At 65.1% G+C, this 53,866-nt stretch carries 62 protein-coding genes and 1 pseudogene (2 of these 63 running past the window's edge); 30 read left to right on the top strand and 33 right to left on the bottom strand.

Features of this window, described 5'->3' with window-relative positions; translation table 11 throughout:
• The 3 genes and pseudogenes from BBTA_RS20130 to BBTA_RS20120 all read right to left on the bottom strand — a co-directional run.
• Positions 1–15, bottom strand: a pseudogene (locus tag BBTA_RS20130) (ATP-binding protein); it reaches 2,081 nt to the left of the window's first position.
• 205 nt (positions 16–220) lie between these two features.
• Positions 221–466 (bottom strand): hypothetical protein, encoded by a 246-nt coding sequence (locus BBTA_RS20125; protein WP_012044352.1) that lies wholly within the window; start codon positions 464–466, stop codon positions 221–223.
• Between the two features lie 162 nt (positions 467–628).
• A complete protein-coding gene (locus BBTA_RS20120; RefSeq protein WP_012044351.1) occupies positions 629–1,063 on the bottom strand; it encodes a DUF1810 domain-containing protein in 435 nt (144 codons plus the stop codon).
• 223 nt (positions 1,064–1,286) lie between these two features.
• On the opposite strand from BBTA_RS20120, the gene BBTA_RS20115 reads away from it, so the two are divergent.
• A complete protein-coding gene (locus BBTA_RS20115) occupies positions 1,287–2,330 on the top strand; it encodes a DUF2778 domain-containing protein (RefSeq protein WP_012044350.1) in 1,044 nt (347 codons plus the stop codon).
• Positions 2,331–2,396: 66 nt separating this feature from the next.
• Positions 2,397–2,654: a hypothetical protein gene (locus BBTA_RS20110; protein WP_012044349.1), complete on the top strand. Its 258-nt coding sequence runs from the start codon at positions 2,397–2,399 to the stop codon at positions 2,652–2,654.
• 774 nt (positions 2,655–3,428) lie between these two features.
• Here BBTA_RS20110 and BBTA_RS40170 read toward each other — a convergent pair.
• Complete coding sequence (locus BBTA_RS40170; protein WP_148221482.1) at positions 3,429–3,893, bottom strand: hypothetical protein; 465 nt, start codon at positions 3,891–3,893, stop codon at positions 3,429–3,431.
• On the opposite strand from BBTA_RS40170, the gene sfnG reads away from it, so the two are divergent.
• The 7 genes from sfnG to BBTA_RS20075 all read left to right on the top strand — a co-directional run bounded on the left by sfnG (position 3,871) and on the right by BBTA_RS20075 (position 11,417).
• On the top strand, positions 3,871–4,971 hold the full coding sequence (sfnG, locus tag BBTA_RS20105; RefSeq protein WP_012044348.1) for a dimethylsulfone monooxygenase SfnG: 1,101 nt from the start codon (positions 3,871–3,873) through the stop codon (positions 4,969–4,971). The two genes, BBTA_RS40170 and sfnG, sit on opposite strands and share 23 nt — an antisense overlap.
• Before the next feature lie 11 nt (positions 4,972–4,982).
• Entirely contained in the window at positions 4,983–5,900 is a 918-nt protein-coding gene (locus tag BBTA_RS20100) for an ABC transporter ATP-binding protein (RefSeq protein ID WP_012044347.1), read from the top strand.
• The gene (locus BBTA_RS20095) at positions 5,900–6,790 is read left to right on the top strand and encodes a branched-chain amino acid ABC transporter permease (RefSeq protein ID WP_012044346.1); all 891 of its coding nucleotides are present in this window, start codon (positions 5,900–5,902) and stop codon (positions 6,788–6,790) included. The genes BBTA_RS20100 and BBTA_RS20095 overlap by 1 nt, the downstream gene beginning before the upstream one ends.
• Positions 6,791–6,793: 3 nt before the next feature.
• Positions 6,794–7,849, top strand: coding sequence for a branched-chain amino acid ABC transporter permease (locus BBTA_RS20090; RefSeq protein ID WP_012044345.1), 1,056 nt, complete (start codon positions 6,794–6,796; stop codon positions 7,847–7,849).
• A 26-nt stretch (positions 7,850–7,875) separates the two neighbouring features.
• On the top strand, positions 7,876–9,219 hold the full coding sequence (locus BBTA_RS20085) for an ABC transporter substrate-binding protein (protein ID WP_012044344.1): 1,344 nt from the start codon (positions 7,876–7,878) through the stop codon (positions 9,217–9,219).
• A gap of 202 nt (positions 9,220–9,421) precedes the next feature.
• Complete coding sequence (locus tag BBTA_RS20080; protein ID WP_012044343.1) at positions 9,422–10,198, top strand: ABC transporter ATP-binding protein; 777 nt, start codon at positions 9,422–9,424, stop codon at positions 10,196–10,198.
• Positions 10,199–10,220: 22 nt separating this feature from the next.
• On the top strand, positions 10,221–11,417 hold the full coding sequence (locus BBTA_RS20075) for an acyl-CoA dehydrogenase family protein (protein WP_012044342.1): 1,197 nt from the start codon (positions 10,221–10,223) through the stop codon (positions 11,415–11,417).
• Positions 11,418–11,675: 258 nt separating this feature from the next.
• On the opposite strand, the gene BBTA_RS20070 is transcribed toward BBTA_RS20075, so the two are convergent.
• On the bottom strand, positions 11,676–12,011 hold the full coding sequence (locus tag BBTA_RS20070) for a hypothetical protein (RefSeq protein WP_012044341.1): 336 nt from the start codon (positions 12,009–12,011) through the stop codon (positions 11,676–11,678).
• Between the two features lie 342 nt (positions 12,012–12,353).
• Here BBTA_RS20070 and BBTA_RS20065 point away from each other — a divergent pair, with 342 nt between their 5' ends.
• A complete protein-coding gene (locus BBTA_RS20065; protein ID WP_012044340.1) occupies positions 12,354–12,590 on the top strand; it encodes a hypothetical protein in 237 nt (78 codons plus the stop codon).
• Positions 12,591–12,728: 138 nt separating this feature from the next.
• On the top strand, positions 12,729–13,319 hold the full coding sequence (locus BBTA_RS20060; RefSeq protein ID WP_012044339.1) for an NADPH-dependent FMN reductase: 591 nt from the start codon (positions 12,729–12,731) through the stop codon (positions 13,317–13,319).
• A gap of 59 nt (positions 13,320–13,378) precedes the next feature.
• Here BBTA_RS20060 and BBTA_RS20055 read toward each other — a convergent pair whose 3' ends face one another.
• On the bottom strand, positions 13,379–13,630 hold the full coding sequence (locus BBTA_RS20055) for a hypothetical protein (RefSeq protein WP_012044338.1): 252 nt from the start codon (positions 13,628–13,630) through the stop codon (positions 13,379–13,381).
• A gap of 386 nt (positions 13,631–14,016) precedes the next feature.
• On the opposite strand from BBTA_RS20055, the gene BBTA_RS20050 reads away from it, so the two are divergent.
• The 4 genes from BBTA_RS20050 to BBTA_RS20035 all read left to right on the top strand — a co-directional run bounded on the left by BBTA_RS20050 (position 14,017) and on the right by BBTA_RS20035 (position 18,653).
• Positions 14,017–14,904 (top strand): LysR substrate-binding domain-containing protein, encoded by an 888-nt coding sequence (locus tag BBTA_RS20050; RefSeq protein ID WP_012044337.1) that lies wholly within the window; start codon positions 14,017–14,019, stop codon positions 14,902–14,904.
• A gap of 201 nt (positions 14,905–15,105) precedes the next feature.
• Positions 15,106–16,383: a 4-aminobutyrate--2-oxoglutarate transaminase gene (gabT, locus tag BBTA_RS20045; protein ID WP_012044336.1), complete on the top strand. Its 1,278-nt coding sequence runs from the start codon at positions 15,106–15,108 to the stop codon at positions 16,381–16,383.
• Positions 16,384–16,420: 37 nt separating this feature from the next.
• Positions 16,421–17,719: an ArgE/DapE family deacylase gene (locus BBTA_RS20040; RefSeq protein ID WP_012044335.1), complete on the top strand. Its 1,299-nt coding sequence runs from the start codon at positions 16,421–16,423 to the stop codon at positions 17,717–17,719.
• 7 nt (positions 17,720–17,726) lie between these two features.
• Positions 17,727–18,653, top strand: a complete 927-nt coding sequence (locus BBTA_RS20035; protein WP_012044334.1) for a glyoxylate/hydroxypyruvate reductase A — start codon at positions 17,727–17,729, stop codon at positions 18,651–18,653.
• A gap of 33 nt (positions 18,654–18,686) precedes the next feature.
• On the opposite strand, the gene BBTA_RS20030 is transcribed toward BBTA_RS20035, so the two are convergent.
• The gene (locus tag BBTA_RS20030) at positions 18,687–19,082 is read right to left on the bottom strand and encodes a hypothetical protein (RefSeq protein WP_012044333.1); all 396 of its coding nucleotides are present in this window, start codon (positions 19,080–19,082) and stop codon (positions 18,687–18,689) included.
• 400 nt (positions 19,083–19,482) lie between these two features.
• On the bottom strand, positions 19,483–19,716 hold the full coding sequence (locus tag BBTA_RS20025; protein ID WP_012044331.1) for a hypothetical protein: 234 nt from the start codon (positions 19,714–19,716) through the stop codon (positions 19,483–19,485).
• Between the two features lie 219 nt (positions 19,717–19,935).
• Between BBTA_RS20025 and BBTA_RS20020 the strand changes: the two genes are divergently transcribed.
• The 4 genes from BBTA_RS20020 (at position 19,936) to BBTA_RS20005 (ending at position 22,574) form a co-directional block, all read left to right on the top strand.
• Positions 19,936–20,118, top strand: coding sequence for a hypothetical protein (locus BBTA_RS20020; protein ID WP_012044330.1), 183 nt, complete (start codon positions 19,936–19,938; stop codon positions 20,116–20,118).
• A gap of 209 nt (positions 20,119–20,327) precedes the next feature.
• Entirely contained in the window at positions 20,328–21,212 is an 885-nt protein-coding gene (locus BBTA_RS20015) for a hypothetical protein (protein WP_012044328.1), read from the top strand.
• Positions 21,202–21,567 (top strand): hypothetical protein, encoded by a 366-nt coding sequence (locus BBTA_RS20010; protein WP_049795391.1) that lies wholly within the window; start codon positions 21,202–21,204, stop codon positions 21,565–21,567. The genes BBTA_RS20015 and BBTA_RS20010 overlap by 11 nt, the downstream gene beginning before the upstream one ends.
• Positions 21,568–21,737: 170 nt before the next feature.
• Entirely contained in the window at positions 21,738–22,574 is an 837-nt protein-coding gene (locus tag BBTA_RS20005) for an HD domain-containing protein (protein WP_012044326.1), read from the top strand.
• A 13-nt stretch (positions 22,575–22,587) separates the two neighbouring features.
• Here BBTA_RS20005 and BBTA_RS20000 read toward each other — a convergent pair whose 3' ends face one another.
• The 6 genes from BBTA_RS20000 to BBTA_RS19975 form a co-directional block, all read right to left on the bottom strand.
• Complete coding sequence (locus BBTA_RS20000) at positions 22,588–23,262, bottom strand: HAD family hydrolase (protein ID WP_012044325.1); 675 nt, start codon at positions 23,260–23,262, stop codon at positions 22,588–22,590.
• A gap of 158 nt (positions 23,263–23,420) precedes the next feature.
• Positions 23,421–23,813 (bottom strand): hypothetical protein, encoded by a 393-nt coding sequence (locus tag BBTA_RS19995; protein WP_012044324.1) that lies wholly within the window; start codon positions 23,811–23,813, stop codon positions 23,421–23,423.
• A 123-nt stretch (positions 23,814–23,936) separates the two neighbouring features.
• Positions 23,937–24,143: a hypothetical protein gene (locus BBTA_RS19990; RefSeq protein WP_012044323.1), complete on the bottom strand. Its 207-nt coding sequence runs from the start codon at positions 24,141–24,143 to the stop codon at positions 23,937–23,939.
• Between the two features lie 158 nt (positions 24,144–24,301).
• Complete coding sequence (locus BBTA_RS19985) at positions 24,302–25,186, bottom strand: hypothetical protein (protein ID WP_012044322.1); 885 nt, start codon at positions 25,184–25,186, stop codon at positions 24,302–24,304.
• 494 nt (positions 25,187–25,680) lie between these two features.
• Positions 25,681–27,759 (bottom strand): PAS domain S-box protein, encoded by a 2,079-nt coding sequence (locus tag BBTA_RS19980; RefSeq protein WP_012044321.1) that lies wholly within the window; start codon positions 27,757–27,759, stop codon positions 25,681–25,683.
• A gap of 72 nt (positions 27,760–27,831) precedes the next feature.
• Entirely contained in the window at positions 27,832–28,509 is a 678-nt protein-coding gene (locus tag BBTA_RS19975) for a Crp/Fnr family transcriptional regulator (protein WP_012044320.1), read from the bottom strand.
• 422 nt (positions 28,510–28,931) lie between these two features.
• On the opposite strand from BBTA_RS19975, the gene BBTA_RS19970 reads away from it, so the two are divergent.
• Positions 28,932–31,007, top strand: a complete 2,076-nt coding sequence (locus BBTA_RS19970) for a methyl-accepting chemotaxis protein (protein ID WP_012044319.1) — start codon at positions 28,932–28,934, stop codon at positions 31,005–31,007.
• A gap of 40 nt (positions 31,008–31,047) precedes the next feature.
• On the opposite strand, the gene BBTA_RS41840 is transcribed toward BBTA_RS19970, so the two are convergent.
• The 9 genes from BBTA_RS41840 to BBTA_RS19925 all read right to left on the bottom strand — a co-directional run bounded on the left by BBTA_RS41840 (position 31,048) and on the right by BBTA_RS19925 (position 37,061).
• Positions 31,048–31,245, bottom strand: a complete 198-nt coding sequence (locus BBTA_RS41840; RefSeq protein ID WP_049795390.1) for a DUF4142 domain-containing protein — start codon at positions 31,243–31,245, stop codon at positions 31,048–31,050.
• Positions 31,246–31,260: 15 nt separating this feature from the next.
• Positions 31,261–32,055, bottom strand: a complete 795-nt coding sequence (locus BBTA_RS19960) for a DUF72 domain-containing protein (RefSeq protein WP_012044318.1) — start codon at positions 32,053–32,055, stop codon at positions 31,261–31,263.
• A 120-nt stretch (positions 32,056–32,175) separates the two neighbouring features.
• A complete protein-coding gene (locus tag BBTA_RS19955; RefSeq protein ID WP_012044317.1) occupies positions 32,176–32,382 on the bottom strand; it encodes a hypothetical protein in 207 nt (68 codons plus the stop codon).
• Between the two features lie 123 nt (positions 32,383–32,505).
• On the bottom strand, positions 32,506–32,703 hold the full coding sequence (locus BBTA_RS19950; protein WP_012044316.1) for a hypothetical protein: 198 nt from the start codon (positions 32,701–32,703) through the stop codon (positions 32,506–32,508).
• A gap of 56 nt (positions 32,704–32,759) precedes the next feature.
• On the bottom strand, positions 32,760–33,002 hold the full coding sequence (locus tag BBTA_RS19945; RefSeq protein ID WP_012044315.1) for a hypothetical protein: 243 nt from the start codon (positions 33,000–33,002) through the stop codon (positions 32,760–32,762).
• A 25-nt stretch (positions 33,003–33,027) separates the two neighbouring features.
• Positions 33,028–33,441, bottom strand: a complete 414-nt coding sequence (locus tag BBTA_RS19940; RefSeq protein WP_012044314.1) for a Rieske (2Fe-2S) protein — start codon at positions 33,439–33,441, stop codon at positions 33,028–33,030.
• Positions 33,438–34,535: an amidohydrolase family protein gene (locus tag BBTA_RS19935; RefSeq protein ID WP_012044313.1), complete on the bottom strand. Its 1,098-nt coding sequence runs from the start codon at positions 34,533–34,535 to the stop codon at positions 33,438–33,440. The genes BBTA_RS19940 and BBTA_RS19935 overlap by 4 nt, the downstream gene beginning before the upstream one ends.
• Entirely contained in the window at positions 34,532–35,632 is a 1,101-nt protein-coding gene (locus BBTA_RS19930; RefSeq protein ID WP_012044312.1) for an amidohydrolase family protein, read from the bottom strand. Before BBTA_RS19930 ends, BBTA_RS19935 begins: the two co-directional genes overlap by 4 nt.
• A 43-nt stretch (positions 35,633–35,675) precedes the next feature.
• Positions 35,676–37,061 carry an MFS transporter gene (locus tag BBTA_RS19925; protein WP_012044311.1) on the bottom strand — a complete coding sequence of 462 codons (1,386 nt, stop codon included), beginning with the start codon at positions 37,059–37,061 and terminating at the stop codon, positions 35,676–35,678.
• A gap of 29 nt (positions 37,062–37,090) precedes the next feature.
• On the opposite strand from BBTA_RS19925, the gene BBTA_RS19920 reads away from it, so the two are divergent.
• The 6 genes from BBTA_RS19920 to BBTA_RS19895 all read left to right on the top strand — a co-directional run bounded on the left by BBTA_RS19920 (position 37,091) and on the right by BBTA_RS19895 (position 42,661).
• On the top strand, positions 37,091–38,176 hold the full coding sequence (locus BBTA_RS19920; protein WP_244424049.1) for a LysR family transcriptional regulator: 1,086 nt from the start codon (positions 37,091–37,093) through the stop codon (positions 38,174–38,176).
• A 117-nt stretch (positions 38,177–38,293) separates the two neighbouring features.
• The gene (locus BBTA_RS19915) at positions 38,294–39,145 is read left to right on the top strand and encodes a 3-hydroxybutyryl-CoA dehydrogenase (protein ID WP_041750783.1); all 852 of its coding nucleotides are present in this window, start codon (positions 38,294–38,296) and stop codon (positions 39,143–39,145) included.
• 903 nt (positions 39,146–40,048) lie between these two features.
• Entirely contained in the window at positions 40,049–40,345 is a 297-nt protein-coding gene (locus BBTA_RS19910; protein WP_012044308.1) for a copper-binding protein, read from the top strand.
• A 26-nt stretch (positions 40,346–40,371) separates the two neighbouring features.
• A complete protein-coding gene (locus BBTA_RS19905) occupies positions 40,372–41,199 on the top strand; it encodes a DUF2066 domain-containing protein (RefSeq protein ID WP_012044307.1) in 828 nt (275 codons plus the stop codon).
• A gap of 212 nt (positions 41,200–41,411) precedes the next feature.
• A complete protein-coding gene (locus BBTA_RS19900; RefSeq protein ID WP_041751535.1) occupies positions 41,412–42,134 on the top strand; it encodes a DUF3750 domain-containing protein in 723 nt (240 codons plus the stop codon).
• A gap of 95 nt (positions 42,135–42,229) precedes the next feature.
• On the top strand, positions 42,230–42,661 hold the full coding sequence (locus BBTA_RS19895) for a Rieske (2Fe-2S) protein (RefSeq protein WP_041750782.1): 432 nt from the start codon (positions 42,230–42,232) through the stop codon (positions 42,659–42,661).
• A gap of 23 nt (positions 42,662–42,684) precedes the next feature.
• Here BBTA_RS19895 and BBTA_RS19890 read toward each other — a convergent pair whose 3' ends face one another.
• From BBTA_RS19890 to BBTA_RS19865, 6 genes are all read right to left on the bottom strand, one after another.
• On the bottom strand, positions 42,685–42,915 hold the full coding sequence (locus tag BBTA_RS19890; RefSeq protein WP_012044304.1) for an FmdB family zinc ribbon protein: 231 nt from the start codon (positions 42,913–42,915) through the stop codon (positions 42,685–42,687).
• Between the two features lie 239 nt (positions 42,916–43,154).
• Positions 43,155–43,370, bottom strand: coding sequence for a hypothetical protein (locus BBTA_RS19885; RefSeq protein WP_012044303.1), 216 nt, complete (start codon positions 43,368–43,370; stop codon positions 43,155–43,157).
• A 387-nt stretch (positions 43,371–43,757) separates the two neighbouring features.
• Positions 43,758–43,949, bottom strand: coding sequence for a hypothetical protein (locus BBTA_RS19880; protein ID WP_012044302.1), 192 nt, complete (start codon positions 43,947–43,949; stop codon positions 43,758–43,760).
• 79 nt (positions 43,950–44,028) lie between these two features.
• Positions 44,029–44,373, bottom strand: coding sequence for a zinc ribbon domain-containing protein YjdM (locus BBTA_RS19875; RefSeq protein WP_012044301.1), 345 nt, complete (start codon positions 44,371–44,373; stop codon positions 44,029–44,031).
• A 153-nt stretch (positions 44,374–44,526) separates the two neighbouring features.
• A complete protein-coding gene (locus BBTA_RS19870; protein WP_012044300.1) occupies positions 44,527–44,808 on the bottom strand; it encodes a DUF2312 domain-containing protein in 282 nt (93 codons plus the stop codon).
• 144 nt (positions 44,809–44,952) lie between these two features.
• Positions 44,953–45,732 carry a transglycosylase SLT domain-containing protein gene (locus BBTA_RS19865; protein ID WP_012044299.1) on the bottom strand — a complete coding sequence of 260 codons (780 nt, stop codon included), beginning with the start codon at positions 45,730–45,732 and terminating at the stop codon, positions 44,953–44,955.
• 179 nt (positions 45,733–45,911) lie between these two features.
• On the opposite strand from BBTA_RS19865, the gene BBTA_RS19860 reads away from it, so the two are divergent.
• Both BBTA_RS19860 and BBTA_RS19855 read left to right on the top strand, forming a co-directional pair.
• The gene (locus tag BBTA_RS19860) at positions 45,912–47,981 is read left to right on the top strand and encodes a methyl-accepting chemotaxis protein (protein WP_012044298.1); all 2,070 of its coding nucleotides are present in this window, start codon (positions 45,912–45,914) and stop codon (positions 47,979–47,981) included.
• A gap of 682 nt (positions 47,982–48,663) precedes the next feature.
• Positions 48,664–48,897 carry a DUF2171 domain-containing protein gene (locus BBTA_RS19855; RefSeq protein ID WP_041751534.1) on the top strand — a complete coding sequence of 78 codons (234 nt, stop codon included), beginning with the start codon at positions 48,664–48,666 and terminating at the stop codon, positions 48,895–48,897.
• A gap of 170 nt (positions 48,898–49,067) precedes the next feature.
• Here BBTA_RS19855 and BBTA_RS19850 read toward each other — a convergent pair whose 3' ends face one another.
• Entirely contained in the window at positions 49,068–49,379 is a 312-nt protein-coding gene (locus BBTA_RS19850) for a helix-turn-helix transcriptional regulator (protein WP_012044296.1), read from the bottom strand.
• A gap of 89 nt (positions 49,380–49,468) precedes the next feature.
• Here BBTA_RS19850 and BBTA_RS19845 point away from each other — a divergent pair, with 89 nt between their 5' ends.
• Positions 49,469–50,221 carry an SDR family NAD(P)-dependent oxidoreductase gene (locus BBTA_RS19845; RefSeq protein WP_012044295.1) on the top strand — a complete coding sequence of 251 codons (753 nt, stop codon included), beginning with the start codon at positions 49,469–49,471 and terminating at the stop codon, positions 50,219–50,221.
• 68 nt (positions 50,222–50,289) lie between these two features.
• Here the strand turns inward: BBTA_RS19845 and BBTA_RS19840 are convergent, their stop codons facing one another.
• On the bottom strand, positions 50,290–50,814 hold the full coding sequence (locus BBTA_RS19840; RefSeq protein ID WP_012044294.1) for a metallophosphoesterase: 525 nt from the start codon (positions 50,812–50,814) through the stop codon (positions 50,290–50,292).
• A gap of 96 nt (positions 50,815–50,910) precedes the next feature.
• On the opposite strand from BBTA_RS19840, the gene BBTA_RS40165 reads away from it, so the two are divergent.
• Positions 50,911–51,411 (top strand): hypothetical protein, encoded by a 501-nt coding sequence (locus BBTA_RS40165; RefSeq protein ID WP_148221481.1) that lies wholly within the window; start codon positions 50,911–50,913, stop codon positions 51,409–51,411.
• 79 nt (positions 51,412–51,490) lie between these two features.
• On the opposite strand, the gene BBTA_RS19835 is transcribed toward BBTA_RS40165, so the two are convergent.
• Positions 51,491–52,294 carry a DUF4145 domain-containing protein gene (locus BBTA_RS19835; RefSeq protein WP_012044292.1) on the bottom strand — a complete coding sequence of 268 codons (804 nt, stop codon included), beginning with the start codon at positions 52,292–52,294 and terminating at the stop codon, positions 51,491–51,493.
• 174 nt (positions 52,295–52,468) lie between these two features.
• Positions 52,469–53,866 carry the 3' end of a vitamin B12-dependent ribonucleotide reductase gene (locus tag BBTA_RS19830; protein ID WP_041751532.1) on the bottom strand. The gene runs 2,367 nt beyond the window's last position, so only the last 1,398 of its 3,765 coding nucleotides appear in the window; its start codon lies off the right edge, out of view; it ends in the stop codon at positions 52,469–52,471.

Here is a 53,866-nt window from a genome sequence, read left to right as displayed (position 1 = left end):
CTCGAAGGACGTCACGTCGCGACCGCCTCGCCTGAATGCGGATGAAGGCAGAGCAGGCGGTTCTCAACGCGGCACGGCATTGGCAACTCGATGTGAGGGGTTCGCGACGTTGTAACATGTCAATCGCGCCTGCCGATACGCCCAGCGCCGATGGAACTTCCCCCTGCGATCATCGGCCCCGCCTGGTGGCGAGGCCGCCGTGTCATCGGCTAAGCCCAGTTCAGGTGCCGGCCTCGCACTTCTTCATGAAGCTGGTCTTGGCCGCGCCGGCGAGCTTCTTGCCATCGGAGCCGACCGCCTTGGCTGCGCAGCTGTCGGCCATGCACTTCTTCATGAACGAGGTCTTGGCGGCTCCGGCGAGCGGCTTGCCATCCTTGCCCATGGCCTTGGTCTCGCAGCTGTCCTGGGCGAAAGCAGAGCCGGCGGCGAAGGTCGTGAGCGCGGCAATCAGAAAAAACTTCCTCATGAGCGTGTCTCCTTGGGACAAACAATGCGGCGGATGGGAGCCGCAAATCTGGGCGCGATCAAGTTTCGTGTTCGGCTATCACCTGAAATCCAGCTCGCCGGACGCTGAACTCATCAGCATGCTACCGATGACGCCGGTGTGAATCGCTGCGCCGCCAAGACGTCAGGCGGTGCCGCGCTGCAAAAAGGCCAGGGTGGCGGGATCACGCGCGCCATCGCAGTGGCGGTCGAGTGCGGCGCCGAAATCCGCTTGCGGACGAATCGCATCGAACAGCGTCATGCAGGAGCGAAACTTGGCGTCGTCAGGCGTGCCGAGAATGTCGCGGAGCGACTTGCCGGGGACGGCGAGCACCAGCCGGGTGCATTCGACGAGACGGCTGCCGAGCAAAGGGTGCGCCAGATAGGCCTCCGCCTCCGCGCGGGACCGAATGGCATAGCGTTGGGCCATGGCCGAGGTCCCCAACCCGTCCACCTGGGGAAATATGAACCACATCCAGTGGCTTTGCTTGCGACCGGCGGCAAGTTCGGCGGTCACGTGGGAATAAATCGGAGTCTGCGCCTCGATAAATCGGTTGAGATCATGGCAATCCGCGTTCATGGATGCCTCCATCTAATTGAAATATATGGATATTTTTCAATAAGGCAGCTTGGGCGAGGCGCTTTTCCCGCTTGGCTCGGCGGCCATGCCGGATCAATGCGGGCTGGTCTTTGTCTAGATTATGCCGCACTCTTGCCATCCTATGTCATGACGGGTCGAATCGTACCCCTTGGGGTCGGCTACTTCCGCTTGTAGTCCGAAGGGGGCGTATATCGGGGACGTGATGGCTTCCAGTGAAGCGAGCGTAGAGGTGCTGTTGTTGCGTGGCCGCTTCGGGCACTCCGAAGCGATCGCGCTGGTGCTTGCCGCGCTGGCGGTTGCCGGCGGTGCGGCCGTTTGGGTCGGCAGCGACAGCAGCGATCCGGCCCCGCTGACGACTGCGGCGCTGTCGGCGCCGGAGCCGCCATCCACCACCTTCGAGACACGTTTCGCGCCGGTCTCTGCGTCGGCGACCGCCTATTCCGAGAAGGACGCCTTGCGCGCGCTCGACCGCTTCGCTTTGCGCGGAATTGATCGCCAGTTGCTGGATGCGCGGGCCGCGCTGGTGAAAGGCATGGAATCGCGGGACCCGAACGGGCGCGACCTCAATGGCGGCGAATGGCGGCCGAAGCTCACGGAAGGCACCACGGTTGCGCTGCCGGCGCCCGGCGTGCCGCTGCCCCGGCCGCGGCCGTCTACCGCCGACATGCCGGTCAATCTTGCATCGGCCGCGCCCGCCGAGACCACGGGACGTGTCGATGATCGCTCGATTCTGCAGCGCCTGTCCGACCTGCTGCCGAGCCCGACCAAATACGCCTCGCTCGGGCCGGACAGCGGTGTCGTTCGCTCCGGCATCGATCTTGGTGCGCTCGGCTACGAAAAGACCGCCGTGTACGACATCAAGGCCAAGATGGTCTATCTGCCCTCCGGCATCGGGCTCGAAGCCCATTCCGGTATGGGCAGCCTGCGCGACGACCCTGAGCACGTCAATCAGCGCATGATCGGCGCGACGCCGCCGGCCACTTACGAGCTCAAGCCACGCGAAAAGCCGTTTCACGGCGTGCGCGCCCTGCGCATGAACGTGGTGGAGGGAACGACCCTCGGCCGGAGCGGATTGCTGACCCACCCTTATATGCTGGGTCCCGAGGGGGATTCCAACGGCTGCGTCTCGATCAAGAATTACGATCGCTTCCTGAAGGCGTATGATGAGGGCGAGTTCAACCGACTCGTCGTCGTCGTCGGGCTCGAGGCTGGCACCCCGACGCGAACCGCGCAAAAGACCGAGTGACGCTTGGTTGCTGGGCCTCGGCGCGATTTCGGCGGTGACGCCCGTCGTATCTTCCGGAAGGTCCCCATGAATGATCCCGCAAGCTCGGAAACGCGTCTGCGCACCACCTTCAACATCAGGGTGAACGGGAAGCCGTTCGTGATTTCGACCGTCGGGCAGGCTCATCAGTTTCTCACCAGTCTCAACGCCGTCGAATGGATGGAGTTCAAGTCGCTGCACGACCAGGCCATGGCCTCGCTGCAGGCGGCCGCCGACAATGCGATCATGACGGTGCAGGCCACCAACGCGGTGCGCACGCTGTTCGTCAATGCGAAGCTGCTGTGAGAGCATTGCGCGGTCTCTTGCATTGGTCGCGCCCGCTTGCTCGGCGTCATCGTCCGGATGGACCGGCCAATCGGCGCATGGCCTCACGCTCTCGCGGCGCTGTCGCGTCCGAGTGACCCATCGGTGATGCCCTCGAAGCAGGTGAGGGCGCGGGGAATGCCGGGCTGCTGGCCGCAACCCATGGCCCGCCTGCAGAAAAAAAGCAGGCGGCAGTCACCACAGGTTCAGCCGGGCAACCGGCATTCCCCGCGCGATGGCCTTAACGGCTGCTTCGCGTGCTCCCCGGTGCGCCGGGCTTTCTGGTCACCGTAGTGCGCATGATGCTTACACATCAGCGCGGCATCAGCGTCGGGATGCCAGGACCACGCGACTTGACCGTACGCGACAACGGCGTTCGTCGGCGCAAGCTGCGCTCCGCTGCCATCGCGTCCACCGCTCCTCCCGCTCGACGTCCGTGACGACCGCGATACGCCCCTCATGCGAGCGGGAGATGGATTGAGGAAACCAGCAAAGCTCACTTTGGAAAAGCGGAAAATTTTTCCCCGTGCGACTGGACAGGCCAAATCAGCCTGATGCGTCGGGGGAAAATCGTTTTCGTGCGCATGGGCAATCTGGTCGTTTCACCCTTTGAATGTGCTCGTATGATGCAACAAAGTCGCCTGATTTGCCCGACGGGCAGTGAAGTCATTCTTCGCGAGCGACTGCTCGCTTGCAGAAACGACAAATACTCGCGACCATCCTGCGCACTTATTAGTTCGTCGAACTCAAGATGTTCTAGCCGGCGGAACTGAGGACGATCGAAAGCACAAATTGTCCGCGGCCCGCAAAATTACGGAAGACGGTTTTACCTCCCCTTTCAAAAAGAGACGGTCTTGGACTCGCTGCGTTATCGCTTCTCTGCGACACTTTGCGGGTCGATCGATGGTGATTGACAGAGGGGACGTGCATGATCGGCAATGATCTCTGCAACTGCCAAGATGCGGCTGCACTCACGGATGGCGGCCAGTTCCGTGCCACCAGCACATGGCTCTGTTGATCGTCTGATGCGGCAGTCGCGGTGCTGATGACCGCGACATCGGCAGGCGCTGCCTGCTGATCATCTCGATATCGCAAATGCAATCCGCAATGTGCTGCCAGCTGGCGGCGCAAAGGCTCGCTGTCGTCCTGTTGGCGGCGGCAGAAGTATTCACGACCACGAGGACTAGCGAGGATAACAATGACGGCCAAGGATTCGTCCATCAAGTTCGCCTATTGGGTGCCCAACGTTTCGGGCGGATTGGTGATCTCCAACATCGAGCAGCGGACGAGCTGGGATATCGGCTACAACAAGCGGCTGGCACAGATCGCCGAGGAGAGCGGGTTCGACTACGCGCTGAGCCAGATCCGTTTCACGGCTGGCTATGGCGCCGAATATCAACATGAATCGGTGTCGTTCAGCCATGCGCTGCTCGAAGCGACGACGAAGCTGAAGGTGATCGCCGCGATCCTGCCCGGACCGTGGCATCCGGCGGTCGTCGCCAAGCAGATCGCCACCATCAATCATCTCACCCAGGGGCGCGTTGCGGTGAACATCGTCAGCGGCTGGTTCCGCGGCGAGTTCGCCGCGATTGGCGAGCCCTGGCTGGATCACGATGAGCGCTATCGCCGCTCGGAGGAGTTCATCCGTGCGCTCCGGGGCATCTGGACCGAGGACAACTTCAATCTCCGCGGCGACTTCTATCGTTTCACGAACTACTCGCTGAAGCCGAAGCCGATCGACCCGCAGCCGGAGATCTTCCAGGGCGGCAGCTCGCGTGCCGCCCGCGACATGGCCTCGCGCGTCTCTGACTGGTACTTCACCAACGGCAACTCGGTGGAGGGCATCAAGGCCCAGGTCGACGATATCAGGGCCAAGGCGAAGGCCAACAATCACCAGGTCAAGATCGGCGTCAACGCGTTCGCGATCGCGCGCGACACCGAGGCCGAGGCGCAGGCCGTGCTCAAGGAAATCATCGACAACGCCAATCCCGAGGCCGTCCACGCCTTCGCGCACGAGGTGGCCAATGCCGGCAAGGCGTCGCCGGAGCGCGAGGGCAATTGGGCGAAGTCGACCTTCGAGGATCTCGTCCAATACAATGACGGCTTCAAGACCAACCTGATCGGCACGCCGCGGCAGATTGCCGAGCGCATCGTCGCACTGAAGGAGGTCGGCGTTGACCTCGTGCTGCTTGGCTTCCTGCACTTCCAGGAGGAGGTCGCCTATTTCGGCAAGCACGTGATCCCGCTGGTGCGCGAGCTCGAGGCCAAGGCCGGCCTTCGCGTGCAGGCTGCCGAGTAGGCCGGACCGCGATGCTGTTGACCGCACTCAGTTCGTCGCTCGACCTGCTGTCGCTGGAGACCTGGGCTCCAGGGACGGCGCGTCAGGTGCTCGCGGCGGAGCCGAATGACCCGTCGGCCTCCGCCATGGCAGGCGCGCCGCGTCCGGTGCTGCGGCTCAACAATGTCTCGCTGACCTTCGGGGGGTTGACAGCGCTTCGCGATATCGATCTCGATGTCGCGGAGGGCGAGATCCGCGCGGTGATCGGTCCGAACGGGGCCGGCAAGAGCTCGCTGCTCAACGTCGTCAGCGGGCTCTATCGCCCGGATCGGGGCGCGGTGTGGTTCGGTGATCGGGCGTTCAACCAAGTGCCGACCGCACAACTGGCAGGCTTTGGCGTCGCCCGCACCTTCCAGAACCTCGCTTTGTTCAAGGGGCTGTCCGTCTTCGACAACGTGCTGATGGGGCTCGCGCATCGCGTCCGCGCCGGCTTCATCCGCCAGCTCGTCGGCTCGCCCTTGGCACGCCGGATCGAAGCCGAGAACCGGGCGGCCGCTGCCGAGGTCATCGGTTTTCTCCATCTCAAGGATATCAGCGACCGCATTGCCGGCACCTTGCCCTACGGCTTGCAGAAGCGGGTCGAGCTGGCGCGCGCGCTGGTGGCGCGGCCGAAGCTGCTGCTGCTCGACGAGCCCTTTGCCGGCGTGACTCTGAGCGAGAAGCGGGAGCTGGCCGAGCATGTGCGCAACGCGCGCGACCGTTATGGCGCCACCATCGTGCTGATCGAGCACGACATCGGCATCGTGATGGAGCTGTCCGACCACATCGCGGTGCTGGACTATGGCCGCAAGATCGCCGACGGGCCGCCGGCCGAGATCCGCAGCAACCAGGCGGTCATCGACGCCTATCTCGGCGTCGCCCATGAGGACGAGACGGAGCTCGCGAGCTGATGTTCGACTATCAATTCCTGATCGAGGTGCTGGTCGGCGGGCTGCTCTCCGGGGTGATGTATTCGCTGGTCGCGATCGGCTTCGTGCTGATCTACAAGACCTCCGGCGTGCTCAATTTCGCGCAAGGCGCGATGCTGCTGTTCGCGGCGCTGACCTTCGTCAGTCTTGTGGAGCGCGGCACGCCGTTCGCGCTGGCGCTGCTGGCGACGCTCGCCATCATGGTGGCGCTCGGCATCACCATCGAGCGCACCGTGCTGCGGCCGCTGATCAACCAGCCGCCGATTACGCTGTTCATGGCCACCCTCGGCCTCTCTTACGTGATCGAAGGCGCAGCGCAGCTGCTGTGGGGCACGCAGGTGCACGGGCTCGACATCGGCGTCAGCGATATCCCGTTCGACATCGGCGGCGTCTTCATCAGCCGCTTCGACCTGTTCGCGGCGGCGGTGGCCGGCAGCCTGGTGGCGCTGTTCACGCTGTTCTTCCGCTACACCCGCACCGGCCTCGCGTTCCGCGCCGTGGCGGATGATCAGTTCGCCGCGCTCGCCGTGGGCCTGAGATTGCCGCGCGTCTGGGCTGCGGTGTGGACGGCGGCCGGCATCGTGGCGCTGGTCGCGGGACTGTTGTGGGGCGCGCGACTCGGCGTGCAGTTCTCGCTGTCGCTGGTGGTGCTGAAGGCGCTGCCGGTGCTGGTGCTCGGCGGCTTCGATTCCATCACCGGCGCGATCGTCGGCGGGCTCCTGATCGGCGCCATCGAGAAACTGGCGGAGGTCTATGTCGGACCGTTCTTCGGCGGCGGCATCGAGGCCTGGGCGGCCTATGTGGTGGCCCTGGCGCTGCTGCTGGTGCGGCCCTCGGGGCTGTTCGGCCAGAAGCTGGTGGAGCGGGTGTAGGTCATGACGACGATCTCCGAAGCCGCTCCTACACCGGCGCGATCCTCGCTGCTCAACGCCAATGTGCTCGGCATCGTGCTGCTGCTGGTGCTCGCTTACGGCCTCGTGCCGCTGATCGGCTCCGACTATCTGATGGACGCGGTGCTGACGCCATTCCTGGCATTGGCGCTGGCCGCAGTCGGGCTCAACGTGCTGACCGGCTATGCCGGTCAGGTGTCGCTGGGCTCGGCGGCGTTCCTCGCGGTCGGCGCTTATGCTGCCTATAATCTCAATCTGAGGTTGCCGCAATTGCCGCTGCTCGCCGACATCGTGTTGGCCGGCGGCATCGCCGCCGCGGTCGGAATCATCTTCGGCCTGCCGAGCCTGCGGCTGCGCGGCTTCTATCTCGCGGTCTCGACGCTCGCGGCGCAGTTCTTCGTGCAGTGGGCGCTGACCAAGTTCGGCTGGTTCTCGAACGACAATGCGTCGGGGGTGATCGACGCGCCCGTCATTCGCGTCGGCAGCCTGACCTTCACGAGCGCGACCGGACGCTACGTGTTCTCGTTGACGATCGTCGCGGTCGCCACCGTGCTGACGGCGCGGCTGCTGTCGTCACAGACGGGGCGTAACTTCATCGCGGTGCGCGACCACGAGATCGCGGCCCGGGTGATCGGAGTGCCATTACTGCGCACCAAGCTGCTCGCCTTCGGGGTCTCGTCGTTCCTGATCGGCGTCGCCGGCGTGCTCTGGGCGTTCGCCTATCTGCGGACGGTCGAGCCGGCCGGGTTCAACCTCGATCGCTCGTTCCAGATCCTGTTCATCATCATCATCGGCGGGCTGGCCTCGCTGCGCGGCGCCTTCATCGGTGCCGCCTTCATCATCGTGTTTCCGCTGCTGCTGTCGCGACTCGGCGCCGCCGTGCTCGGCAGCGTGTTCGATTCCGGCGTGCTGGAGATGAGCCAGCGCATCGTCATCGGCGCGCTGATCATCGCCTTCCTGATCGCCGAGCCGCGCGGCCTGATCGCGCTGGTCGACCGTGCGGCCAACGTGCTGCGCCGCCTCCGTTCATCCCAGACCTGAAACAGCAACATCAGAAGGAGATCATGATGACGACATTCCGACATGCAAAGCTGGCCGTGAGGCTATCTTTGGGGGCGGCGCTCGCGTTCGGGCTCGCAACCAGCCTGCCGGCGAAAGCCGACGAGCAGTTCTTTCCGCTGCAGAGCTATCGGGTCGGTCCCTATGCGGCCGGCGGCACCGGCTTCTTCGGCGGCTTCATCGACTATCTCAATTTGATCAATATTCGTGACGGCGGCGTCAATGGCGTCAAGCTGACCTGGGACGAGGGCGAGACCCAATATGAGGTCGAGCGCGGCGTCGAAGTCTATGAGCGGCTGAAGGGCCGGCCGGGGGTGGCGGCCTGGAATCCGCTCTCCGTCGGCATCGCCTATGCGATGATCGACCGTATCAGCAAGGACAAGGTGCCGCTGATCACCATCAACCACGGCCGCACCGATTCCACCGATGGCCGGGTGTTCCCCTACGTGTTCCCGCTGCTGCTCAATCCCTACAGCGAGACCTCAGGCATCGTGAATTACATCGCGACGCGCGAGGGTGGGTCCGAGAAGCTCAAGGGCAAGAAGATCGTCGTGCTCTATCACGGCTCGCCTTACGGCAAGGAGACGATTCCGATCTACAAGCTGCTCGCGGACAAATATGGCTTCGAGCTCGAGCAGATCGAGGTGCCGCATCCCGGCAATGAGCAGCAATCGCAATGGCTGTCGATCCGCCGCGCCAAGGCCGATTATGTCGTGCTGCGCGGCTGGGGCGTGATGAATCCGGTGGCGCTGAAGACGGCGCAGAAGGTCGGCTTTCCCGTCGACCACATCATCGGCAATGTCTGGTCCAACTCGGAAGAAGACGTGATCCCGGCCGGCGACGCCGCCAAGGGCTATGTCGCAATCACCACCCAGGCCTCCGGCGCCGAATATCCGGTGCTGCAGGAGGTGATCAAGACCGTCTACGGCGCCGGCAAAGGCAATCTCGACGACAAGAAGCGGATCGGCAGCGTCTACCACAATCTCGGTATCGTGAACGGCATCCTCAATGTCGAGGCGGTCAGGATCGCGCAGGAGAAGTTTGGCAAACGCACGCTCACGGGCGACGAGGTGCGCTGGGGCTTCGAGCATCTCGCTCTCGATCCCGCCCGCGTCGAGGCGCTCGGCGCCAAGGGCCTGTTCCACTCGATCAACGTCACCTGGGACAATCACGAGGGCAATGGCCGCGTGACCTTCCAGCAATGGGACGGCGCCAAGTGGAAGGTCGTCTCAGACTGGATCTCGCCAGACTGGGCAGCGCTGCGGCCGATCATCGAGAAGTCGTCGACGGCCTATGCGCAGGAACGCGGCATCAAGATCCGCACCTCGGGGGATGACCCTGTCGGTCAATGAGACTGCATGCGCGGGAGCCCGTCTCCCGCGCACTATTTGGGCCTCATGGGTTCGAGACGCGCCGCGCGCGGCGCTCCTCACCATGAGGGTTTAGATCGCTCCGCAAATTCAGACCTGGTCCTGAGGAGCACGCCGCGTGCGTCTCGAAGGACGGCTGCAGGCAACTCTCGGTGAGCGCCCTGCGCAGTTCAGGAGTTCCATCATGAGCGACGTGCTGCTGTCGGTCGAGCATCTGGCGGCGACCTATGACCAGGCGATCCGCGCGGTCAGCGACGTGTCGTTTTCCGTTCCGGCCGGCGAGATCGTCGCGGTGCTCGGCGCCAACGGCGCCGGCAAGTCGACCACGCTGCAGGCGGTGTCGGCGCTGCTGCCGGCGCGGCGCGGTCAGATCACCGGCGGACATCTCACTTACGACGGCCGGGACGTGTCCTCGTCATCGGCCGCTCAGCTGGTGCGCGCCGGGCTCGTGCCGGTGCTCGAAGGCCGGCATTGTTTTGCATCGCTGAGCGTCGAGGAGAACCTGATCACCGGTGCGATCGGGCGCGATGCAAGGCGTGGCGAGATCAGCGCCGACCTGGAGCGCATCTATGCGCTGTTTCCGCAGCTCACCCGGCATCGCCGCTCGGTCGCCGGGCTGACTTCGGGCGGCGAGCAGCAGATGACCGCGATCGGCCGCGCATTGATGTCGCGTCCGCGGCTGCTGGTGCTCGATGAGCCCTCAATGGGGCTCGCGCCGCTGGTGGTCGAAGGCATCTTCCGCGCGCTCAAGCGGCTGAATGGCGAGGAGGGGCTCTCGATCCTGGTCGCCGAGCAGAATTCGACCGTGGCGCTGCGGTTCGCCGACCGCGCCATCGTCCTGGAGGGCGGCCGCAGCGTTCTCACAGGCGCCGCGCGTGAGCTGCGGCAGCGCCCCGACATCAAGCATCTCTATCTCGGCGGCGCGGCCGCGCCGCCGGATTCCACCCAGGCCGTGGCCTGACTGACACCAAGAGGAGACCCGCATGGCAACCAGCACTGCCGCACGCAAGATCGAGGAAGGCCCTTACAGTCAACTTGACGCCATCGTCGCCGATGTCATCAAGGCCAACGCGGACCGCAACGACCGCGAGGGCCGCTTTCCCCGCGAGAACCTGTTGGCCCTTGCCGAAGCCGGCTGGACCGGCGTGCTCAATGATCCGCGCTTCGGCGGGCTCGGGCTCGGCCATGTCGACTTTGCGGAAGCCGCTTACCGTATCGGTCAGGCCGACGCCTCGACCGGACTCGTCTATGTCATGCATGTCGGCGCGGCCCAGACCATCAATCTGTTCGGTACCGATGATCAGAAGGAGCGCTGGCTCAAGGCGGACAATGGCCGGCTGCTCGGGACGTACTCGACCAGCGAGCGCGCCACCGGCGGACATTGGTGGTACAATCTGTCCGAGGCCTCGCGCGACGGCGAGGATTACCGGCTCAACGCCGACAAATCGTTCACGACCAGCTCGGGCCAGGCCGACTTCTACGTCGCGCAGACCCGTACCCCCGGCGCCAAGGACCAGGCCGACATCATCTTCTTCATCGTCGATGGCAAGGCCGAGGGAATCCAGTCAAGGCCGTGGGAGGCGCTCGGCGTGCGCGCCAATCATTCCGGCGGCATCAGCTACAAGAACGTGCATGTGCCCAAGCGCGATCGGCTCGGCGCGGAAGGGCAGGGCAAGGAGATCATCTATGACGGCGTATCGCCGGTCTATTTGATCGGCCTCGGCGCGGTCTGGGAGGGGCTGGCGCGCGGCGTGCTCAATGCTGCGGTCGCGCACACGACCGGATTCGTGCACAAGGACCGCAACAAGAGCCTGTCGGATTACCAGGCGATCCGGCAGGAGCTCGGCGCCGCCAAGGTGCTGGTCGAGAGCCTGCGCCCCTGGCGCATCGAGCTCGCGCACAAGCTCGACGAGCTCTGGCGCGCCGGCCGGCCGCAGAGCGAGATCCTGATCCCGCTGACCGAGTTCAAGGTGCATGCGGCCGAGGTGGCCAACAAGGTGGCGTCGTCGGCGCTGACCGTGACCGGCGGCTATGGCTACCATCGCGGGCCGATCGAGCGCGCCTTCCGCGATGCACGCGCGGCGATCGCCATGGGGCCGTCCAACATCATCGCGCGGGAATGGATCGGCAAGGCCCAGGTCGGGCTGCCGCTCGAACTGTTCTATGAGGGCGGCGAGTGACGCTCACGGCTGCTGCGGCGCGGCCGCAGCAGCCGGTCATGATGCGGCTCCACGGAACCGCATCATGATCTTATCTCTTTGTTCGCGGCTGATCTTTTCAGAACGCCGCTTCCGACCTTTCCGGATTGTGCCCTAGCTGGCCAACTCGGCTTCGGCCTCGACCGTGCTGTCCTTGTGCTCGGCGGCCTCGACCGGTGCCGCATTGGCGTCATCGGCGGTTTCGAAATCGTCCTCGGCGATCTCGGGGACTTGATCGACCTAGGCCGTCGCGGTCTCGACCTCTTCGGCGGCAAGCTCGGCGGCCACGATCGCTTCGGCCTCGCTATCACCAGCCTGCGGCAGTGCGAACACGTTCGGTGCGGGTACCGTCGTCGGCAGCGGCGGCTGGCACTTCGGCTTGTACCAGGATGCGAACTTCTGCGAGATGCTGGCCTCGAACTCGGCGAGCGGCTGGCTGTTGCCGTCCTCGTCGGTGATGACGACCTTCCAGCCTTCGGCTTCCATGACCTGCGCGTTCGCCAGCACGATCAGCGCGCTTTCGCGCTGCTTGCGGATCTTGTGGTGCTCCCGCTCCGCGATCATCGTGTACGCCATGATCCTGCTCCCGCGATGCCGGGACGACGGTCCCGGTGCGTCACTACTACGCCGCCAGAGTGTGAGCGCGGCTGGGCCGGATTGCGTTCGGCTAATGACAATTTGGCGGCGCCGCGTGGGTTCCGGACGCTGAAGGGAGTCGCAGATGCAACAGCCGGCAAAATAGTGATGCAGGGACTACAGCGCTTATTGAAGGCGCGTCTCGACCTGTCATGATTTGATTCTGCGGCGGCAACTGCTTCGCGGGCAAGCGCGAGCAGCGGGTGATCAGGGCAAACAGCGGGCAAATCGGGGACATCGATGCGAGCTCATCGGCTCAGGATGCGAAACTTCAATGTGGCAATGGCAGGGCTCGCGCTGGCGATGATGGCAGCTCCGCGCGCGGGCCATGCCTTTACCGAGGACGATCAGCGGCGGCTGTGTACCGGCGACGTCTTCCGCCTCTGTTCGTCGGAAATTCCTGATCGCGACCGCATCATTGCCTGCATGGTCAAGCAGCGCGCCAGCCTCAGCGATGGCTGCCGCAGCGTGTTCGGCCGGCCCACCGAGCGCTCGGCTGCGGCTGCGGTGACACGGTAGGACCTCACCACCATCAACGTCGGCAGAGATGCGCCGCCGGTCGGCAACGCGACCGGCCCCCGCGGCCGTCGCGGCATCACCGGGAGACCGTTGGCGTGGTAGACTGGCACGGATCATCCGGCCAGGAGGTGACCTGCCATGAGCTTCCGTATCCTCGTATTCTATGGCTCGTACCGCGCCGACCGGATGGGGATCCGGCTGGCGCAGTTCGTCGTGGATGGCCTGCGTGACAAGGGGCAGAACGTCGAACTGATCGACGCCAAGGCGGTCGGCCTGCCGATGCTCGACCGCATGTTCAAGGAGTACAAGCCGGGCGACGCTCCGGAGGCCATGGCCGCGCTCGCAGCCAAGATCCGTGCCGCCGACGGTTTCGTGTTCGTGACCGGCGAATATAATTGGGGCATGCAGCCTGGGCTGAAGAACCTGACCGACCATTTTCTCGAGGAATGGTTCTGGCGGCCTGCCACAATCGCGAGCTACTCGGCCGGCCGGCTGTCGGGCGCGCGTGCCGCAACCGCCTGGCACGGCACTTTGTCGGAGATGGGCATGGTGGCGGTGTCGAGCACGCTCGCGGTCGGCCCCATCGCGCAGGCGCTGTCGGCGGAGGGCAAGCCGACCGGCGAGGCCGGCCAATCACTGGCCCGGGCGTTTCCGCGCTTTGCCGACGACCTGTTGTGGTGGGTCGAAGCAGGCCGGGAGCAGCGCGCGCGCAAGGCGCCGCCTTATTGAGTCTGTGCTGATGGATCATGTGCCGGAGCGCGCCGCGCTCCGGCTTTTCGTCGCATTTGTTAGCGCGCCGCGCTGCCCGGCGTGTTGGTGACCGACTGCTGCCGGCGCGGTGCGCTTGCCGCCTGTCCTTGGCCCTGACAAGGCAGCTCGTTCCAGGTTCCATCGGGAGCCTGCTGATAGGCCCGGCATGGGACGGAGGAGGGGGCCTGATCGTCAGGCTTGGGTATCTGGGAATTCTTCGCCAGTGCGGGTGCGGCCGTCGCGACGAGGGCGGCCAGCGAACCGACGAAGATCACGGGGGTGATCCGCATGGGGGTTCTCCTGCTCGAAGCACTGCCGATTCAGAGCCGGATTGTGGAAACATTGAGGCAAATTGCGCTGCCGGTCCCGCCACGCTCAGGATCATCGGCGACGCGGACCTCGCTGTTAACGGTGGTTGTCGAACGCCGGCGCGCCCCGGGGAGTGTGGCAGGATGTGGGCTGGCGCTGCGCCGCGCCCGGCGTTAAGAGCTGCCCAACGCGCGGAAGCGCCCTCATGGTCGCGATGCGGCACTCCGATGGAGCGGCGCATGCGGTCATCGGATGACGTGTTGGCCGAACGGCCGATGTGGTCCCGACAGCTGCCGCGTGGACATTTCCTGGCGGCCTGCTGACAGGCGGGTGGGAGTGGATCGCGCAGGCTGACGACTGTGCGAGTATGACGCGACCTCGATTGCCCTCTCTCATCGCATTGCGTGCCTTCGAGGCGGTGGGCCGCAAGGGCAGCGTGCGCGCCGCCGGCGACGAGCTCGCTGTCAGCCATACCGTCGTCTCGCGCCATCTGCAGAACCTGCAGCGCAGCCTCGGCGTCGCGCTGATCCGCGCGGAAGGCCGCGGCATCGCCCTGACCAATGCCGGCCGCATGCTGCATGCCGAGGTCAGCCAGGCATTCGACATCATTGCCCGCGCCACCACGCAGGTCCGCCCCGCGGCGCGTCCCACCCTGAACATCTGGTGCATTCCCGGCCTCGCCAACCGCCGGCTGCTGCTCAGGCTGCCCGAGCTCACCGGGCCGCCACGCAACTGGGACATCAACCTGCAGCCGACCTTGTCGCACCCCGATCTCGAGCGCGGAGAGGCCGATGCCGAGATCGTCTATGCCGACGTGCCCGCGGCCAAGAGCGGCATGCTGGCCGAGGAACTCGTCCGCCCCCGGGTGTTCCCGGTGGCGAGCCCGGCCTTCCTGGCCCGGTTCCCGGCGCTCACCTCGATCGGCGCACTCGCCAAGGCCTCTCTCATCCACGAAGAGTCCACCGAGCAGTGGGAGCGCTGGTTCAAGCTGGCGGGACTGCACGAGCCCCTCACCTTGCGCGGACAGCGGCTATGGCATGCGCATCTGGCGATCGAGGCGGCGCGCTTCGGCCAGGGCGTCGCCCTCGCCAACGACGTGCTGGTCGCGGATGACGTGCGCAGCGGCGCGCTGGTCGAGGTGCTGCCGTCGGCGGTCCATATGGGCGCCTATCAGCTCGTCGCGCTCCGGGAGCGCTGGGACGAGCCGGCCATCGTCGCGCTGCGCGCCTGGCTCAAGAAGGTGCTGGCGCAATAGCGGTCGCCACTCTGGCGATCGGAGCGACGTTCGACATGCCGACCGGAAAACGCTGCTCGGTGGCGGTCCAAGTGGTGTGTCGTGCAGGTCCATGCCTCGCCTTCGGTGCATAAAAGTCACCTGTCGCGCGGAACAAGCTGATTGTTCCCGAATGCCAGCCCCTTAGCGTGTGGCTCAGCTAGTTTTGCAAGGAGCTGAGCCATGGGCGCGAACGAGGAACTGCTGGCACGACGACACCAGGCCGTCGTCAGGGGCGTGAGCTATGCGACGCCGCTGTTTGCCGACCGGGCGCTCAACAGCGAGGTCTGGGACGTCGAAGGCAAGCGTTACGTCGATTTCGCCGGTGGCATCGCGGTGCTGAACACCGGCCATTGTCATCCGCATGTGGTGGCGGCCATCCGCGCCCAGCTCGACCGTTTCACCCACACCTGCTTCCAGGTGCTGCAATACGAGCCCTATGTGCGGTTGACGGAGCGGCTCAATGCGATCGCGCCGATCTCTGGCCCGGCCAAGTCGATCCTGCTGACGACCGGCGCGGAGGCGACCGAAAACGCCATCAAGATCGCGCGGGCCGCCACCGGCCGCAGCGGCATCATCGCCTTCACCGGCGCCTTTCATGGCCGTACCGCGCTGGCCAATGCCATGACCGGCAAGGTGATGCCCTATAAGAAGCACTTCGGGCCACCTTTGCCCGGAATCTGGCATGCGCCTTTCCCGATCGCCGGCAGCGGCGTCTCGGTCGAGGATACGCTGTCCTATATCAACTTCATCTTCAAAGCCGACATCGACGCCTCGCAGGTCGCTGCGATCATCATCGAGCCGGTGCAGGGCGAGGGTGGCTTCCATCAGGCGCCGCCGGAGCTGATGAGCGGCCTGCGCCGGCTGTGTGACACCCACGGCATCGTGCTGATCGCGGACGAGGTGCAGACCGGCTTCGGCCGGACCGGCAAGATGTTCGCGATGGAGCACTACGACGTGCAGCCGGACGTGATCTGCGTGGCCAAGAGCCTCGCCGGCGGCATGCCGCTGTCGGGCGTGATCGGCCGCGCCGCGATCATGGATGCGGCTGAGCCGGGTGGGCTGGGCGGAACCTATGGCGGCAATCCGCTGGCCTGCGCGGCTGCGCTCGCCGTGCTCGACGTCTTCGAGCAGGACAAGCTGTTGGACCGCGCCAACGCGATCGGTGCCAGGCTCCGCGCCGCCATCAGCAAATTCTCGCGCGCCAATACGCTGGTTCCGATTTCTGAGCCGCGCGGTCCTGGCGCGATGATTGCATTCGATATTCTGAAGCAGCGCGGCAGCCACGAGCCGGATGCGGAGATGACCAAGCGCGTGACCCGCGTGGCGTACGAGAATGGCCTCATCCTGTTGTCTTGCGGCGTGACGGCGAGCACGATCCGAATCCTGGTGCCGCTCACCGCGTCGGACGAGATCGTCGACGAAGGGCTCGCGATCCTGGAGAAGTGTCTGGCCGCCTGATCAGCGGCCAGGGTGAGAGATGAGGCTGGAGGTTGGCGTGACTGAGAGTGTGGCGGCAGTGCCGAATGACGTGATGGAGCGGCTTGCCGCGGCGGTCGATGCCAACTTCGCGAAGCAGGTCGCCTTCCTGCAGCAACTCGTGCAATTTCGCAGCCTGCGCGGCGCGGAAGCGCCGGTGCAGGACTGGCTGGCCGGCGAGTTCGAGACGCGCGGCTACGAGGTCGACCGCTTCAGCCTCGCCGATGTCGACTTGATGCGCCATCCCAAGGCGGCGCCGATGGACAATATCGCGCTCGACGGATCCAAGCAGGTGGTGGCGACGCTCGACGGCGCGGGCAAGGGGCGCAGCCTGATCCTGCAGGGTCATATCGACGTCGTGCCGGAGGGGCCGACCGATCTCTGGAACGATCCGCCTTATGAGGCGATCGTGCGTGACGGCTGGATGATCGGGCGCGGCGCGCAGGACATGAAGGCCGGCGTGTCGGCGATGATCTTCGCCCTCGATGCCATCAAGACCGCCGGCTTCGTGCCGGACGGACGCATTCACCTGGAGACGGTGACCGAGGAGGAGAGCACCGGCAACGGTGCGCTGTCGACCTTGATGCGCGGCTACACCGCCGACGCCTGCCTGATCCCGGAGCCGACCGGTCACACGCTCACGCGGGCCCAAGTCGGCGCCATCTGGTTCCGCCTGCGCGTGCGCGGCACGCCGGTGCACGTCGCTTATGCGGAGACCGGCACCAATGCGATCCTGTCGGCGATGCATCTGATCCGTGCCTTCCAGGATCATACCAAGGAGATCAACGCGCGGTCCAAGTCGAACGCCTGGTTCGCCGCGGTGAAGGATCCGATCAAGTTCAATGTCGGCATCATCAAGGGCGGCGATTGGGCAAGCTCAACGCCGGCCTGGTGCGACCTCGATTGCCGACTCGGCGTGCTGCCCGGCGAGACACCGGCGCAGGCCATGGCGGGGATCGAGCAGTGTCTCGCCGCAGCGCAAGCCGCTGACAGCTTCCTATCGGAGAATCCGGTCGAGCTGGTGTGGAGCGGCTTCCAGGCCGATCCGGCGGTGTGCGAGCCGGGCAGCGCTGCCGAGGCCGCGCTGGCCGAGGTGCATGCGCGCGTCTTCGAGACGCCGTTGGATGTGCGGCTGTCCACGGCCGTCAACGACACGCGCTATTACGCGGTCGACTACGGCATTCCGGCGTTGTGCTACGGACCTTACGGCATCGGCCCGCATGCGTTCGATGAGCGCGTCGATCTCGACAGCGTACGCAAGACGACGCTCTCGATTGCGATGTTTGTCGCGCAATGGTGCGGGCTGCGGACCGCGTGACGACCGCATGATCCGCGTTGCATTTCTGAGCCGTCCCGGCCTCATGGATCCGATGAAGCCGCTGCTTGAGCGCGAATTGCCGGGTGTCGCTGTCGCGTCGTGGCCCGAGCCGGCGGCGCGCGATGCCGACATCGCGGTATGCTGGAAGCCCGAAGCGGGTGCGCTCGCGGCGATGCCGAAGCTGAAGCTGATCCATGCGATCGCCGCCGGCGTCGACAACATCCTGTCGGATCCGACCTTGCCCGATCTCCCGCTGTGCCGGATCGTCGATCCCGGGATCACGTCGGCGATGACGGAATTCGTGCTGTGGGGAGCGCTCTACTTTCATCGCGACTTCGATCGGATGATCTGCAACGCGCGCGATGGGCTGTGGTGTCGCTACGATCAGCGCGCGGCGCGGGATCGCCGAATAGGGATTCTCGGACTGGGCGAGCTCGGGACCGCGGCGGCGGTTCGTCTCGTCGAGCTTGGGTTCGCCGTCAGCGCCTGGTCGCGCTCGCCGAGGCGGCTGGCGGGTGTTCAGACCTATAGCGGGGCGGATGCGCTCGACGCATTCCTGAGCGAGACGGAGATCCTGGTCTCGCTGCTGCCGCTGACGCCCTCAACCGTTGGCCTGCTCAACGCGGAGCGTCTGAGCCGGCTGCCAAGAGGGGCGGCGCTGATCCTGTGCAGCCGCGGTGAGCATCTGGTGCTGGATGATCTGGTGGGCCTGCTTCGCAATGGGCATCTGCGCGGTGCGGTGCTCGACGTGTTCGAGCAGGAACCGTTGCCGGCCGAGCATCCGCTGTGGCGCGAACCCGGTGTGCTGGTGACGCCGCATATGGCGGCGATCGCCTCCTGGGAGGTGATCGCGCAGCAGGTGGCGGACAATGCCAAGCGGCTGCTGCGCGGCGAGCCGCTCCTGAACGTCGTCGATCGCGTGCGGGGCTACTGAGCTGTGCGCGGCTGAGCGCCCCCATGACCTGGCCTATTCGAGCGTCTGCACCGGCGGTGCGACGGGGCCGCGCGGGGCCGGAGGCGCGGCCGCAGCAGTCATCGGCTGTGGTGGCGCGTTGCGCGCTGCCGCGAGCGGCGGCTGCTGAGCGTCGGTCATGGCCGCCTGGCTTTCCCTGACCGGACGCCGAACCTGTTGCGCACGGGCCGCGCGCGACCGGCGGAAGCCCCAGGAGCGCGCGATCGAAGGCCCAGCGGTGTAGCCGACCACGGCGCCGGCGACGGCGCCCACCGGGCCGAACACCACGGCGCCGGAGAGGGCGCCCAGCGCGGCATCGCCGCCGCGATGCTCGTCGGCCCGCGCCGCTGTCAGCGTGACCGATGTCAGCAAGGTGAGTGCAAGCGCCGTTGTGGCCAACATTCTGGTCATGCGATGTCCCTTCGTCTCAGCGCTGCCGAAATGGCGGACAAATGTGGCGAGAAGAATGCGGCTGGGATCCACGATGGCGATCGCCAGACATGCGTGTCATTGGCGCATCGCGCCCTGCGGCTTCAGCTGCGCAGGATCCGGCCGGATGGACGCCGGCTTTTCGAAAGCATCATTCGTCAGGGAAGGGACAAGATCATGGTGCGCAGTTCTGGAGCGCATCCTGTTCTACGTCTATGCAACGCTTCTGGCACCATGCTTGGCGCGCCATTTCGGCCCGGGGCCGCGCATGTAGTGGCGTTCGGGCCGGTAGGGGTCGCCGATCAGCGCGAGCAGAGTCTTCCACCGATCGCGCAGTGCAGCCAGACGACGGGGTCCACGGAACAACATCTGAGCCTCGAACTCAATGCATGCGACCAAGAATGGACGAGAACGGGACGGCGAAGATCTCTTCGTCGAGGTCATCTGCGACATGCAGAACCCAGTCCCGCCAGTCCTCCTCGCTCTCGGCTGAAATCAGTGCGTTCATCACGCGGGTCGCGTGATCGCGGGCCTCAGCAAGATCGAGAACCGCGGTTCCGCGCCGATCGATGAGGATCTCATCGTCATTGGAGCAGTGAAAGAAGACCTGCGTCATGTCTGGCTCCTCAGCCACCATCGCCGAATCTTGCTGAGAGTTAGCAGCGGAGAGCTGCACACGGAATTACGATTGAGCACGTAAGGTAAATTACGGGCGCAGTGTTGCCTTTTGGAACCGCTTCTGCGGTGACCAGAGTCACACAAGGCGGCCTCCGAAGGAACCTTAGGCTCGCATTGCGGTTAATGCGGGATTCCAGTGCGACAGGAGCTCCGCATGATGTCCGAAACTCAGATTCATGCGATCGCCCGGCAGATGCTCGAGATGCACGGTGCGGCCGCGATTGCGCAGGCCGCGCAAAAGGCGCTGTCCTGCGAAAATGGGGGCGATCCCGAAGAGGCGCGCGAGTGGCGCCACATCGCCGATGCGATGAAGATGATGCGCGGCCCGCATCAGAGCTGATAAGGCTTTGCTAACCCTGAGGGGGGGACCGGATCCGGCCAGCGTGTCCGCTGTCGGCGCTGGTCGAGCGCGCGACGCGAGCCATCTCATCCTGGTTTCCGACCCAATTTCCCCGCATGACTCCGCCAACATGATTCGGCCGTCGATTCGCCGCGGCGGCCGAGGCGTCGGCGCGCTTTTCGCCTCAAGATTGTCCAAGGATTGTCGCCATGGTCTTTTTCAAGCGTGAGCTCAGCCCCGTCGAGATCTTCGAGCGCGCCTTGAGGGACAAACAGGCCACGCGACAGAGGCTGACGGAGCGGCTGCGCAGCGCCGAACAGGCGCTGGAAGAAAAGCGCGTGGCCGCCGAGCGGCTCGCAAAGGCCGGTGCGAGCAACGGCCAACTCGATCGCGCCGAGGCCAAGATGCAGTCGGTCGAACTCAAGGCCAAGACATTGCGGGCCGCCGTCGCGGAATGCGACGAGCAGATCATTCTCGCCGAGCGCGGTCTGTCGGAGGCGGTGGCCCAGCGCGACCGCGACCGCGCCGCCAATGAGATCGAGGCGGTGGCCGCCGCAATCGAGCAGGCGGTGCCGCGGTTCGAAATCGGAGCGGCAGCGCTGGTGGATGCCGTCACGCGCGGCCGTGCGGTGTTGAACGAGGCCAGCCGCTTCGCCGCCGATGTCGACGATATCCGGCGCGAGGTGCTCTCGGCCGCCGAGCTGATCTGCTGGGAACTACGCACGGCGGCCTCGCGCACGCGGGCCGGCAACATCAATGTCGCGCTGCTGGCGCCACCGGAGGCCGCGCAGCTGCCGCCGCCGGAGACGGACCGGCAGATGATCTACACACTCAATCCGCTGACATGGCGCGAGGGGGAGGAGGTGAAGCGTGTTGCCGCCTTCACCATGACCGCGCTCCCCAAGGCGCTGTTGCCGTCGGCGCTGGCGCATCAGCATGTCGACTATCTGAATGCGCGTCGCGTGCAGACGCTGATGCATGTCCATGGCAGCGGACAGCAGCAGAGCGAGCCGATGCCGGATGATCCGGCGCTGATTGACCTCGATGCGCTCGGCATGCAGGCCGAGGAAACGCCGCAAGCGGATGTGGCCTGAGTTCGGCAGCTTGCGGCTGGCGTTGGCGGCGGCGCTGCTGCTGATTGGCATCAGCGGGGCGCGCGCCGAAAACCTCGATGCCGGAAAGTCCGCGCCGCGCCTGTTTGCGGACGGTTGCGCCAGCTGCCACCGCTCGGCACGCGGCCTCGCCAAGGGGCGTTTCCGCCTGACGCTCTATCTGTTCCTGCAGAAGCATTACACGACCAGCTCGGACCAGGCGGCGGCGCTGAGTGCCTACCTGCTGTCGGTCGATGAGGCCCCCGGTCACCGGCCCGCGCGCGTCGCCAAGCCTGGCAATCCCGGCCGTCGTGAGGGGCGGCCGCCCCGTCCGCCGTTGCCGGTCGGGGGCCGCTAGCCGCCCGAACGTCCGCAGTTTTCCGGGCAACGCGATCCGGGTATGGCCGACATCTGCAACCTGGGCTATGCTGAACGGGCCAAAACCGGCCAAACGATACGCAAGCGAATACGGATGACACTCACGCCTCCCATCCTGGTGCACGGACCGGCCGAGGCGGGGCGGCAGCGATGATGACCTTACCGGAGCTCGCGGCAGCGGCGCTGGAGCAGTTCCTCAGCTCTTACATGCGTCGCCGTTTCGGATCCTCTCAGACCCAGCTGTCCGAATTCCTTCCGGCTGCGGCCCGAATTGCGCTGGAATGCATCGGCAACAGCGATGCGCTCTATCACAACGTCGAGCACACGCTCCTGGTCACGCTGGCGGGACACGAGATCCTGCGCGGCCGCGCGCTGCACAGCCACATGACGGCCGACGACTACGTTCACGTGATCATGGCATGCCTGCTGCACGACATTGGCTATGTGCGCGGCCTGTTTCGCGAGGACGATGCGGACGGGTTTGTGGTCGATCCGGCGGGCCGCAAGATCTGCCTGCCACGCGGTTCCTCGGATGCCAGCCTGATGGCCTATCATGTCGACCGCTCGAAGCTCTACGTGATCAACCGCATCGAGGGCATGGCGCCGCTCGACAAGGATCGCATCGCCCGCGCCATCGAAGGCACGCGCTTTCCGCCACTCGCCGGCCAGCAATTCGACGAGGAGCAGTCGATCGTCCGCGCCGCCGATCTCATCGGGCAGCTCGGCGATCCGAACTACATCCGCAAGGCCAATGCGCTGTACCACGAGTTCGAGGAGGTCGGCATCAACCGCCAGCTCGGCTATGATTCGCCGGCCGACATCGTCCATCGCTACCCGCAGTTCTATTGGAACAGCGTCGCGCCGCACATCCAGACCGAAATCCGCTATCTCAACATGACGTCCACTGGCCGGCAGTGGATCGCCAATCTCTATGCCAATGTGTTTCGCGCCGAGCGCGACATCTCGCTGTCGGGGCCACAGACCTGAGCAGGCGTCGCGGCTAGCGCCGGCCGCCGACCTCGTCGATATGGCCGAGCAGGTCGGCCGGATCTTCATAAACGCGAATGGCTCCGGACTGGCGCAGCTCTTCAGAGCCATAACCGCCGCTCAACAGGCCGACGCCGAGCGCGCGGCAGCGCGTCGCTGCCAGCATGTCCCAGATACTGTCGCCGACGACGATTGTGCGCTCGATCGGCACATCAAGACGGGCAGCCGCGGCGAGGAACAGGTCGGGGTCGGGTTTGGCGTAGCGGACCTCGTCGCGCGTCACCACCGGGCTCGCCTTGGGGTCGACGCCGAGCGCTGCGAGGTTGACGGCGGCGGTTTCCATGCGTCCGCTGGTGGCGATCGCCCAGGGGATGCCCGCATCGGTCAGGAAGCCGAGCAGCTCGCGCGCGCCGGGCAGGGGACGCACCTGCCGTCCCAGCGCTTGATAGGCAGCCGCGTGCGCGCGCCGGAGGCGCTCGATCCGCTCCGGTTCCATTGCAAAGCCGGTCTCGCGCAGCAGCTGGTTGGTGAACAGACCACCGCTCATGCCGATCTTGCGGTGGATGCGCCAGACCGAGAGTTCGATGTTCTCGGCATCGAGCGCGCTCTTCCAGGCCAGCACATGCTGATAGACGCTATCGACGAGCGTGCCGTCGAGGTCGAAGAGAAAGCCGGTTTCAATGTGCATGGGTCGACCTCCGCGCCGGGCTGATGCAAGCGTCACGATTGCAACGCCAAGCGCTGGCGGCCATTCGGGTTCCAGCCCGGTCTCATTCAGCGTACGCGCCCGGCCCAGAGGGCCGGAGACGCGCCGCGTGTCCTCTCGTCGGCATTGGTCGCCGTCAATCAGCCCTTGGTGCGGATGAAGCCGGCCAGGGTCTTCTTGTGCTCCTCGCACCAATTCGTCATGCCCAGGCGGCGCTGATCCATGTCGATGGCCTGTGTGGCGATGGCCACCTCGGCCATCACGTCGTCATCCTGCTTCTGGCCCATCTTACCGCCGGTATGCATATAGGCGATGGCGTTGCGGACCTTTTCGGTCGTCCCATCGGGCATGTGCATCTCCTGCGCCTTCTGGACCAGGTCCTGATAGACGACGTCAATGCCCGGGCATTCGATCTTGGTTGCAAACGCTTCCAGCACCATCATGGTGTACATTTGGCGCGGCTCGGCGCTCGCTGACGCCGCGCCCATCAACAGCGCCGCAATGGCCAAGGTGTAACGCAGACCGTGTCGCATCGTCTCGGATCCTCCCGTTTGTTTCCCGGGAGGCTAGCGGCTGGGCGCGGCGGCGGCAATGACGAGCGCAGTGCAGCATTCGCGATTTGATCTCGCGATTCGGCCGCGGCCGGCGCCGCCCTGCTATTTGCCGAGGCGGCGCTCCTGCTCCTTGAGCAGCAATTCCAGCTCGTCGCTCTGTTGCGCCAGGCGCTCCGCGTTGCGCTCCTCGTCCGCGGCCCCTGAGCGCGCTGCCGCCTGCTCGGTGATCTGGCGGATGTTGTCGCGCAGGATCGCGATGCGATCTGCGAGTTCAGACGTGGACAGGATGGTCGGATCGGTCAGGCTCATGAATCCCTCGCCAATGGTGCTTGTGCGTCGCTTGCTGGCTTCGGATCGCACATTCCCGCGCCTCTCAGCGCGGTTCCATAGCTCGGAAAGCGCCAGCGCGACAAGCCTGACGAGATGTCAGCCGGTCATTCCACTTTTGAGACGCGGCTTAAGTTCCATCAGCGGACCGGCATAGGCGGACGCACCACCGGCTGATCGGGATCGGTCGCCCCCTGCGGCGGCGGTGCCGATTGCAGGGCCATCGGCGCGGGCGGCGGGGGGACCGCAGCGGTCGTGGGGCGCGGACGGTGCGGAACGGCAGCGGCGCCTGGCGGCGGCGTCACGGCGGCCGTGGCGGGCCGCGGTGCGGGCCGGGGCCGCAGCGTCTGCTCGATGGCGCGCGGGTCGAACGCCCGCGCTTCCGCGGTCCGCTCGGTCGGCTTGGCCTCGGCCGCGCGCGCCACGTCCCGCGCCACCTGGTCCTGGCCGGCCTTCAGCTGCGCGATGCCGGCCTTGAGCTCGTTGACCTGCTGGCTGAGAGCGGCGATGTCGCGGGCCATCGATTGGAGCATCTGAACCTGCTCCGATGTGACCGTCGCGGCGGCGGCATTCGCCGCCGGCTCCTGCGCCTGCGGCGCAGCACTGGCCGTCGCCGTCGTGGTCTCGTGCGACAGCGGTGCGGCCGCAGGAGCCGACCCGTCACGGTCTGCATTCGACATCAGCGAGATGCGCGGCATCCAGTGTGCAACCAGCTCCTGGGCCTGATCTCCATAGGTCTGCCACGCGGCCGCGGCCACGGCGCTGCAGACGCCAAACAGCACCACAAGGACAGTGCGCACCAGCCAGGTTCCAACGCTGCTCCGGCTGCCGGACGACGCGGCCTCTGGCGCGGCCGGCCGCGATTCGGGATCGATCTTGGGCGGCGAAATCTCTGCGGCTCGCGGCGGCGGCCGGCGGTCCGGCTCTGCGGTGACACGATCTGCGCGCGCTGCCAGTACGATCTCAGGGTCGATCACAGCATGGGGCTGCGCATCGCCGTCTTTCGTGGTCGTCGTTGCAAGCATTGACGCTCCGTCCTCCGTTATCGTCCGCTCCGACGGCGGGGCTCAGCTCCATGCCTTTGTGAGGCGACGCGCGACCGCGCAGGCCGCATCCAGCATGGAACTTGAAAACCGGTTATCATCGTACTCATGCACCGCGTACTCCTGCATCGTGCATGCGCACGGCAGTCACGCATCACCCAGAGTAGGACCCGGCACGAGATTCGAGCCAAAAAACTGGGCTCAAGACCCCGGCTGGCACTTGCGCCGCGCGCTCGGAACGCGCCATTGCGTTCCCTCATTCCCGCGGTCGGCGAGTTCCGATATCTTATCGCACGTTCCCAATCTATCCGCCCAAACCAAGGCGAAGGCATGACGCTTGCGGGACCCGCGGGACTATCCCTGCGGCCGCCCCTGCAGCTTACTCCCAATGAGCGCCCAAGGCTATCCGGATGGTATTTCCGGCCGTTGAAGATCGTTCTGGCCGGCCATTCCTGCCCCGCTATCTGCATCGGACGTCAACGCTTGAGGATGTCCCGCGCCGGCAGCCGGATCTCGCAACGCAGGCCGCTCGGCTCGAATCGCCTGGTCACGCGAGCCCCGACGTCATAGGGCAGCATCTGTTCGAGCAGGACCGTTCCAAAGCCCTGGCGATGCGCGGCGATCGGGTGACCCGACATGCCGGTCTCGCTCCAGTCCAGCACGATCCAGCCGCTGTCCTCGCTGCCGTCGAGCCGCCATCCGATGCTGATGAAGCCGCGCGGCCTGGTCAGGGCGCCGAATTTCAGCGCGTTGGTCACGAGCTCATGCACGGCAAGGCCGATGCTTTCGGCAGCCTTGGCCCTGATTCGCAAGGGCGGGCCGGCCAGCGAAAACTGCTCGTCTTCACGCGCTGCGCCGGCGCGCAGCTCGTCGGCGATCAGTTGAGCGAGGTCGAAACCTGCAAACGGATCGCGGGTGATGGCGCTCTGAACGCGCGAGAGCGCCGTGATGCGGCCCTCGAGATGGCTGGCAAAATCCTCGATGCTGTCGCTGCTGTCGCCGGTGCGCCGGATGATCGAGCGGATCACCGCCAGCGTGTTGCGAACCCGATGCTGCAGCTCGGCCAGCAGCAATTTCTGGTGCTCGGTCGCTGACACGAGCGCGGTGATGTCCTGGCTAATGCCGCCGATTCGCTGCACCCGCCCGGTCTCGTCGATCATCGGAAAGCTGCGGATGCGGAGCCAGCGCAGGCTGCCATCGCTGCGCCTGATGATGCGAAAATCGAAGCTGTCGCGCTCGCCCTGGCGGGCGCGGGCGAGCCCCTCGAGGACGCGCGGTCGGTCCTCCGGCAGCATCAGCTCGGTCCACGCCGCGAGATGGTCGCCTTGCAGCACGGCTTCGCGCGGCAGGCCATACATCGTCTCGAACGCGGGACTGAGATATTCCCAGCGCATGGTCGCGGCATCGCGGATCCACACCACATCGGACGACGCCGCGCCGAACTGGCGGAAGCGCGCCTCGCTCTCGCGCAGCGCGGCCTCGGTGCGCTTGCGATCGTCGATATTCATCGCCAACTCGACCAGGGTACCGTCGCCGAGGTCGCGGCCCGCGAACATCATCCAGGTGCGTTCGCCGTTCTTGCGGAAATATTCCTTCTCGTAGGGACCGATCCGGCCGGTCCGCTGCAGAAGATCGATCTGGGTCGCGGAGCTGTCCTGCCATTCCGGTGGCGTCATGCTCTGCCAGGTCAGCCGTCCGCCGCGCACCTCCTCGCGCGAATAGCCGGTCATGGCGAGAAAGGCGTCATTGGCGTCGATCAGCCTGCCCTCGGCATGATCGAAGAACAGCACGCCGACCGAGTCGATCTCCTGCAGCCGCTGCAGCCGGTGCGCGCTGGAGACGATGTGCTCCGCCGGCCCGTGCTGCTCAGCCAGGTCCGGATCACGACCCTGTCTTGCGTCGGCGCAGCTCAGCTGCGTGGCCAGATCGGGATCGGATTGCATCAAGCTCAGCACGTCCGGGTCCAGCGCGATGTCGGGGTGGGCGTCGGCCCAGAAATGTGCCATGCGCAGATAGGTGAGAAAGGCGGCAAGCAGTTCCAGCCTGCGATCGCCCAGCGCCTGTCCGAGCGCGAGCCGCGCCCGCCCGGCCAGTTCGGTCTGCAGCAACAGCGCCCCGGCGGCATCGAAGAGATCAGCCTCTGCCGCGCTGAAGGGGGCCGGAAGCTCCGGCAGCTCGCGCACCGTCCCCATCCGCTCCAGCGCGGCTGCGACGCGACCCGAATCTACAATGGGACGCATGAGCAACTGGCGGGCGCGGTCGACCGTCTCCGGCCGGACCGTGGGATCGCCGCCGGGATGACCCAGCCCGACCAGAAAGCCGAAATGGCGGGCCACGCAATAGCGGGCGCAGCCGAGGCGCGACAGGTGGACGGCGAGACGTTCCTTGAACAGCGCAGGCAATGGCGCATCGAGATAGGCGCTCTTCGCGAATTGCCACAGCGTGCGGGCGGTCTCCGGCGCCGATGGCCGGGGACGGAATAAATTGGGCATCAGGCCAAGGCGCTGGACCACCTCCTGTTCAAACGCCAAGTCACCGTCACGCTGCTCAACCATTGCCGCTTCCCCGGCCGTGCGCCCGAGTTGGCCAGCATAGCGCAATCCGCGCGCGCGACCACAGACGGCGCCTCACTCATTGGCGTCGAGCTGACGTCCTTCGCGGTCCAAATGCAAGTAATTGGCATTGAACAGGCCGGCGCTCATCAGGCGCTCGAGATCCGGCAATACCAGCATCTTGCCCTTGAGCACGATCAGATTGTTGGCACGCAGCTCCTGGAGCGTTCGATTGACATGGACCTTCGAGAGCCCGGTGGCTTCGGCGAGATCGGCCTGGGTCAGAGGGAAGCTGCAGCTGTTGTCCTCGGCGAGGCCAGCGAGCCGCAGCCGGAAGAACAGTTCACACAGCAGATGCGCCATGCGCTCCGACGCGGTCCGCTGTCCGAGGTTCATGGTCCATTCGCGTTGGATCGCCGCGTTGACAAGGGTCTCCCACCAGAAGGCGGTCGCGACGCGCGGATACCCCGTGCTGATCTCGTCGAAGAACTCGCGCGACAGGTCGGCGATCGAGACCGGGGTGATGGTGCCGATCGAATGGTCCATCTCGCGCAGAATGAAGATGTTGAGGTCGCAGATGTCGCCCGGCAGGAAGAACGAAACGATCTGGCGGCGACCGTCCTCGAGCTGCTTGTAGCGGCAGGCCCAGCCGTTCAGGATCAGGTGGACGTCCTTCGGTTTCTCGCCTTCTCGCGCAATGTCCGTGCGCGGCGCAAACGTCCTGACACGCTGCGCGGCCGCGCGATTGAGCATCAGGCGGTCCGCTGCAGAGAGGCGGACGAAATTCTCAAGTTTGCGAACCAAGTGGCTCAATATCGGTTCCCCCGTGTCGCCAATAGGGGTTCCAGGCGGTGCGCATTCAATAACTTATGTTAGTATGGTACCTCATTAGTCACTGGAGCGCCATGGCTGCGCCGGTTCCAATTCAGACACTTCTGCAAACTCCATGACAATCGGTTCCATCGCCCCAGGCATCTGCCGCGCTGCGGCGGCACTGAGGGCGAAGGCGGTCTGATCGCACGATCGGATCACCAATGGCGCAAGCCGGACGACCGTAATCCTACGGGTGTCCGTGCTGCGTGTGATGCGGTGCCTAACGGCAGGGCCGGGTCGATTAAGCCAGCCTTAGGAGCGCGCTGCCTAGGTTGAACCGATCAATCAAATCAGGGTGCATCATGCGGGTCGGTCAGCTGTTCACTGTCTCGATGCTCTCGGTCGCGGGCCTCGCCTGCGTGCTCGGGGGCGAGATCGTCGTGTCTGAGTATCGCGCTTATGCGAGCAAGACCGAGGCGATCCGGTCGGTGGACGCCTTCGGGGCCGTGCTGCTGACCGGGCAGGCGATTGCCGGGTTCCGCACGCCCTATGCCACCACGCTGTTCCAGGAGTCCGTTGCCAATCCGGCGCAACTCGAAGCGATCGCCAGATCCGGGCAGCAGGCCGATGCGGCCTTTGCGAAAGCCCGCAACGCGATCGAGGCGATCTCCGATAGCCAGCCGATCATCGATGGATTGGCAAAGGGTATGGCCAGGCTCAACGACGTCCGCAGCATCGTCGATCGCGCCGTTCAGGTGCCGTTGAGCTCGCGCGATCAGAACGCGACCCGCGGCGCGCTGCCGGGCATCTCCGACAGCCTGAAGATGATGGAGCCGCTCTTGAACCGGCTGGAAAGCCGGGTGGCGGCGGCGGATCCTTCGCTGACGCCGCTGCTGAGCATGGCGCGCACGGCCCAGGATCTGCGGCTCACCGCTGGCGGGCGCGCCGCGATGCTATCGCCGGTGCTCGGAGCGAAGCGACCGCTGACTGCCGCCGAAATCTCGGCCATGGACCGCGCGCAGGGCCGCGTCGAAGCGAACCGCGAACGCATCGAGTCCAGCATCGATCAGGTCGGCAATCCCCCCGCGGTCGTGCAGATCATGAGCGAGGCGGTCGAGGCCTATTTCGGCAAGTCCGCACCGCTGATCGAGAAGGAGGTCGCAGCCTCGCGCAGCAACGGCAATTATTCTTTGACGCCCGACGAACTGGGCAATCTGGTGGTTCCGGCAATCCTCAAATTTCTGGCCGTTCGCGACAAGGCGCTGGCCGAGGCACGCGACCGCGCCGAAGCCGAGCGCGACGACGCGCAGCTGAAGCTGGTGTTGGCAAGCGCTGCCGTGCTGGCGCTGCTCGGCATGCTCGCCGTCGTGACCTTCATGCTGCGCCGTCGCGTGATCGCGCCGCTGGCGGCATTGACCGGCGTCGTCGGCGATCTCGCCGCCGGCCGCGATGACGTCATCATTCCCGCCAATGATCGCCAGGACGAGATCGGCACGCTGGCCGGTTCGCTCCAGGTCTTCAAGGATGCGCTGCTGGCCAAGAAGGCCGCCGATCGGGCAGCCGCCGCCGAGGCGGAAGCCAAGATCCAGCGCGGCCAGCGGGTCGACGTCATCACGCGCGAATTCGAAGCGATCATCAGCGAGATCGTGGAGGTCGTGTCGTCGGCGTCGACGGCGCTCGAGAGTTCGGCCGGTACGCTGACCGCGACAGCCGAACAGTCGGAGCGGCTCGCCACCACCGTCGCCGCTGCGTCGGAAGAAGCATCCACCAACGTCGGGTCGGTGGCATCAGCCACGGAGGAGATGTCGTCCTCCGTCACCGAGATCAGCCGGCAGGTGCAGGATTCCGCACGTGTCGCTAACGAGGCGGTGCAGCAGGCGCAGCGCACCAACGACCGGGTCGGCGAACTCGCCAAGGCCGCCAGCCGCATCGGCGATGTCGTGGAGCTGATCAATTCGATTGCGGGCCAGACCAATCTCCTGGCGCTGAACGCCACGATCGAAGCGGCGCGCGCCGGCGAAGCCGGTCGCGGCTTCGCCGTGGTGGCGTCCGAGGTCAAGGCGCTGGCCGAGCAGACCGCAAAGGCCACCGACGAGATCAGCCAGCAGATCAACGGCATTCAGGCGGCGACGCAGGAGTCCGTGACCGCGATCAAGGACATCGGACAGACCATCGAGAAGATGTCCGAGATCGCCTCGACGATTGCTTCGGCCGTGGAAGAGCAGGGCGCCGCCACCCAGGAAATCTCGCGCAGCATTCAGCAGGCCGCGCATGGCACCCAGCAGGTGTCCGCCAACATCACCGATGTGCAGCGCGGCGCAAGTGCGACCGGTCAGGCGTCGGCGCAGGTCCTGAACGCCGCCCAATCGCTCGCCGGTGAAAGCAGCCGTTTGAAGCGCGAGGTGACCCGATTCCTCGGGTCGGTTCGTGCAGCCTGAGACGCGCCCGGCGCGTCAGGGCGCGCTCCTCATCCGTGTCTCACTTCCCTTGGCGGGGTTCTGCGTCATGTCTCGCCGTCGAGCGCCGTGGGTCGCTACATCTTGATCTTGCCGGCTCCACCATGAGTTTGAGCTCGCTCGAGGTCTTGGTGTGGTCTTTCATCGTCTGGGCGGCGAAGCTCTTTTCCTGCGCGTTGCCTTTTTCCTCACCCAGCCGGTTGGACTGGAGCTCGAACATGTCGCTGATCGGGAACTAAACCGAAGGCTGGGCACGAGATTCCGCGGAGGACCGCCGCCCCAGCCGCGGTGAACGGCTGCGGCGACGTTCGAGCAACGCGCGCAGGCGCAACGCATCGGCGGGCGCCGCGCTTTTCTGATCGTTGTCGAAGTAGACGTAGACGTCGATCCCGTGTGCGGACCATCCACGGAGGCGCCGGGCCCAGTCTTCGAGCGTGGCAGCAGGATAGTTGTCGCGGTACTGGCCGCCCGGTCCATGGCCCCGCACGTAGACAAAATCAGCGGTCCGTCGCCACGGCGCCGGCGCGTCGTGATGGTCTGACAGACACAGCGAAATATTGGCATCTCTCAGCAGGCGCAGGATCGTTGACGTATACCAGCTCGGGTGACGGAACTCGAAGCTGTAGCGGCGATGCCGGGGCAGCAGCGCCAGGAATCCGGCGAGCCTGTCGACATCCAGCTGGAATTGCGGCGGCAGCTGAAACAGCACGGGGCCGGCCTTATCACCGAGCAACGCCAGCCGGCTTTCCATCAGCTCCAGGCTGTTGACCGAGCGCGCCGACAGACGCTTCCAATGGGTGATGAACTTGGACGCCTTCCAGGCGAAGACGAAGTCCGGACCTGTCTGATCGTGCCAGCTGCGGACAGCAGCTTCCGTCGGTGTTCGATAGAACACACCGTTCAACTCGGTGGTCTCGAATTGGCTGGCGTAATAGGGCAGCTCATGGCGGATCAGCAGACCGGACGGAAAGAAGGCGCCGCGCCAGGATGCGTAGTGCCATCCAGATGTGCCGACCACGATCCGCGCCATCCTCACCTCGCCGGGCAAATTCTCCCACTCATAAGCCTGCGGGCGGGACTGAGTTCCTGGATCGGGGGACAGAATACGTGGCCAGCGGTGCGGCCAGGCGGCGGGACGTCCAGGTAAATTCTAGCGATCTGCAGGCTGCAGGCGCGGAGCGCTCAACAGCTCATTGATGTGCGCCGCCGTTTCGGCCTGCAGCGCCTTCTTCAAGAGCGAATCCCGCTCCTGTCCGGCCGGAAGCAATTTCGCAGCATCACGCGCCGCGGTGGCGGCCTGCTGCAGGCGCTCGGCAAATGGAATTGTTTGTTTGCGCCGGTTTCTCTTGAGGGGCATGGGCGAACTCCTGTTTCACTGAACAGGAGTCTGTGACTCTGTCCGGCCGGTGTCGCTAACACACGTTAGCGTGCAATTCACGATGAGCGGAAGGCGAGGGAACCGTCTTGCGGCCTGCGATGGTTAGTTGTTCGACCGTTCCGGATCGTTGCCTGGGACGCTGAGATGCACCTCATGTCCTTGTTTGAGCGCCAGGGTGGCCGCTGCGGCCGCCGACTCGAATGCCGCTTCCCGGGTGGCGAAGTCGCCATGCGTGTTGCCGTCGTGCAGCACGCTCCAATGATCGCCGACCGCGACCACGGCGTATTGAGCTAGTCCCATTGTCTCCTCCATCGCTGTCGGAACTCCAACAGATCAACTGCCGACGCGGTAACGCGTCAGACGGTGTTGCCGACGTCGTCGGCGATGAGCAGCGCGCCGGTCTTGTCGACGGCAACGCCGACCGGCCGCAACCGTCCGGCGCGCGTCGCGGCGTAAGCGAGAATGAGACCGAGGATGACGATGCCGAGGCCCCAGCCCCAAAAGCTTGCCGCTCCGCCGTTCATGTCGTTCGCCTCCGCTGCGGTCGAACCCGGCAGCGTCGCGCCACCGAGCGGACCATCAACGAGAGCGAGTTGCATTCCGTTCCAGCGGTCAGCGCCGCCGTCAGAGCTCGATGATGATGTAGTCGTTCTCGATCGCGACGGGGTAGCGCTCGGCGACGTAAGGGCCTTTCACGAGGTTCCCGCCGGTCTCGCGCTTGACGTCGTAGTTGCGCAGCCGCGTGGTGCGTGGGTCGCACCAGGACTGGCCGGTGGCGAGCTCGAACTCCCAGCCGTGCCAGGGGCAGCGCAGGAATTCCCCGTTGCGTTCGAGGCGATAGTCGCCGGGACCAGAGGATTGCGCGATGCCGGTGATGACGCCGGTGCAGATCCGCGCGCCGCCATGCGGACAGCGGTTCAGCAGCGCATGCAGCCTTCCGTCGACGTTGAACAGTGCGATCTCGCGGCCGTCGATGAAGGCGGTCCGGCGTGCGCCCGGCGGCAATTCGTCGGCGGAACAGACGACGTGGCGGCTCATGACAGGCGATACAATGCCATTGCATTGTCCCTGAAGATCTGGCGGCGCTGGGCTTCGGTCATCGGGAATTTGAAGGAGAAGCTCGGATTGTCGTAGTCCCAATGCGGATAGTCCGACGAGTAGAGCAGGCGGTCCCAGCCGATCCAGTCGATGATCTCCGTGAGATGGCGCGCCTGCTCCGGCTCCTCGATTGGCTGCGTGGTCCACCAGATGTGACGGCGCAGATAGTCGGAGGGCCGCTGCTTCAGATGCGGCACTTCCTTGCGGAACTTGTCGAAGTGCTTGTCCATGCGCCAGGCCAGCGCCGGGGCCCAGGCGAAGCCGCCTTCGACCAGAACGACCTTCAGGCCGGGGAAACGCTCGAACACGCCGCCGAGGATGAAGCTCGCGGCAAGCGACTCCATGCAGGCGACGAACACGTAATGCTCCTGCAGGTAATAGGTCGGCCATCCCGAGCCGGTCGAAGGATGTCCGCCATTGTAGCCGACCGGATGCAGGCCGATCGGCAATCCGGCGCGTTCCGCCGCGGCGTAGATCGGCCAATAGCGGGGATGGCCCAGCGGATCGGACGGTCGCGACGACAGCATGATCTGCACGTAGCGGCGATCGGCGGCGCAGCGCTCGATCTCGGCCACCGCAGCCTCGGGGAACTCCTGCGGCACGACGATGCCAGCACGCAGCCGCGGCTCCTGCCGCACCCAACGGTCAATCTGCCAGTCGTTCGTGGCCCGCGACATGGCTGCGGCAAATTCGGGATTGCGTTCCTCCATGCCGCCCTTGCTGAGCGCCATCAACAGCCCGAACTCGACATTGACGGGATCGAGATGCTGCCTGCGCAGCATGTCCAGATCCGATCCCGCCGGGCCGCTGGCCGGCAGCGCGTCGGAGCGCATGCCGGCTGCCATCATGCGCGGATACATCAGCGTGCTCGACAGCGCCTGCCGCACATGCACCCCGTAAGTCTGATAGTGCTCGCGCCAGCGCGGCTCGAGATAGGGCAGCAGCTCGCCGGGCGTGCGATGGGCGGGATGAATGTCGCAGTCGACCACCGCGAGGGTCTGTCGCGCCTGCTGCTCTCGGAACGGTGCGTTCATCGGATCGTCTCCTCGATCGTGGCGGCCGCGCCAAGCGCCTGCTGGGCAAGGCGCGGATAGGTCGCCTGCGCATTGTCGATCAGCAGCTTGCGCAGGGTGGCGGACGGCACGCCGTCGGGCAGCACGTCGTCGCCCTCGAACTGCCAATGCGGGTAGTCGGTCGCGAACAGCAGCATGTCGTCGGAGCCGATGCGCGCGATGGTCTGCGCGACGGCGGTGGCGTCGGGGGCGTCGAACGGCTGGGTCGTGAGCCTGATGTGCTCGCGGATGATCTCGGATGGCCAGCGGTCGACCCAGGGCGTTTCGGGGCGAGCCCCGCGCCAGGTCTTGTCGGTGCGCCACATCGTCACTGGCAGCCAGCTGACGCCGGATTCGAGGAAGACGAATTTCAGCTTGGGAAATTGTTGGAAAACGCCCTCGGCGATCAGGCTGACAGTCTGGTTCTCGAAGGCCTGCGCCTGGGCGACATAGTCCTCGAACTGATAGCAGGGCCAGCCGACGATGGTCGGCGCATAGCGATAGGTGCTGCCGGCATGGACGGCGACGACCAGCCCATGGCGTTCCGCGGCGGCATAGAGCGGGAAGAATTCGCGCCGGCCGAGCGGCCGCTCGCCCATCGCCAGCATCAGTATCTGAACGAAGCGGCTGTCGGATGCGAGACGCTCGACCTCGGCCACCGCCTGGGCGATGTCCTGGGGATGGATCAGGATCGAGCCGCGCAGCCGCGGCTCGCGGTCGAGCCATTGCACGCGCAGCCAGTCATTGACCGCGCGGCACAGCGCGGCGGCCATGTCGTCATGATGCAGCGCGACGCAGCCATGGATGACATTGACGATGGCGCATTGGACGCCGAACGGATCGAGCGCTTGTGCGCGCAGAGTGTCGAGCGGCGTGGCGGCCGGCGTGCTGCGCCAATCGGCGCGCATGCTGATCGGCGCATTGGGCGGATAGCTCATCATCGCAAACGGCATGCGGTCGATGGCGCGGTTGACGAGCTGGTCGCGCCAATAGTCGTCGAGGAAGGGCAGCAGCTCGGCGATGGTCGGTGCGGCAACGTGGAGGTCGCAATCGATCGCACCCCCATAGGGCATTCTCATGGTCGGCTCCGTATCTGACGAGAACGTGTCGGCGCAGCAGCGATCAGGCCGGCGCGGCCTGATCGACCTTGTCCGGTTCAGGAGCTGCGAGGCTGCGGCGACGTTGCGACAGCCCCAGCGAGACGACGCAGCACGCCATGACCAGGGGCGGGAGCGCCGCGAGCACGAACAGGCTCGACGCCGGCAGATGCCGGGCGATCAGCAGCCCGGCGATCAACGGTCCGCCGATCGAGCCGATCTTGGCCACCGAGAGCGCCCAGCCGACCGCAGTCGCGCGGTTGGCGCTCGGATAGAACTGCCCCACGGCACTGTTCAGACCCTGGTGGCCGCCGACCACGAAGAAGCCGACGCACATCATCGCGGTCAGGAAACCCGCGTCGCTGAAGCCGGCAAACCCCAGCGAAGCAACCAGCGGGCAGGCGATCATCGGGACGGCGGCGATCGCAAGCACGCCGAAGCGGTCGAGCGCCCAGCCGGCGAGCAGGGCTCCGACCGAGCCGCCGAGGCTGAACATCGACAGGCCGAACGCAGCCTGCGCCGGCGAATAGCCTGACGCTTCCGCCAGGATCGGCGTCCAGCTGTTGAGGAAGAACATCGTCATCGAGCTGGCGATATAGGCCACCCACAGCAGCGGCGTGATGACCGCGAGCCTGCCGTCGAACAAGGCGGTCAGGCGCGCGAACGGCCCGCTGCCGGCCGGGGTGGGCTCGTCCTCCCGGATCACGAAGCGGCTGGTCGGTTGCGCGTTGAGACCGGGCGCGATGCGGTTGACGATGCGCGCGACCTCGTCGGGTTGCCGGCCCTGCGCGACGAGAAACTTGATAGATTCCGGCAGGCTGAAGAAGCTGACGATCGCGGCGAGCAGCGGCAGCACGCCGCCGATCCAGAACACGATCGGCCAGCCGAGATGCGGCACCAGCCAGGCGGCGATGAGTCCGCCGGCACTGCCGCCCGCGACATAACCGAGCATGATGATGGCGACGACGGTGCCGCGATAACGGCTCGGCACATATTCGAGATTGAGCGAGAAGCACAGCGGCGCAAGGCCGCCGATCCCGATGCCGGCGAGGAAGCGGAGCGCGATAAGCATGTTCAGATCACCGGCCCACGCTGTCAGCAGGCTGAAGCCGCCAAAAGTCACGGTAGCCGCGACGATCGAAAGACGCCGTCCGATGCGGTCGCCGAGATAGCCGAAGATCAACCCGCCGACGAGAATGCCGAACACGCCGGCGCTGAACACGATGCCGAGCGTGGCCTTGTCGATGCCCCAGCTGCGGATGAGGGACGGGGCCGCGAACGCCATCGCGTGCAGGTCATAACCGTCGAGACACATCATGATGGTGGATAGGGTCACGACTTTGAGCACCAGGGCGTTGCGGCGCTGGTGCTCGATGACGTCGCTGACGTCAATGACCGCTGTTGAGCTCATGGTCTCCTTCCCCTTCTGCCGTTCGTTTGGTGACGGCTTGTGCAAACCGCCCGACGGCGGCCAATCGTTCTGGGCGGAGCGACCGACCCGGACACAACCTTGGAGGCGCGTCCACAGCCGGAGCAGTTTGCAGCTGCAAGCTATTTGCTTCGAAAAGGAGGGAGAATAGGCTATTTTGGCAGAACATTTTTTCCGGATTGGATGAAATGAGCGATAGCCTTTTGAATATGAAGGCCTTTGTGGCGACGGCCCGGAACGGAAGCTTCTCCGAAGCGGCCCGCCAGCTGGGGCTGGCGCCGTCCGTCGTGACGAAGCGGGTGAGCCACCTCGAATGGTCGATGAAATGCAAGCTGTTGCGACGAAGCACGCGGCGCCTGCAGCTCACCGAGATCGGTGAACGCTATCTCGAGACCATGCAGCAGATCGTCCGTGAATATGACGAGATGGCTGCCGGCGTGAAACGATCGCCGCATGAGATCGAGGGCCACATCCGCATCAAGGCACCGGGGTCGCCAATGGCGATCGACCTGCCGCGGCTGTTATCGAGCTTTCAGATCAAATATCCGCGCGTCGTCCTGGAGGCGGTGCTGGTCGACCGCACCGTCAATCCGGTCGAGGAGGGATTCGACATCGTGCTGACGATGATGCCGTCGTCGTTTCATGGCGTCATCGAAGAGCCGCTGCTGGCCTTTCCACGTGTGCTGTGTGCCGCGCCGTCCTATCTCGCGCGGCGTGGCCAGCCGCGCCACATCCGTGATCTCGCCGATCACGATTGTCTGGTGTTTACGCCGATGGGGTCGGTTTGGACCTTCGACGGCAAGAGCGGTCTGACCACCGTCGCGGTACGGCCGCGCCTGTTGACCAACAATAACGGGCTGCTGGTGGAAGCCCTGAGTGCCGGTGGCGGCATTGCGGTGGTCTCGCGCAAGGTGGTGGCCCCAGGGCTGCGAAGCGGAGCGCTGATCGAGGTGCTCCCGGAGGCGTTGCTGCCGGACCTCTGGGTCAAGGCCCTGGTGCCGACAGCGCGGGCCAATCTGGCCCGCGTGCAAACCCTGCTGTCGGAGATCCGCGATGCCTTCCGCCGGGTGGGAGAAGGTCAGCCGGCGCATGTTTGACTGGCTCGCGGTCGCAGCGATGCGCCTGGCGAGGGTCTACCCGCTGATGCGATAGCCTGTTAAGCAGCAGGCGAGCGCGGGCGGCGTCGCCCGGACGACCTGAGAGAGGCATGAGCAATGATTGAGACAGTCGGCATCATCGGAGCAGGCACCATGGGCAACGGCATCGCGCAGGTCTGCGCGGCCGCGGGCGTACCGATCGTGATGGTGGACATTTCCGAGCAGGCGGTGGCGCGCGGGCTCGCGACAGTCGGCTCGAGCCTCGATCGTCTGGTCAAGAAGGACAAGATGACCGCCGCCGACAAGGACAAGGCGCTGTCGCTCATCACCGGCACCACGGACAAGGCGAAGCTGGCGAGCTGCGATCTCGTCATCGAGGCTGCAACGGAGAACGAGGAGCTCAAGCTCAAGATCCTCAGGGATCTCTGCGCGGGCCTGAAGCCGGAGGCGCTGATCGCCACCAACACGTCGTCGATCTCGATCACCAAGCTGGCGACCGCGACGGACCGGCCCGACCGCTTCATCGGCATGCACTTCTTCAACCCGGTGCCGATGATGGCGCTGCTCGAACTGATCCGCGGCTTGCAGACGTCCGATGCCACGCATGCGGCCGCTGCCGATTTCGCCAAACGGATCGGCAAGGTCGCGATCACCGCGAAGAACAGTCCGGGCTTCGCCGTCAACCGCATTCTGTGCCCCATGATCAACGAGGCGATCTTTGCCTATTCTGAGGGGATCGCCACCGCCGCCGACATCGACGAGGGCATGAAGCTCGGCTGCAATCATCCGATCGGCCCGCTTGCGCTGGCGGACCTGATCGGGCTCGATACGATGCTGTCGGTGATGGAAGTGTTCTACAACGGCTTCAACGATCCGAAATATCGCCCGGCGCCACTGCTGAAGGAAATGGTGGCGGCAGGCCAGCTGGGCCGCAAGACTGGCAAGGGCTTCTACGACTACAGCAAGTAGTTGCGATTGGCCACAGCATTGCGCGCAGCGGGTCGCTCCCGCTGTCGCGCCGAAATGCCGCGGAAGCTGGTCCTCAAAACCATTCTGATTGCAGATCGGTTGATTTGGCAGTTGCCGGATGCGATGCGTCGGCGATGATCAATCTTGCGGTGACATGCGAACCCGGCATCCTGCGCCGCACCACAACTGCAGCCTTCGCAAGGGCACCGATTGCGGCCGATAAAAGCTACAGTTGATATTCACCAATGGCATTGGTCGAGCCGACGGCCAACGCCGGGTCGGCAAGGGGCCATGCCTCGCTGATGCAGCCCTCTAAGCCGAGCCCCGGCGTGCCGTTCGTGAATTTGCCGCTATGCGACGGTCCGAAGCGATCCCGTCGCACTCAGCGGAGTCGGTACTGAGGTGGAGTCATTGGACCTCCCGCCACGTTGGTTCGCCGTCAATCCGCGATGGCTGATCTGTCACTCACGGCCACTACAGAAAGCGCACTGCAGACGAGCAGCGACACGATCGTCCTCCCGCTCGCAGACGCTGTCAAGGCGCATGATGACGCAATGATGAACCCGGCGTTACAGCGCTGATCAGCACATCGCGCCGCATGCCATCGAACTTGGTGCCTGGCGATGACAAATCATACGCGGATAACTACATAGGCGCGGCAAGGCGATTGCCGATCCCGGTCTTGGCAGTCTCCGGCAGCCGGATCGTGAATCGCGGTGATGTTGGTGGGGAGAATGCTTGCGCAGCGAGCGTCACAAATGAACGCCACAAAGATGAACGTTTGCGGCGCGTCAAACAGCCGCGTTCATCCGCGGTTACACTGCAGACGTACAAAGTGATCGACGGAACCAAAGGGATTCGTGGCGTCTTGTCTGCCGCGAATATCACAGCAGGAGAACAGCGATGAAGACAGCAACCATCACCCTGGCCACGGCCGCGGTTCTCGCGTGGAGTCTGCCTGTCCTTGCTGCGGAGCAGGGCGCTGCCGGCGTGGTGACCGGCATCAATCGTCTGAATGGAACGATTGCCATCAAGCGCGTTCAGAATGGAACCGTGGGCGCGGCTGCCGCGGCGACAGCGGAGGAATTCAAGGTCAAGGACAATGCGATGGTCGAGGACGTTCACGCCGGCGATCGCGTCACATTCTCCACATCGGACGGCAACACCAAAACGATCATCAAGCTCGACCGCCAGAAATAGCGCATCCGTGCTGAGCTGAGGACGAGATGCGATCGCGGGATAGCGTGCTGCGATATGTCGCCTGGAGCCTTGGCCTCTGGCTGATCGTCGGTCTCTGCCATGGCGCCAGCGCGGGGACCGAAGATCTCTACCGCGCTCAGACGATTGTGACCGGCCAGGGGCCGGACAACCGTGAGGTCGCGTTTTCCGCCTGTCTGGAAGACGTGCTGATCAAGGTGTCGGGCGCTTATCAGCTCGGCGGAGACGCCCGCTTGACGCCGTTCAAGGCGCGGGCCGGCGACTTCGTCACCGGCTTCGACTATCACGACCAGAAGGCAGGCAAGCCGAAGCATGATGAGCAGGGCACGCGCGATCGTTCCTACGATCTCACGGTCTCGTTCGATCACGCCAAGATCGACGCTCTGCTGGGGACCTTGGCGACCAGGCCATGGCTTGCGGCGCGTCCGGTCGTCGCCACGATCGTCGCAATGAATTACGGCGGCAGCAGCTTTCTTGTCGCCGCGGATGATCGGCGCTCCGATCTGCAGCGTGACACGCTGCGTGCGGCCGCGGCCAAACGCGGCCTCGACATCGCTCTGCCCACGGCGTCAGAGCTCGCGACGGCCAGCTCTGGCCGTGCCGATCAGGGCGCTCCGACCCCGGCGAGGTTTGGGGCCGTGTTGCCCGGCGTTCAGGTCAGGCTGTTCGGGCAACTGACATGGGATGACCGCGAACTCGGCTGGATCGCCCAGTGGCAGCTCGACGCCGACGGACAGCGGCATCATTGGCAGCTCCGCGGCGTGACGTTCGACGATGCATTTCGCCGCGGATTCGGCGGGGTGGCGCAGATTCTCTCCGGCAATGGAGCGCCGTGAGACGGGGCCCTGCGTGACTTTGCGGCTTTAGCCGTTGCGAGAGCTCCGCGCCCATCACCGTTCTCACAGTTTCAGGTCGCTCGCTTTGGAAGCCGGTTCCGCATGTCTGGATCAGGCTGATGGGTCACTGCGGCAGTGGCAGAAGCCGCGAGGACGACTACATGAGGGTCATCCTCCGGATCTCCAGCAACTCGTCCGTCGTGAAAAAGCTCGTGCTCGTCTTCCTGCTGCTCATTATCGCCCCCTTGTCCCTCTCGGCCGCGAACTATCTGCGCGATGATCGCCGCGGAAACTGGCAAAGCGCCGATCGGTCGAGTGCGGGATTGCTCCCCTCTCCGGCCGAACAGGCCGATGCGCTGGTGCGCGTGTTCGCTGCGCGCACAGTGCGGTGGCGCGGCATCTTCGCGGTCCATACCTGGATCGTGGTCAAGGAGACGGGCGCTCCGCGCTATACGCGCTATGACTATACGGCGTGGGGTGAACCGATCCGCGTGGATGGTTTCGCCCCCGACGGGCGCTGGTTCGGAGCTGAGCCGGAAACGGTTCTGGCCGTCGATGGCGACGAGGCCCAGCGCGTGATCCCGAAGATCCGCAATGTGATCGAGACCTATCGCTTCCGTGCCTATGGCGACTACAACGCCTGGCCGGGGCCGAATTCGAACACCTTCGTCCAGGCCGCGCTGAACGCCGTGCCGGAGCTGAACGCGGTGCTGCCGCCGACCGCGATCGGCAAGGACTTTCCCTACGCCGGGTGGTGGGGGCGCACCGCCTCTGGCACCGGTCTGTTCGTGTCTTTGGGAGGCTATCTCGGCGTCACCGTGGGGTGGATCGAAGGACTTGAGCTGAACGTCCTCGGTGGCGTTCTCGGCGTGGATGTGCGCCGGCCGGCGCTCAAATTCCCCGGCATCGGCAGGCTCGGCCTGCCCATGGGGTGAGGACGGAGGGGCTCCGGCGACCGGCTGGCATGCCGCTTGCTGCGCTTCGACAGCGTGGCGCCACGATGTCGGGGACCCGCCATAGGAGGCCGGTGATGGAGACGCTGTTTGCAATCTGTGCGACCTATGAGGTGGACGATGGCGGCGCACGGGGCTTCGTTCTCCAGCGCCGGGAGCCGGACGGTACCGCCAAGCCGTGGCCGATCCTGGTCACCCGCAAAGGCAATCATTTCTACGGCTTTGAGAATGCCTGCCCGCACCAGGGCGCCCGTCTCGATCAGCGCGCCGGCGAGTTCATGGATGAGGAAGGCAATTTCCTGGTCTGCGGCCAGCACGGCGCGCGCTTCGACCTCGACACCGGAAAATGCTTCATCGGGCCGTGCCAGGGCTCGGCTCTGGCCGCGATCAAGCTGGTGATCGACGATGGCGATGTCTGCCTGTCCGGCATCGATCTCGACGAGGAGGACGGCCTCGACATCGACGACCCAGAGGACGACGTGCCGGACGTGCAGATCACGTCGGATTGACGTTACACCGCCGGCTCGGGCCGTCAGCGCTTCTTCCGTTCGGCGCGGCTGAAATTGCTGAGATGTCCCTCGCGAGCCGCCTGTGCGCGCGCGGCCCTGATCAGGCCGGGGCTGCGGGCCGGAGGGGCGGGCAGCGACGGCAGCCGGGTGAGCTTGCGGCCGCCGCAGCCCGGGCACACCGGTCGTTCGGATATTCCGATCAACAACTCGACGTCTGCAGCGCAATTGGCGCAGTGGAAGCTATAGAACGGCATGAGCCCATCCCCTGTTTAGCCAGGCGGACATTGCAGGAAGCGGGCCATCCGCAAAGGTGCCGAAAGCATCGATCAGGACGGGATCCGGGCCGATTTTCACGCAAACGGCTCGTTCGTTGTCCAGGCGCGTTCCAAACATGACGCCGCCTGCGTCGAACATTCGACAGGTGGTGGTCCGAGCGGTCGACCGCGGCGGCGCGTGCCGCGCAGGCACGGTCGACCGCCCGCCAGCCAGCCGATCAGGCGTGGGTCTTCGGTACGTACTTGCCGGCGACGCACTTGTAACTCTGCAGGCGCCACTCGTGATATGGACCCTTGGACATCCAGTCGGCGATTCCGATCTGTGCACTGACCGCGCACGACGTCATCGTGATGCCGGACATCTCGCTATTCGTGACAACCTTCTCCATGCAGAGCTGGCCGTTGCAGAGCATTGCGACGAGAGTGACGAGCACGTTGATTCTGCCTCCATAGAGTGGGACCCGGTAAGGATCGCGAAAGCAGAGTTCATGCCAAGTTATGATGGTGGGCCGGGTTGCTACGGGACGGATCGTTGCGGATGTTACTTGATCGCTACACAAGCGTGACGAATCCCGAGCGACATCACGCAGGTTTCACAATGCCGTTCGGTATGCTGCTGATGAGTTCGCGATGTGAGCGTCATCGCCACATGCGTGTCCGGCTGCGCGCGCATCCTCGAATTTTACCGATGCCAAAGAACGGGCAGCGTTTGCGCAGTCGAGTGGCGGTTGGGCCGGAATGCCGCCGAGGGCCGGGATACCGCTATTCCAGGGCTTGATTCCAAGGCTCGCAAGTCTTCAAACCCGGCGCTGCCGCGCGTCTCAGGCCTCGTTGAGGCCGGCGCCGCGATCGGTCAGGACTTTCTGACCTTTCGCGGTCAGCTCGTAGATGTCGCCGTCCTTGGCGACGTAGCCTTCGCGAATCAGGCCGTCCAGTTCGTCCTGGCGATCAGGCGAGAAGGCGATTGCCTGGCCGATATCTGCGAGTGTCGCGATCTGGTCGTCCGTCAGCATGGCCATCCTCCCGTTGTCGATCCGAACGCGGCGACGTGCCGAATGTTCCGGGAGCGCGGCATGTGAAGGGGGCGGCATGTCACGCCTTGCGCACGAACTCCGACTTCAGATTCATCTGGCCGATGCCGTCGATCTTGCACGCGATGTTGTGGCCGTCGCTCGCCTCCTGCAGGCGGATGTTGCGCACCTTGGTGCCGCCTTTCACCACCGAGGACGAGCCTTTCACCTTGAGGTCCTTGATGACGATGACGCTGTCGCCATCCGCGAGCACGTTGCCGTTGGCGTCACGAATGCTCGTCTCATCCTCCGCGGCGACAACCGCATCACCGCTCCATTCGTGACCGCATTCCGGACAGACCCACAGCGCGCCGTCCTGGTAGGCGTGTTCGGAGCGGCATTGCGGGCAGATCGTCGCGTCGGTCATGTCATCCTCGGGCGCTGGCAGAAGCGGGGGCAGCGTTAGAGGCTCGGATGGAACCGGGCAAGGAAAATCACGCCTGGCCCGCAGTCGCAGCGCGCGTTGCCGAGGCGTCGCGCGCTGTCGTTGTCGACAATCTGCTGGTCGCGCCAGCGCCCGTCACGCCGCCTTGCGTTCGGGGGCCTTGGCCGGTTCGGTCTCTGCCGCTTCCATGGCCCGCAGATAGGTGTCGAGCAGCGTCTCGTGCTCGTCGCGCTCGTCCTGGTCCTGCTTTCGCAGCTTGATGATCTCCTTCAGGATCTTGACGTCGAAGCCCTCGCCCTTGGCCTCGGCGAACACTTCCTTCTTCTGCTCGTTCAGCTCCGCCAACTCGCCATCGAGGTGCTCGATGCGCTCGACGAAGGACCGGATGCGCGCGCCGGGAATGCCGATCTCTGACATGGTGACTCCTACATGAATGGGACCCTGAAAATGCGCGGCAGTTCGTTGCCAATGTGTTAACGCGCGGGGCTTGACCACAGCCGCGCATGCGACGTGCTTAACGCGGAACCGGGCGTGCAGCGCTTCCGCCGATGCCATGCCCATTCAGCTCCGTTGACCTGCTGCAAGCTTCTGAAACAGCTTCTTCATCGCGTTGACCTTGGCGAGATAGCTCGTGACCGAATGGTCGCCGCAGCGCTCGCCATCCTCGGGCTTGAAGCCGCGCCGGGCGAAGCCCGCGGCAGGGCCGGCGCCGCAGAGATGGATGACGGCCGCGAGATCCTGTTTCTGCTGCGCGGTCGGCTTTGCGGTGGGCTGCCGCGCGAGCACCGCGGCGACCTGGCGGTCGAGCGAAATCACCGTGAGGGCCACCGCATGCACGGGCCAGGCGCGGATCCACAGGCTCGGAGATCCGCAATCGTCTGCCGTGACCTCGTGATCCCGGATGCAGAACCGGGCGGCGTCGGCGAAGGCGCCATCGGTCATCTGGAACAGGCCCACGGCGCTCGAGGCCGGCTGATACAGCGCAAACGGGTTCCAGGCGAGCCGCCAGCGCCAATAGGTCCTCGCCACCGGGTTGCCGGAGCTTTCGGTCTGTGCCAGCGCGGCGAGCAGCTCCGGGGTGATCGCCCGTGTTGCGCTCTCGCGAAACAGCGAGCCATATTGCCGCCACGTCTCCTCCGGCTCCTTGTCGAGCGCGTGGCCGGTCACGACGAACAGCTCGGTCGGCTTGCGCACGACGTGATAGGCGAGATTGGCGAGCGCGAGGACGCCGAGCGCCAATGCGACCCCGACGGTCAGCTTCAGCCAGCGCGGCGCCGCGCCCGCCGTCCGCAGCAACCAGCATGCGCCGCGCTGAGCATATCGCCCCGTATCGCGGCGCAGGGCGCGCCAGCCTTGAGCCAGCCGGCCTTGGGCGCGGCGCGGCTTGCGCGCGGTTTGTGGACGTCGAGCAGGAACGTTCGGCAAGGCGGGACCTCGGGCAGGGGTGTGCCGGTCCATGGTTAAGGAAGAATTTGCGCAAATGGGTCATGCTGCCACTTTCTGCGGTAAGGCGGTGCGCGATGAGGAATTCGGTCAGTACCCTGCTGATGGTGCTGTTGTCGGTGCTGGCGGCGGGCATCCTGGTGTCCACGGCGATCCTGATGAGCGGCGCTGCCGGCCGCTACCGCGAAAGCGTCGCGACGGAGCAGCTCACGGCGGCCGACAAGGCGATCTTCCAGAACGTGCTGGTGATGCGCGCCCGCCGCGGCGACATGCAGAGCGTGCTGCTCAGCGAGGACGATCCGCGCGCCAGGCTCACGGAGTACCAGGGCGTCGAGGTCAAGGGCTATGACGGCATCCTCGCGGCGCTGACCGGCGTCGACATGCCCGAGCGCGATGAACTGATCAGCCGGCTGAAAGCGAGCTGGGAGGCAACGCAGCCGCAGTTCCGGCTGCTGTTCGACGAGGCCGCCAAGCCGCGCGCCGAGCGTGTGCTGAGCCGCACCCAGCCCTGGTATGACGCGATGACCAAGACGCTGGATGCCGCCAATGCGGCTTCGCTGGCCGTCTCCAACCGCGCCTGGATGACCGATCCGACGATCGCCAAGATGGTCCAGGCGCGCCGCCTGGCCTGGCAGGTGCGCGACCGCTATGGCCTGCAATGCTCGGCGATGCGGCCCAACATCAACAGCTCCAAGCCGCTCGACGACGCCCAGAAGGCCTCGATCGGGCAATGGCGCGGCACCGTCGCGGCCGGCTGGTCCAGTCTCGACGACCTCCTGGCGGGCGCCGGCGGCGCGGATCTCGCCGCCGTGGTCAAGACCTCGCGCGCCGAGGTCGAGGCGGCGCATCAGCGCATGGACCAGCTCGCCAAGAGCTTCGACGGCAGCGGCAAGCCGGCGATGCCGGCGCCGGAGTGGAATGCATTCTGCCAGGGCCCGTTCCAGGGCATCATCAATATCGGCATGACCGCGCTCGACGCCTCGATCGCGCGCGCCGAGGCGATCAAGGCGGCCGCCTTGAGCAGCCTGATCGTGCAGTCGATCGCCTTCATCACCGCGCTGCTGGTCGCGGGCGCCGCGCTGCGTGCGGTGCGCGTCCGCCTGGTGCGCCCGGTCGGCGCGCTGATGCAGGCGATCCAGCGCATCGGCCAGCGCGACTACCAGACGCCGGTGCCGCAATTTGCTCATGCCGACGAGTTCGGCGCGATGGCCGCCGCGCTCGAGGGCCTGCGTGAAAGCGCCGCCACCGCCGAGCAATTGGCCCGCGAGCGCGAGCTCGACCAGGGCAAGCGGCTGGAGCGCTCGCAGGCGATCGACAGCGCCTGCCGGAGCTTCGACGACACGGTGCAGGCGGTCATCGTCAGCATGAGCACCTCCACCGGCCAGCTCGATACCAGCGCCAGCGACGTGCGCAAGCTGGTCGACGAATCCACCGATCAGACCGCCGCCGTCGCCAGCGCCGCGGAGACCGCGACCACCAATCTCGAGACCATCGCTGCTGCCACCGAGGAACTGACCGCGTCGGTCTCCGAGATCGCGGCGCAGGTGCAGGCCTCGGCCGCCGAGGCGCGCCAGGCGGTGGAGAAGGCGGCCCAGACCAACGCCACCGTGGAAATGCTGGACCGCGCCGCCAACCGCATCGGCGAGGTGGTCAAGATGATCACCGCGATCGCCAGCCAGACCAACCTGCTGGCCTTGAACGCGACCATCGAGGCGGCGCGCGCCGGCGAGGCGGGCCGCGGCTTTGCCGTCGTCGCCGGCGAGGTCAAGAACCTCGCGGCGCAGACCGCGAGCGCAACCGACGACATCACCCGGCAGATCGGCGAGATCCAGGCTGCGACCGGCGAGTCGGTCGAGGCGATCCGCGCCATCAGTCACAACATCTCCGGCATTGACGAGAAGATGGCGGCGATCGCGGCGGCCGTGGAGCAGCAGCGCGCCGCCACCACCGAGATCTCGCGCAACTTCCAGCAGGCGGCGCAGGGCACCCGCGCCGTCACCGACACGATCGGCTCGGTCGCGGCCCTCAACCGCCAGACCGGCAATGCGGGCGCGGCGATGGTCGCCTCGGTGCGCCGGATGTCCGATGACGCCGACCGCTTCCGCGTGGCCGTCGAAGGCTTCCTCGGCACGGTGCGTCGCGCCTGAGGCGACAGGTCGCGCGCGCCGTCCTCACCTCGTCCTGACATTGACAAACAGCGGCGTGGGCGGATCAGCGCAGGCTGACAAAGGAAAGCGGTCCCGCGGCGCCGAGGCGTGCTCCGAATTGCCCCTCGTGAGAAGAGGGCGCGGGGAATGCCGGGCGCCGGCCGCGCCCATGGCCTCTCGGCATTCCCCGCGATGGTTTTCACGCTTATGGCGCGCTCCCCGGTGTCCGGCTTGTAGCCACCGTCATCAGCGGGATCATCATCCCCCGCGGATTTGGTGCCAGCCTCGGGGTGCCAGCCTTGGGGCGCCAGGACCACGCGTCTTCACGTCCGCAAATGGCTGTTCGTCGGCGAGCACCACGCCCGCTGCAGCCCGTCCACGGCCACCGCATCTCCGGCCCCACGTCTCGTGACGATCGCGATGCGCCCCTCTCGGCGGGCCGGGATGCCGCCAGACAATCACGAATTCGGTAACGGCGAAATAGGTTTAGTGTTTGCCGAAGTGCTGGACAGGGCAAATCAGCTTGAGACGACGCTGGAAATCGGCGTTCATGCGCATGGCCTCTCCGCGCGTGGCGGGGCCGGTCCACGCCTCCGTGTTGCGCAGGCGTCGCAAGGAACCCATGCCCGATCCGCCGGTTGACGCAACTCGACCCAGAGCATCAGCCACGGAGCGCTCCATGATGCAGGACATCAGGGAACACATGGAAGTCATCGGCGCCGACGGCGCGCATGTCGGCACCGTCGACCGCGTCGAAGGCAACCGCATCAAGCTGACCAGGAAGGACAGCGGCGAGGGCAGCCACAAGGGGCATCATCACTTCATCGACAAGGGCCTCGTGGCGGACATCGAAGGCGGCAAGGTCCGCCTGTCGGCGGTGGGCGCCGTGGCGGTGACGATGGAGGAGGAGAAGTAGCGGCGGCGCGACCGCGACCTGTCTCCGTTGTTGCGCGCGGAGCTCATCAATCCAGAGTCTTTGCCGGCCCCGGATTGCTTCGCTTCGCTCGCAATGACGATGCATGACATGCGAGGGTGAAAAGCCGGGCGGCTGGTCAGCCGCGCGCCTTGGCACGCTCTCCGCTGCGGTTACTCGGCATAGCCGACGATCGTCTTCAGCAGCTTCGGAAACCGGGCGTTGATGTCGGCCTCGCGCACGACGTTGCGGTGTTCGACGCCTTTTTTGGTGGTCTGGATCAGGCCGGCCTCGCGCAGGATCCGGAAATGGTTCGACAGCGTCGATTTGGGAATATCGGGGCAGGGGGCGGCCTCGATGCAGGACATGCAGTCGTTCTGCTGCATCAGGCTCTTGACGATGCGCAGCCGCATCGGATCGGCCAGCGCCGAGAGCACGCCGGCCAATGTGATGTCCTCCCGCGAGGGGTGAAACAAGGGCGCCATGAAAAATCATATAGCGACGCCCTTGCGCCGGTTCAATAGTTCACTAGTTCTGAACAATTGAATGAGCGCCGCGGCGCAAGGAGAGCAAGATGACCAGGAGACTCGAAGGCAAGGTGGCGCTGGTGACCGGCGCATCCAAGGGGATCGGCGCCGAGATCGCGGCGCGGCTGGCGGCGGAAGGAGCCGCGGTCGCCGTCAATTACAGCGCCAGCAAAGCGGGCGCTGAACGCGTGGTGGCCGCGATCGCCGCCAAGGGCGGCAAGGCGGTCGCCGTCGGCGGCAATTTGACCGATGCCGGCCAGGTGAAGGGCGTGGTCGCCGAGACCGTCAAGGCATTCGGCCCGATCGACATCCTCGTCAACAATGCCGGCGTCTACGCCTTCGCGCCGCTGGACGGCATCACGCCGGAGCATTTCCACAGCCAGTTCGATCTCAACGTGCTCGGCCTGTTGCTGGTGTCGCAGGAAGCCGCGCGGCATTTCAATCCGGCGGGCGGCAGCATCGTCAACATCTCCTCCGGCGTCTCGACGCTGACGCCGCCGAACACCGCCGTCTACAGCGCGACCAAGGCGGCGGTCGACGCGATCTCCGCGGTGCTGTCCAAGGAGCTCGCGCCGCGCAAGATCCGCGTCAACACCGTCAATCCCGGCATGATCGTGACCGAAGGCGTCGTCGCGGCAGGCTTGCACGAGGGCGACATGCGCAAATGGATCGAATCCACCACGCCGCTCGGCCGCGTCGGCAAGGCCGCGGAGATCGCCGCCGCCGTCGCGTTCTTCGCCTCGGATGATGCGTCCTATGTCACCGGTGAGACGCTGCACGTGACGGGCGGGTTGCGCTGAGCGAGGGAATCGTCCGTCATGGCCGGGGTCTGAACCCGGTCATGCCGGATGAGGTCAGACAATGCGGATCAGTCAGTAAAGTGCAGCGTCACCGTAATTCCCAAGAGGTCCGTGAGCCAGGTGCGCGATGTCAGGTGCAGGCCGAGCGCCTCCCGCGGCGTGAACCGCAGCCACGGCTCGTCCTGCCAGATGATGCAGCGGTGGTCGTGCATCGTGTCCCCGCAGGCGGCCATGGCCTCCGCCTCGCTGCCGGGGCCGAAGATCGCATAGTCGGTCCACAGCGTGGCGCCCGCAAAGCGTACGCCCGCGAGCACGACCGCCTCGCTCTCCAGGAGATGCACCCCGAACCGCGCCGCCTCGGCGCGCGCCAGCTTCAGCTCATCAGGGTAGGTGCGGTGATAATATTCATGGTTGCCCATCACCATGACGATCGGCACGTCCTCGGCCACGATCTCGCGCAGCCGCGCAAACCCGTTCACCGCCCCCTCGCAGGCATCGCCGGCGACCACGACCACATCGACCCCGGGCAGCGCCTTGATCGGCTTGATGTCGGCCATATCGGCGTGGAGATCGGAGAAGATGTGGAGGTGCATGGGAGGTATCAGTCAAGTAGGTAAATTTACTTCGCTAATCTGTACAGTAATCTTGATATAATCCGAGATCGCAATAAGACGAAAATCGGTGTCCCTATGGTCAACGACGTCACAAATCACCTGCTGGCGCATTTGCCTCATTTTAAAGAAGCAATCGATGCACTAGCTACATTGAATAAGTATTTTGAGTCCCGTGAAACAAAGTCTGCTGCCTTAGGCGAGTTGTCAGAGGTAGTCATAGCCAGCTATGTCGGGGGCAAACGCCGCTCTCCCGGAACAAGAGGTCACGACATCCTCGCTGGCCATCACTTCATTGAAGTCAAGTCACGTCTGATCGGCCAATGGAAAGACGCTCTAATGTTTGATTTTAGTAAGCACTCGGCCGAAGCCCATGTCGCATATTGTTTGGCTTGGGATATTGGGGAAGACGGTCGGCCGATTATGCAGCACGCATTTGAGCTAGATATCCCATTCCTGTTGAAGACATGGGGTACGCCGGCTCAGCGCAACTATTCTGCAAGGACCACGTTGGGAAAACTAAAAATAGCAGTATCAGCTATTGGCCGGTCGGAAATTGTCTGTTCTCCAGCGGACTAAAAAGGCAGCGTGGTGCTCCGACGGGAGCTTTAGCGATGAGAAATACGTGAGTGCGACGGTGCCAACCGCTTAATCCCGTCTACGCCTTCTTCGGCTTCGCTAAATCTCTCTTCTCAATTGCTTGCAACTTGGTTGGCGGAAGGCTGCCATAAAGTTCAGCAATCTGCTTCGGTCGAGATATCATCGCTTCAGCAATGATGTTGATCAGGCGGAATAGCTTCAGCGCGGTATCTCGGTCGTCCCGCAGGTCTATTTGCCCAGGGTGAACCGCCTCGTTACCTATCACCCGAACGATGTCGAGTGCCTGCTGAACTGCCGGCTCTAGTCCCTTTTTGACCAGACTGCCGATGTCTGTATCGATGTTCTTGCCGGGCTCGCCGAGCTGAATGCAGATCTTCTGAACACATAGCCTCAGCAATGCCGCCGCGCCTCGCGGTGAGAGGTCGACAATTTTGGCAGCTTCTAGGAAGTCAAGCTTTATGTCGTCGTCCAAGTCAGAATTTGGTTCTGCCCCGAATCTCGTATGAGGGAAGGCCAACTGGTCATAGACCCAGATTGCCAACGAATTGCAGCTGTAGCAGCTGCTTACTTCGCAGTTCTCAAGGCGCAGATTCAAGTAAGCGGTAGTCTCCTTCTGTTCGAAGAAGGGCTTTTTGGTTAATCGCTTTCGAAAGAACTCCTCCACGGTTCTCTTCATCTCTGAATCGTAGATCGCATTTGATCGAATTTGATCGAGGACGTCGCTGGCAGGAGTGCATGGCTTTTGATCTTTTGGGTAGTAGTCGCAAAATGGCTTAAACCAAAATTGTTGAGCGAGAGCGCCGCACGTAGGGCAATTGAAGGAAGCGAGGCCAAGAGCAGGTTCGATGTGTAGCGGTGCCATTGACTTTTGCTCCTAGCGTTGCGCGCGAGAGCGGACGACCTCGCGGTTCCGTGTTGCGGCTCTTGCACAAAAACTCCCGCGCAGATTTTGCGCGGGAGTTACTCGGCTGTGCAATGGAGATTTCTTGAAGTATTGAGAGCGGTATTTCGAGGCAGTGTTCCTTGGGACGGACGACTACGAACACCCCGTCGTGCTTCCGCACGTATCGCACTTCATGCACGTCCCGTTCCGCACCAGCGTGAAGTTCCCGCACTCCGAGCACATCTCGCCTTCGTAGCCCTTGGCCTTGGCTTCGGCGCGGCGTTCGGCCTTGGAGGCGACTTGCGTCGCGGCCGTGCCGGCCTTGCTCCATTGCAGGGCTTCGAGCTTCTCGGTGGGCGAGAGGTCGTGTTGGGCTTCCTGCTTCAGGGCGACGGCGCCTTCGATGGCGTCGCCGGCACGGGAGCCGGAGAGGGCGGTGACACGGCCCGACGGGGCGCCATCATGCGGAGCGGAGACCGCCGCCGTGCTCGACGAGGAGCCGCCACGCATCACCACGAGGTTGTCGGTGCGGGAGCGGGTCAGGCCGCGCGAGACGTATTTCGCGGCCTGCTGGCTCGGGCCGTCCTCCGATGGCTTGCCTTCGTCGACGCCGCGGCCGAGCGCGTCGAAATTGCTTTCGGACGGGTCGACATGGGCGAGGTCGAAGCGCGACATGTAGCTGACGGCGAGCTCGCGGAACACGTAGTCGAGGATCGACGTCGCGTATTTGATCGAGTCGTTGCCCTGGACGGGGCCGGCCGGCTCGAAGCGGGTGAAGGTGAAGGCGTCGACATACTCCTCCAGCGGCACGCCGTACTGGAGACCCAGCGACACCGCGATGGCGAAGTTGTTGATGAAGGAGCGCAGCGCCGCGCCCTCCTTGTGCATGTCGATGAAGATCTCGCCGAGGCGGCCGTCATCATACTCGCCGGTGCGCAAGTACACCTTGTGGCCGCCGACGACCGCCTTCTGGGTGTAGCCCTTGCGGCGATCCGGCATCTTCTCGCGCTCGCGCATCACCACGATGCGCTCGACCAGCTTCTCGACGATCTTCTCCGAGACCTGCGTGGCGCGCGCGGCCATCGGCTTCTCGTAGAAGGACTCGACCGCATCGTCCTCGTCCTCGTCGTCAGCGATGAGCTGCGAGTTGAGCGGCTGCGACAGTTTCGAGCCGTCGCGGTAGAGCGCGTTGGCCTTCAGCGCGAGCTTCCATGAGAGCAGATACGCCGCCTTGCAGTCCTCGACCGTGGCGTCGTTCGGCATGTTGATGGTCTTGGAGATCGCGCCCGAGATGAACGGCTGCGCCGCCGCCATCATGCGGATGTGGCTCTCGACCGAGAGGTAGCGCTTGCCGATCTTGCCGCAGGGATTGGCGCAATCGAACACCGCATAATGCTCGGCCTTCAGATGCGGGGCGCCCTCGACCGTCATAGCGCCGCAGATGTGCACGTTGGCGGCCTCGATCTCGCGCTTGGTGAAGCCGATGGCCGACAGCAGCTCGAAATTCGGGGCGGCGATCGCGTCCGCGGAGACGCCGAGCTGCTTGACGAT

Origin of the sequence: Bradyrhizobium sp. BTAi1 (assembly GCF_000015165.1) — a bacterium.
GTDB lineage: Bacteria > Pseudomonadota > Alphaproteobacteria > Rhizobiales > Xanthobacteraceae > Bradyrhizobium > Bradyrhizobium denitrificans.
This window is presented reverse-complemented; position numbering and strand designations above follow the sequence as displayed.

Excerpts from the sequence above, each read along its gene's own strand:
- BBTA_RS20025 (WP_012044331.1), bottom strand. The coding sequence starts at position 19,716 with ATGACGCAGGTCTTCTTTCACTGCTCCAATGACGATGAGATCCTCATC.
- BBTA_RS20085 (WP_012044344.1), top strand. The coding sequence starts at position 7,876 with ATGACGACATTCCGACATGCAAAGCTGGCCGTGAGGCTATCTTTGGGG.
- BBTA_RS19845 (WP_012044295.1), top strand. The coding sequence starts at position 49,469 with ATGACCAGGAGACTCGAAGGCAAGGTGGCGCTGGTGACCGGCGCATCC.
- BBTA_RS20090 (WP_012044345.1), top strand. The coding sequence starts at position 6,794 with ATGACGACGATCTCCGAAGCCGCTCCTACACCGGCGCGATCCTCGCTG.
- BBTA_RS20030 (WP_012044333.1), bottom strand. The coding sequence starts at position 19,082 with ATGACCAGAATGTTGGCCACAACGGCGCTTGCACTCACCTTGCTGACA.
- BBTA_RS20065 (WP_012044340.1), top strand. The coding sequence starts at position 12,354 with ATGGCAGGGCTCGCGCTGGCGATGATGGCAGCTCCGCGCGCGGGCCAT.
- BBTA_RS19905 (WP_012044307.1), top strand. The coding sequence starts at position 40,372 with ATGCGATCGCGGGATAGCGTGCTGCGATATGTCGCCTGGAGCCTTGGC.
- BBTA_RS19930 (WP_012044312.1), bottom strand. The coding sequence starts at position 35,632 with ATGAGAATGCCCTATGGGGGTGCGATCGATTGCGACCTCCACGTTGCC.
- gabT (WP_012044336.1), top strand. The coding sequence starts at position 15,106 with ATGGGCGCGAACGAGGAACTGCTGGCACGACGACACCAGGCCGTCGTC.
- BBTA_RS19980 (WP_012044321.1), bottom strand. The coding sequence starts at position 27,759 with ATGGTTGAGCAGCGTGACGGTGACTTGGCGTTTGAACAGGAGGTGGTC.
- BBTA_RS19895 (WP_041750782.1), top strand. The coding sequence starts at position 42,230 with ATGGAGACGCTGTTTGCAATCTGTGCGACCTATGAGGTGGACGATGGC.
- BBTA_RS20060 (WP_012044339.1), top strand. The coding sequence starts at position 12,729 with ATGAGCTTCCGTATCCTCGTATTCTATGGCTCGTACCGCGCCGACCGG.
- BBTA_RS19855 (WP_041751534.1), top strand. The coding sequence starts at position 48,664 with ATGCAGGACATCAGGGAACACATGGAAGTCATCGGCGCCGACGGCGCG.
- BBTA_RS19975 (WP_012044320.1), bottom strand. The coding sequence starts at position 28,509 with ATGCTCAATCGCGCGGCCGCGCAGCGTGTCAGGACGTTTGCGCCGCGC.
- BBTA_RS19945 (WP_012044315.1), bottom strand. The coding sequence starts at position 33,002 with ATGCAACTCGCTCTCGTTGATGGTCCGCTCGGTGGCGCGACGCTGCCG.
- BBTA_RS19915 (WP_041750783.1), top strand. The coding sequence starts at position 38,294 with ATGATTGAGACAGTCGGCATCATCGGAGCAGGCACCATGGGCAACGGC.
- BBTA_RS20035 (WP_012044334.1), top strand. The coding sequence starts at position 17,727 with ATGATCCGCGTTGCATTTCTGAGCCGTCCCGGCCTCATGGATCCGATG.
- BBTA_RS19950 (WP_012044316.1), bottom strand. The coding sequence starts at position 32,703 with ATGGGACTAGCTCAATACGCCGTGGTCGCGGTCGGCGATCATTGGAGC.
- BBTA_RS20015 (WP_012044328.1), top strand. The coding sequence starts at position 20,328 with ATGGTCTTTTTCAAGCGTGAGCTCAGCCCCGTCGAGATCTTCGAGCGC.
- BBTA_RS20110 (WP_012044349.1), top strand. The coding sequence starts at position 2,397 with ATGAATGATCCCGCAAGCTCGGAAACGCGTCTGCGCACCACCTTCAAC.
- BBTA_RS19960 (WP_012044318.1), bottom strand. The coding sequence starts at position 32,055 with ATGGCGCGGATCGTGGTCGGCACATCTGGATGGCACTACGCATCCTGG.
- BBTA_RS19840 (WP_012044294.1), bottom strand. The coding sequence starts at position 50,814 with ATGCACCTCCACATCTTCTCCGATCTCCACGCCGATATGGCCGACATC.
- BBTA_RS20075 (WP_012044342.1), top strand. The coding sequence starts at position 10,221 with ATGGCAACCAGCACTGCCGCACGCAAGATCGAGGAAGGCCCTTACAGT.
- BBTA_RS20120 (WP_012044351.1), bottom strand. The coding sequence starts at position 1,063 with ATGAACGCGGATTGCCATGATCTCAACCGATTTATCGAGGCGCAGACT.
- BBTA_RS19870 (WP_012044300.1), bottom strand. The coding sequence starts at position 44,808 with ATGTCAGAGATCGGCATTCCCGGCGCGCGCATCCGGTCCTTCGTCGAG.
- BBTA_RS19910 (WP_012044308.1), top strand. The coding sequence starts at position 40,049 with ATGAAGACAGCAACCATCACCCTGGCCACGGCCGCGGTTCTCGCGTGG.
- BBTA_RS19990 (WP_012044323.1), bottom strand. The coding sequence starts at position 24,143 with ATGAGCCTGACCGATCCGACCATCCTGTCCACGTCTGAACTCGCAGAT.
- BBTA_RS20070 (WP_012044341.1), bottom strand. The coding sequence starts at position 12,011 with ATGGCGTACACGATGATCGCGGAGCGGGAGCACCACAAGATCCGCAAG.
- BBTA_RS20115 (WP_012044350.1), top strand. The coding sequence starts at position 1,287 with ATGGCTTCCAGTGAAGCGAGCGTAGAGGTGCTGTTGTTGCGTGGCCGC.
- BBTA_RS19835 (WP_012044292.1), bottom strand. The coding sequence starts at position 52,294 with ATGGCACCGCTACACATCGAACCTGCTCTTGGCCTCGCTTCCTTCAAT.
- BBTA_RS19955 (WP_012044317.1), bottom strand. The coding sequence starts at position 32,382 with ATGCCCCTCAAGAGAAACCGGCGCAAACAAACAATTCCATTTGCCGAG.
- BBTA_RS19890 (WP_012044304.1), bottom strand. The coding sequence starts at position 42,915 with ATGCCGTTCTATAGCTTCCACTGCGCCAATTGCGCTGCAGACGTCGAG.
- BBTA_RS19985 (WP_012044322.1), bottom strand. The coding sequence starts at position 25,186 with ATGCTTGCAACGACGACCACGAAAGACGGCGATGCGCAGCCCCATGCT.
- BBTA_RS20050 (WP_012044337.1), top strand. The coding sequence starts at position 14,017 with ATGACGCGACCTCGATTGCCCTCTCTCATCGCATTGCGTGCCTTCGAG.
- BBTA_RS40165 (WP_148221481.1), top strand. The coding sequence starts at position 50,911 with ATGGTCAACGACGTCACAAATCACCTGCTGGCGCATTTGCCTCATTTT.
- BBTA_RS20055 (WP_012044338.1), bottom strand. The coding sequence starts at position 13,630 with ATGCGGATCACCCCCGTGATCTTCGTCGGTTCGCTGGCCGCCCTCGTC.
- sfnG (WP_012044348.1), top strand. The coding sequence starts at position 3,871 with ATGACGGCCAAGGATTCGTCCATCAAGTTCGCCTATTGGGTGCCCAAC.
- BBTA_RS20020 (WP_012044330.1), top strand. The coding sequence starts at position 19,936 with ATGTCCGAAACTCAGATTCATGCGATCGCCCGGCAGATGCTCGAGATG.
- BBTA_RS41840 (WP_049795390.1), bottom strand. The coding sequence starts at position 31,245 with ATGTTCGAGCTCCAGTCCAACCGGCTGGGTGAGGAAAAAGGCAACGCG.
- BBTA_RS19860 (WP_012044298.1), top strand. The coding sequence starts at position 45,912 with ATGAGGAATTCGGTCAGTACCCTGCTGATGGTGCTGTTGTCGGTGCTG.
- BBTA_RS20080 (WP_012044343.1), top strand. The coding sequence starts at position 9,422 with ATGAGCGACGTGCTGCTGTCGGTCGAGCATCTGGCGGCGACCTATGAC.
- BBTA_RS20010 (WP_049795391.1), top strand. The coding sequence starts at position 21,202 with ATGTGGCCTGAGTTCGGCAGCTTGCGGCTGGCGTTGGCGGCGGCGCTG.
- BBTA_RS19925 (WP_012044311.1), bottom strand. The coding sequence starts at position 37,061 with ATGAGCTCAACAGCGGTCATTGACGTCAGCGACGTCATCGAGCACCAG.
- BBTA_RS19940 (WP_012044314.1), bottom strand. The coding sequence starts at position 33,441 with ATGAGCCGCCACGTCGTCTGTTCCGCCGACGAATTGCCGCCGGGCGCA.
- BBTA_RS20095 (WP_012044346.1), top strand. The coding sequence starts at position 5,900 with ATGTTCGACTATCAATTCCTGATCGAGGTGCTGGTCGGCGGGCTGCTC.
- BBTA_RS20100 (WP_012044347.1), top strand. The coding sequence starts at position 4,983 with ATGCTGTTGACCGCACTCAGTTCGTCGCTCGACCTGCTGTCGCTGGAG.
- BBTA_RS19850 (WP_012044296.1), bottom strand. The coding sequence starts at position 49,379 with ATGGCGCCCTTGTTTCACCCCTCGCGGGAGGACATCACATTGGCCGGC.
- BBTA_RS19880 (WP_012044302.1), bottom strand. The coding sequence starts at position 43,949 with ATGCTGACGGACGACCAGATCGCGACACTCGCAGATATCGGCCAGGCA.
- BBTA_RS20125 (WP_012044352.1), bottom strand. The coding sequence starts at position 466 with ATGAGGAAGTTTTTTCTGATTGCCGCGCTCACGACCTTCGCCGCCGGC.
- BBTA_RS40170 (WP_148221482.1), bottom strand. The coding sequence starts at position 3,893 with ATGGACGAATCCTTGGCCGTCATTGTTATCCTCGCTAGTCCTCGTGGT.
- BBTA_RS19995 (WP_012044324.1), bottom strand. The coding sequence starts at position 23,813 with ATGCGACACGGTCTGCGTTACACCTTGGCCATTGCGGCGCTGTTGATG.
- BBTA_RS19970 (WP_012044319.1), top strand. The coding sequence starts at position 28,932 with ATGCGGGTCGGTCAGCTGTTCACTGTCTCGATGCTCTCGGTCGCGGGC.
- BBTA_RS19935 (WP_012044313.1), bottom strand. The coding sequence starts at position 34,535 with ATGAACGCACCGTTCCGAGAGCAGCAGGCGCGACAGACCCTCGCGGTG.
- BBTA_RS20000 (WP_012044325.1), bottom strand. The coding sequence starts at position 23,262 with ATGCACATTGAAACCGGCTTTCTCTTCGACCTCGACGGCACGCTCGTC.
- BBTA_RS19875 (WP_012044301.1), bottom strand. The coding sequence starts at position 44,373 with ATGACCGACGCGACGATCTGCCCGCAATGCCGCTCCGAACACGCCTAC.
- BBTA_RS20005 (WP_012044326.1), top strand. The coding sequence starts at position 21,738 with ATGATGACCTTACCGGAGCTCGCGGCAGCGGCGCTGGAGCAGTTCCTC.